Source organism: Streptomyces sp. NPDC050560 (genome assembly GCF_044457285.1).
Taxonomy (GTDB): domain Bacteria; phylum Actinomycetota; class Actinomycetes; order Streptomycetales; family Streptomycetaceae; genus Streptomyces.
The window spans coordinates 420,161-467,916 of record NZ_JBITGT010000008.1; the positions used below are offsets into that span (position 1 = coordinate 420,161).

Sequence of the window (47,756 nt, forward strand, 5' to 3'; positions counted from 1 at the left end):
AACCTGTCGTTACGGCCATGAGCGTTCGGATAGGGGCGAGAGCGGTACGGCCTTCGCGATTTGCAGCTTCTACTACGGCATCGAGGAGGTCGCGTTGGACTCCCTGGATTAGGGCGAAGTCCTCGATGAGCAGAACGATTTCCTTGCCCTGCCGGTGATACTCCTCTCGTACCTGCTTCATCGCCTCAAGGAGTCGGCCTGCCCCGAGATTGGCGGCACTTTTGATTGCGGCTTCGAGATGCTTGTTGAGCAAGCCTACTGCAAGGCCCTGGAGGTCACCGCGCGTGCTGATGGTGCCGAGAAGGCGTTGTGCCATTCCAGACGCGGACTGGATGTCGCGAATGTCAAGCGGGAGGTCGCTGACCTCGAAGCCTTCTGGCCGATCGGCTTGACCTTCTTTGCGATTGTGAATGAGTTGATGCGCTAGTTCAGGAACGAATTTTCCAGGTGTGAGCAACTCCGTGCGAACATGCGGGTCGAGGAGTACCGCAGCAAGTTTTCCAGGGCCGACAAGCATCCGGGCCAGCGGGCTGGACTCAGAGTTCGGAGAAGTGCCTTCGAGTGCCTCGCTCAGTTCATTGAGGATGCGCCTTGCCAGGGACTCCTCGTCGATGCCTTCTGTGAACCTATTGATATTCTCTTTGAGTTGATCAAGGTCGCTGCTCTCTGCCTGCGCGATGAGCGTACTGACGACTGCCTTAAGGCTGGTCTTGGACTTCTCCAAGTAGATGATTTCCCGCTTGTCCGAGCCTTCCTTCTTCATGGCCAACTCCTCACGCACCCACCGGACGAGGTGGGACTTCCCTGAGCCGGATTCGCCTACGACGGGCATGAGCAGGGACCCGCTGTCCGCCTGGAGCGCCATGAAGTCCTCGAGAACTGCCCTTTCGCCGATCGGATCGCCTTCGAGGACGAGTTCCTTGCCGTCCATGATTCGGGCACGTTTGATGCGCAGCGGCGCATGGGTGGCCAAGAAGACGGATCTTGAAGGCCCAACTGCCTCGGTGTTGATGGTAGAGGACGCCACTGCCGGTTCCCAGCAGAGCATTCCCCGGAAATCAGCCATAACAGGGCTCCAGAATCGTGATGTCGCTTACCGGGCGAGGACTCCCGGGCCGTTCCGGGTCGTGCAGGAGCAGGATCTGGCGAGCGTCGTCGTCTTGCTCCAGGCGGATCCACTTCTCGTCGTGACCACGCAGGAGAGCGAACGAGAGTGCGGCGCCAGCCACGTTCTCGCCGGGGCTGGTGATCCCCACGGCGAGCGAGTGGGCGCCGCCAGGCAGCACAGGTAGATTATCCCGCAGAACCTGCAATGCCTCAATGGCATTGACGCGCTGTCCGGCTGGCCACAGTTCGGTCATGGTTTGCTTCACAGCCATGGTGCAGTCTGGGAGAAGCGGACTGCTGCCCTCGCTGCGGAAGAGGGGAGCAGCGGCGAGGCCAAGGGCGGGGGCCCAATAGCCAAAGCGGAGCCAACGAGTGGGGTTGGCGAAGACGGGAAATACCTCGGGCCTCAGTAGTCTGCGGTCCTTACTGTCCTTCTCATCCAGCAGTAGTTCTGCAGTTACCTTGTCGATCGGTTGCTCCATAGGGTCGTGCATGAGGAACCAGGCGAGCGCGCGAGTGAGGTCCCGGGGGCCAGTAGCGTCGTTGTTCTCACCCAAATCCTTGTTGTAGTCCACTTTGAGAACTGCGCGACGCAGGAGGCGCGTGTAGCCCTCCAAGTCATCTCTGCTGTTGAGTGACCTGCCTTGGTCGGTCAGCGCGAGTCTCTGCTTCTCGATATCAACGTGCACCAACTCCAGAACTTGAAGCGAACTGATCGCGCAGTCGAAGGGCGGCTTGGTTGACGTGTCCTCTGAGCGCAGCGACGGAGGGCTAACCAACGCTCGTGCTTCGTCCAGGGCGATGCTCTTCCCCAAATAGGTAAGAAGGCGCACTACCGCCCACGTCTGAGAGGGGATGGCTGCGTCTACGTTCAGGAGAGTCATCAGAGTTCCTCCAAGGCCCGGCGAATCGACAAGTTCGCCGGGTGGACATCGACGAGTGGTGTACGTCGGCGTTCTGGGTGATACATAGCCCGCGGGTGGATCAGGTAGGTCGGTGCATCCCAGGCGAGGCGTCTAGCGATCTGAGACTCTGGGGTGTCTGTGTTCGGGTCCGCCATCCAGATAATAGGACCAGCCCAGTCCGAGAGGAGGGCTCCGTCATCGTCGGTGATCACGGTGCGGGTGCGTCCTGTCGTCCTTAGTTGGCTTCGGAGGCGGCTGTCCAGGCCCGGCCCTCCGACCACGCAAATCCTGCGGCGAACAAGGCTCTCCACGAGCCGTGCCGCCAAGGCGTGGTCTTTGGAATCCTCCCACCACAGGCTCAGGCATTGACGGTTTCCGAAGTACGATGCCAAGGGCAGATGCCCGTAGCTCTCAGGCGCCGGGATCAGGGGCTGGGGTTCTCCAGCAAGCCGGTAGAAACCTGATGGAAGCAGCGTGGCTGTGGTCCTGCAGCGAGGACAGCCACGGCAAGTGATACCGGTGCGGCGATAGCCATCGCCGTCGGGGATACGGTAGTACGCGCCCAGCAGGTCGCCGATGCACCGGTCGCCCCGCAAAGTGGCCTTCAGCTCAAGGAGTCCGGAAGATCGACTATGCAGTAGTTTTTGACGTTCGCCTTCAAAGCGGTAACGAAATTTCTCAGGGTTTCTGGCGTCGGAGTCGAGGAGTTCCACATCTGCGTACGCGTCAGCCGTGCCGTAGAATCGATCTAGTCGTTCTATCCAAAAGACATCTGACTCGTCCTCAGTCCTTTCGGGCGCCTGAGGTGGATGGACCGCCACGATTCCCGATCTCATCATGAGGTTCAGGATCCGAATGTTCCACTGCCGGTTTCGCTGAAAGCCCTCGTTCATGTCAGGAGGGTAGGAATCCAAACTTACCCGGTGACGGTTCTGGACAGCGGTTCGGCTGTGGAACATTGCCTCCCATCGCTGCCACGCGCGCGCGGCACCGATGATCACTTCGTCGCTCATCTTGTTGGCAATGCCTTCGTCACTGCGTGTGGTGGCCATGTATGCGATGGCTGGGCTTCCATCGCGCCCAGCTCGGCCGATTTCTTGGTAGTAGCGGTCCACGGTTTCCGGCAGGCAGGCGTGCACAATCGTCTTGACATCGTCGAGGTCCACGCCAAGGCCGAAGGCAGAGGTGCCCACCACGACGTCGTACTGCGACTCGACCTCGCTATCAGCGGTCCTGCCGGTCCACCCCTCCAAAGCATCCCGCCGTTCTAGGTCGGTGGAGTCACCAGTAACGCTAGCTACGCGGCGGAGACCGTGGTCGCGAAGCCGTCCTGTCCACTCCTGCGCATCTACGACCTTGGTGGTGTAGAGAATCATCGGCTTCGGCAAGTATGAGACCGCATTGAGGACGGCGACCGCACGGTCGGCCTCGCTCCGGAAGCTGTCGATGTAGTAACTCGGCTCGTGACGCAGTTGGGATGCCCAGACGATCCTCGCCTTTTGCGGCGAAGCGAACAGTGCGTCGAGCGTCTCGACCTGTTGCCCAGTGAGCGTTGCGCTCATCGCGACGGTCACCGGCTGTCGGCCCTTTGGTGCCTTGCTGAGCCAGATACGTCGGTGACTTGACATTGTCTGGAAAGCGGTGCGGAAGCTGCTGCCCCACTGCTCGACCAGATGGGCTTCGTCAATCACAAAGTAGTTGAATAACCCAGCCTCGGCTGCGTCCTCCAAGGGTGCCTTCAGGCTCTTTACCAGAGCCTCAGGTGACGTGAACACCAGCCGCTGGCGACCAGCGGCGATGTCGTCCCGCATCTGCTTCCGGTCTCCGTCGGACAGCCCGCTGGTGTACGCGTATCGGCGCGTGGGGTTGTGATGCCCGTGCTCTTCAAGGATCTTGAAGGCGCGCCGTTCCAGGTCTGCGGCGAGAACACTTGTGGGCACCACGATTACTGATACGCCGATGCTCATGCTTGCCAGCAGCATGGGCGCCACCGCTACTGCGGTCTTTCCATGCCCCGTGGGGAGACAGATGATCGTCGTACTTCCTGGCTCGGCAAGTGCAATAGTCCTGGCGGCTTGCCGCTGGCCGACCGATGCATAGTGACTGTGGTCATCACCGAGGGTGGTCGTGAAGAAAGGGTCGGCCGGGTACGATTCCATTTTGCGACGGTGCGGTGAGTCCTCTCCGAGATAAATCTGGCGAAGGTCCTCTTGAGCCGCCTGGTGCGAAACATCGTCTGGCACAGGTGGATGCCACGGTAGCGCGTTCACCCACAAATTAACGCCGCCGTCGCGAATCGCGGTTTGGCAGTGCATTTCTTCCCACTGTTCGCGACTAGGCAGCCGCGGAAGTAGTGGGACCGTGAATCCAGTTGTGTTCTCACGCGCTTGGGCTTCGAGCAGGATCTGTCGGGTCAACGAGGCAATGTCTCTCCACCCGCTGGATGTACTGGCCAGAGCATCACGGAGCCTGCGCAACGTCCCCTTTGAGTCGGCGATTTCGGGGAGTTGCTGTTGGTCTCGGTGCTTGGACAAATGATCGAAGAGCGTTCTGGCGCCGGTCCAATTGTCAGTTGCCACGACACACCCTTCTGAGCCCCGTCTTCACCAAGCAGGTCGCAGATATGAGCCGAACCGTCGGTTCGCTCAGTGCCTGCACCAGCGCATCGGTGATGCCAACTTCAAGCAGGTAGCTCTCTTCGTCTCCTAGGAGCCGGCCAGCTGCTTGTCGGGCTTCCGCCTGCGCTTTCGCTACGGCGAGGCGCTCCTGCCCCTGCTGCTGGGCCAGGTCTGCCCGTTCAGTCAAGTTGGTCACTCGTCTGAGTTGAGTTCGGGCGACCTTCTCAGCGGCACGTGCGGAAGCTTCGTACCCGGGCTGGCCGTCGAACAGGCCCAACAACTCGTGGATGTTGCTAGCGTTGTAGTTGTGGTCTGTAGTCCTGTATGGAGCATCCAGCCACTTCTGGGTGTTCTGGTCGGTGAGGGCCTCGGCTGCTCCTGCTAGCACCCAAGCCTTGAGCGTGAAGGGCGGAAGGAGCTGTTCGGCCTGACGCCTCAGCGCTGCTTCAGCGTCGCGGGGATTCTGCACGCGAGGCAGTACCAGTTCGAGTGCCGTGGAGATGTCGGCTTCGACGAGGAAGTCGAACCCGAAATGAGGTTCTGGCTCGCCTCGGTGGCTGAGATCTGCGCGCCAGAAAGCCGTGGCCTGGCCGCGGTCGTCGCACCATACAACGTTGGCGAGCATGTCGACGAGTGGATTCCCGATACGGAACAGCCGTGTCCCGGGGACTTTGAGCGCTTCGGACCTACTGAACGTGCCCTTGGCCGAGCCTTCTGTGAGGCTCCGTCGGCCATAGAGGTGCGGAGAGATGAGGGTACCCGATGTGAGGTCGAAGACCTCACACATGCAATTCTTGATCTTACGGGTGGTGTGGCGAAGTTTGATTCCGTCGGAACTTCCTTCACCTGTGTATCCCAGCATGGCTTTGCGGGTGGCGTCCCAGCTAGCTTCGAACGTTGCCAGGCGCTCGGCGAAGTCAATGTCGTGAGGGGACGTGCTGAAGATCGCCTCAAGGGTGTCCATGGTGTTGATCTCGCGGAGGGCCTTGGCGAGTGTCTCCTGCACTGTCTCGGAATAGCCGAGCAGTCCTTCCGGCCCGTACTCAAGGGCCTCTCCCCAGATGTTTGGAAGGCCTTCTGCGATGGCGTCCTGGAGCGTGGACACCGAACCGCCGAAGATCCGATATCCATCGACGAGCAACGACAGCCATGCCTCAGTGTGCGCTTCAGCATCCGTGAGGACGAACTGGAGTGGTGCCTGGCGTTGCCGGTGGGACTCGACGTAGCGGTCGGTCCGGCCGAGACGTTGCTCAAGTTGATTGGGCGACCACGGCAACCGAACATGGATCAGGGTCTGGGCGGTCTGGAGATTCAGCCCGTCCTCGGCGGAGTCATCCGCAATGAGTACGGCAGTCTTCTGGCTGGGTTGCCGCCATGCAGTAGTGGCTGACTCTGATGCGTCGGGTCCCGCGCTGCGGGTGTGCTCAAAGAAGCCGACCTTGTCGAACCGTTTGCGTAGACGCGCGGTGAGTGTCGAAGCGAGTGAGCCTGGTCCACAGAAGACGATAATGTGTCCTCCCTTGCGCAGGGCAGGGAGGAGATCGTTAATGAGGTCGTCGACTTCAGACGCGTGGGTTTCATCTGTGATCTCTGATTCGAGCCTCTCCAGATTTCCCGCCTCGTGGGGTGTCACTGGCACGCTGGAAAGGTGGTCTCGCTCACGGGCACTCAGGCCAGCACGTTGAGCGGCGGCTTCGTCACCGCGGACCCGCCAGCGAAGGGCGTCGAGATGGTCGGTGGACGGGCCACCGAGACGGGATGCGAGCACGGCCAGGGCCATGGCGTAATCGGAGCGCTTGTTCTCCAATTCTTCATCAAGAAGATATCCCCATAGTTGGGTCTGCCATTCCAAGAGGCTGTCCCCGGCCGGGAAATGGTGCTTGGCTGTCAGCTTCGTGGGCTCCGCGCGTCCGCGCACCTCGTAGGGGACAGCCGCTGAGTCCTCGTTCTGGTGGAGTACGTTCAACCGGCGGTTCCTGATCACGCGCCGGTGCAGACGGTACGTCTCGCTGATGTGTGCCCGAAGAGTAGCGACGTGCGCCGTGAGATTCCGTACCCCCGCCTCCGACTCGTCGAGGAGGTTCTCCTCCTCGCCAAAGAGGGCCCGCACTTGGGCGGCCAGATGCTTGAAGCGGGCGTCTTCTGGGGGCAGCAGCGCCTCGATGATGTTGATCGTGGACGGAAGCAGCGGATAGAAGTCTGCGTTCAAGCCGAGGACGTGGTTGGCCAACTCGGCCCGGTCGTTGTACCGCTGCTCGAACGCTTCCCGCTCGCTCCACTTGTATACGTCGGGATCAAGTAGATGCAGGAGTCCCAGATGTGTGGTGTGGCGGGAGGTGACCGGCGTCGCCGACAGGAGCAAGAGCTTTGACGCTGAGTGCGCGAGATCGCGGAGCGCGCAGTAGGTGGGGTCAGAGTCATCACGGTCTTGGACCAACTGGTGGGCCTCGTCGACCACAAGGAGATCACGTTTGAGGTGCTGCTCCCACACCTCGGAAGCGTCGTGGGAGATGACCTTTACACGACTCGGGAAGTCATCGGTAAAGAACTTCGTGCGCAGTTCGGCCACCCACTGCCGACGCAGAGCCTCGGGAACGAGGAATGTCACGCGCGCCTGCGGGTTGTCAATCAAGGTCTGCAGGGCCACATACGCAGCCTCGATGGTCTTACCGAGCCCGACCTCATCTGCGAGTAGGTACCGCTGGACGGGGTCAGAGAGCACGGTCAGTGCGGCGCGGACTTGATGTGGGTAGATCTCGGCGGCAGCGGCCAGCAGCGCCGGTGTACTCGCACTCGCTGAGCGTTGAGCGACCAGGTTGTGCAGCATCGGAATGCGCGCGTTGTAGAGGTGCCCGGATTCGTTGCCGCCGGACACGAGAACCTCTAGAGGGTCACGTACGGGCTTGTTCCAGCGCACACGGAGTTCGGCTTCTCGGACCGGCATGTCGTAGCCGGCGTTGGGGAACCGGACGAAGTACCCCTCAGCGGTCGCGTCCAGGACGCGCCCGGGCATCCACTCGTCGGTGCTGGGGTTGTGACGAAACACGCGTGTTTGAGGCTTCAACCGCACTCGCGTGCATACGACAGCGGGGACCGTCTGGGATTCGATCGTGGGCTCGGCCGTGGACTCGAAGAAGTCCACGCGCAGCAAGCCATCGGTGATCGCGCCGACTCGTCCGAATCCAGGGGCTCCCTGGAACTCGACGAGGTGTCCGACTGCGAAGCCCGAAGACATCTTCTGGTCGCCCCCACCTGCTCGTATGACAGTGCTTACGAGCCTAGACGGAGGCACTGACAACAGCGTCAAAGAGGGCAGACGTAGATTCGCGCAAGTATTCGAGAGTGGCTGAGGTGTGCCGCACTACCCGGCCACTCAATGCGCGGCATAGTAGAGCAAATTAACGCAAAATGGACACGAAGGGAGGGTGGGTGAATCGGGACTGCACGCGACGATGACTGAAGCCATCCATATACTCTTGGCTGAATCCTGCTCTCGTGCGAGGTCGGCCAGTCCGCTGACCGCATCTGCAAGGTCTCTATCATGGCGACCGCGGCCATCTGGCACAGCCTGCGCTGCAAGCGGATACGGGTTCTGACCTTCGGTTTATCGATTCGTCCAGCAAGCGTTAGTGGCGCGAGCTGTGCTGTCTGGGCGCCGCTGCCTTCGTTCCGCTCACGCAGGCCAGCGAGTTCCTGCCACGCCAAGACAGAAAGAAGATCGTGAAGGTCCCCGCTCCAGCCGGTATAACCACGCTCGTCGCCTACATCGCCACCATCCCGGCCGCGAACTTGGCCGTCACTCACATCGGCGCCCTGCCCGTCGGCTTCGGCTATGACGCCCCAGCCGGGGTCTACATGGTTGGCCTGGCCCTAGTGTTCCGCGACCTCGCCCGTGAGGCCGCGGGCCGCAAGGCGATCCTCGCGGCGATCGCCGTCGGCACCGTCGTGTCCTACTTCCTTGCTGACCCGGCTCTGGCCTTTGCGTCGGCCGCTGCGTTCGCCGTCGCCGAACTGATGGACTTCGCCGTTTACGAGCCGCTCCGCACACGGGGGCTCCTTGTTGCCATGCTGGCCTCGAACGCAGTGGGACTGGTTGCCGACAGTCTGATCTTCCTTAGGATGGCATTCGGCTCTTTCGACTTCCTGCCAGGGCAGATCCTCGGAAAGGCGTGGATGACGCTCGGGGCCGTAGCGGTCCTTGCCTTCCTGCGCCGCCGGAAGCTCGCCGCCGCAGAAGCCCCGCCCCGCGCATAGGGCTGCACGATTGGTGGCTCTGTGCGGTTCGTTACCCTTCGGCTACAGGATCATTGGGCAGCCGTGGGCGAGTGGCAGACAAGGATGCTGATTGCGCGGGGAAACGGATGAGCGTATGCCGGGCTGGCCAAAGCGAAAGACAGGCCCGGGACCAAGACCGCAGTCATGCAGAAGCGAGCATGCAGGCACATCTGCTTGCCGTCCCGCACGAGGCACAGGCCGACATGGCGCACTTAAGCGGCCCTGCCGTCTACGGCAGACGGGCGGGCAAGCCTGGAGGTATGCCAAACGTGAGGCCTGGAGGAAGCGTCGCCAAGACAGTGCGGTAGACGCCCATCGGGGCGATCGAGTTCTCATCGAGCAGGGCGGAGATCTCTGCTGCTGTGGAAGTCGGCAACGGGTCGAAGATCCCGGGGGCGCGACGACCCGCTCCGTCTCGTGTGACGAGCGTCGGAATCTGGTCGACGGGAAGCCTGACCTTGCCCGCTTCGCTGCATTCCAGGAGGAGGGCATGGACCATCCACTCCGTCTGGAAGAGTCCGCGTCCAGCTTGGCCCCGGAGGCCCGCTCGCACATAATCGGCGAGTTCGCCCTCCTCAGGGGGCCTGCACCGAGATGCTGACCAACACCTGCTGAAGCCAACTCCCGTACCGGTTCACGCAGGTGCAGACGTGCCCGGGTGCTGTCAGTGGCACGTTAAACGTTCCAGGGGCGCATCGGGTTCGGTCAGCGCCCAGGTGCCGCGCTCCGGCTTGAGCGGCCTGTCGTGGGTCTAAACCCCTCTTTGCGCTACGTAGTGGATGGTTACTGTCCCGAAGCCACTCTGGCCCACGACGTACCCCTGAGCCCCCACGATGGGCTCCTCCTTATCGGCAACTTGAACCGCAACACGCACTCCCGCAAGCTCTCGCTCCGCGGGTTGGCGGACTCGGCCTCTATCGCGCACCCCACCGTCACCCGAATCCTGAATGCCGACGTCCTACCAGACATCGGCACACGGACCCGTCTGGAGGACGCTCTCGACCATCAGCTGGCCTGGCCCTTCAGTCATCCGAGCTCCCACGGCGGCCAGACGACAACAGATCTTTCCCCTCCGCTTGCTGCTGCCTCCTAATCTCGGCATCACCGACGCAGCGGACAGAACCGGCGCCGACACTGGCTGGAGAGCAAGCTCCTATTCAGCGCATCGAAGAGAGAAACCGCAGGTCAAGCACCTCGCGGTAGCTGAAGCCCCGGTCCTTCACCCCGCAGCTCCACCCCGATCCGCTACGCTGTTCACGTCAGTAGCCAGGTCACGCAAGATGTCCGCTCGAGTATTTGTCGTGAGTGTCCCGCGGATCCCTACTGACCAGCTGGCTTGTACACTAAGGCCGAAGATCCACTCGCTGGGTTTTCTTCAAGGTTTTTCGCAAGCCTCTGCCTTCGTAGCTCAGGGGATAGAGCACCGCTCTCCTAAAGCGGGTGTCGCAGGTTCGAATCCTGCCGGGGGCACCAGGCGCCGCGCACGCGGCGAGTACGACAAAGGCCCAGGCGAGCCGGTAGGCAACCGGTTGCCTGGGCCTCCGTCATGGGCGGCAGCGGATCATGGCACCGAAGCGGCCGTGCCAGATCCGTGCCAGATCAGTTGATCTTGTTCTGCTTGCCGGTGCCGCCTTCGCCCTTGTGGGCTTTCCCGCCTTGGCGCCCCTTCGCCCCGCGCCCGGATCTCCTGATCAGCCCCTCCACGTGGTCCGAGATCTCCCGATCCTGGCCGCCGACGAGGTGCTGATAGATCATGGCCGCGCGGACGGTCGAGTGCCCCCTGCGCGCCATCAGCTCCCGGGTGGTGGCCCCGCCGGTCGTGGAGGTGCATGCCCTTGACGCCCGCTCGGCGGCGGGCGTCGGTCCAGGGATCATGGAGACTCTCCGGGACGAGCGATGTCGGGGAAGAGACCGTGCGGACACCCGCCGCGCTCTTGGGGCCTTGGTCTCCAGCGCCTCGGACTGCGGTTCGGCCTGCGCGCGCCGGATGTGGACGAAGCGTCCCTCCACGTCGACTTGGGGAGTGGAGATCTCCGCAACGGCCAACTCCCCGAGATACGGGCGGATGTGCAGCCGGATGACGCCCCCGTTCCTGCCGCGGCTTGTGGCCGCGTAGCCCCGCTCCCGGAACCAGCGGTCGATGAAGTCGCCAAGCGTGATCTTTCCCGTGTCGGGGCCGGTCCAGCGGCCTCGGGCGATGTCCGGCTCGATGCCCCACAGGGCCACCTCGGCATCGGTTTCGTCGGGTGGGTGTGTTCGCCGTTGCGCAGTTGTCTGGTGGCCGGGTCGGGGTCGGTTTCCACAGGCTGTGAGTAACGGGCCGCCGCGCTCCTCGGGTGAGTAGACGTGCAGCAGTTCTCCGGTGGTGGCGTCGACGAGTGAGGCGCTGCCGACGAGGTGAACGGGGTTGGTGCAGCCGCCCAGACGCACGATGCCGCCGTACCAGAAGCCGAAGTCTCCGGCCGACGCGCGTTCGGTCAGGGCTGCGACGGAGTCCGCCGTGGTGTTCATCGGCCACCCCCGAGCGCCTGGGCCATGACGGTCGCGATGGCTTCGGGGCGCGTCTTGGCGCTGAACCGCAGCGCTGGATTGTTCAGGTGGCACTGCGGTGGCTGCCACAGGAGTTGCACCCGCGGGTGGTGTGGGCAGCCCTCTGTACGGATTGGCCAGCGGTCGCAAGGCCGCCATTTGGGCTGACGGTGAGGGACGAAGCGCCCTGGGAGAAGTACCAGGCAGCGCTCGGCGACGTGCTGGAGCATCGGCCGTGAACGTGTCGTCGCTGCTTCGGCTTCCCGTGGAGATCGGCCACTTCCGTGTCGAGGCGAAGTGGTTGCTTGAGGTCGCGCAGCGGCCCGACTGCCCGGAGTACCCGTCGGCGGTTGCGCTGGGCTGGGCGAGCCTGTATCTGCTGATGCCCCGGGTGGAACTCCTGGCCCGAAGCGTGCCCGACCGACGGCCACGCCGGGCCGGCATGCACGCGCTGGCCCAGGCAAAGCGGGCCCTCGACCGCACCCCGCATTCCGAACGGGCACAGGAGCGCAGCGAGTACGCGAGGCGTCTGGCCGAGGCCATGCGGCTGCTGCGCGGCCAACTACGCAGTCTCGCGACGGCATGGATTCCGGCTTACACGCCGGGCACCGTCCCGGCCGGGTGCTCCAGTGGCAACTCCGCGCAGGCACCTTCGGAGAGGACGACGATCTCCGCGTGCCGCGTCGTGCCGTCTCAGGCGAGCAGTGCGTGGGCGAAGGCGGTGGGGCCGATCTGGCACTCGTCGGCCTCCATGGGCCCGATGCCGAATGCCACACCCACCTCGTCCTGGTGGACGGCGACCTGGCGCAGGAACAGCCGGGACGCGCCGGTGGACGGCTTCCAGGGGGTTCGGTCGCCCGCCACGGTAGGGGAGCCACCGTGTTCGCGATGCGTTCCGCCGCGAAGACGCCACTGAACCGCCCGACGCCCTCCGCCGTGGTGGAAGCACACAACGGACGCACACCGGTGCGCACGGACGCGGACAGGCCGTGTCAGGGATACTCCTCCGCGCATCCCGCGCCCGTAGGCGACGACATGGAGGGGACATGGGAATCAGCAAGAAGGAAAAGCGTGATCGCAAGATCGCCGATTCGTGGGTCTACGGCGAATTGAAGGACCAACTTATGAACTCCGCCATCGCTCGGGATTCCCTCCGCGAGAGGCACCAACAGGCGATGCGTTTCTACGTGCGCAACCAAGACAACGAGGGCAGGTTGAACAGTCGCTGGTCCTATCACGAGCAAGCGGTAGAAGCAGCGCGGAACACCGAGGCCGAGAAAAGCCAAGAGTATCGTGGACGCTGGGAGCAAGCGCGGGGCAGCGTGCACATAGGAGCGGACGAGAAGATGGCGGGTTATCGTGCGAACGCGCTGACCGAAAGCCTGCGTACTTTCAATGAAAGAAGAAATCAAACACTGAGCGAATGTCCGTCGCTGCCCCAGCTACCCGTACCAGCCTACGAACCGGGTATCCCTCCGGCACACCAAGGGATGACGGTGACGCCGTATTCGACGCTCTCGCAGATGGCGGCGCTTCGATTGCCGGAATATCCCGGCGGGAATGCCCGCGGGGAAGAGGCGCACTCCTCCGCCCAAGGCCCGGCAGCTCACCACCGCCGGAGGGCGACCCAATCCGGCAGGTCACGCTGAACGGCCTCGCGCCGGGTCAACAGGTCGGCGGCATCAGATCGCCGCCCTACGGGCCGGGGCCGGGTATGCGGGCGGGGCCCTGCCGCCCTGCCTCACGGACACGGCGACAGGGCCCCGGGGGCGTATGGGCCCGGGGCCCGCTACAGGATCTGGATCTTCGAGACCTTCGGGGGATTGTTCGGGAAGGTGATCACGTAGTTCTTGGGATACGTACGGGTGGAGCCGTTCGCGTCGTAGTACTTCACGCGATTGTTTCCGGTGGTGATCTTATCCACCCACTCGCCCAGGCTCGTGGTGCCCGCATTCGCGTAGCACCTGTGGAATTTTACCCCGGTCGTGTGGCTGTAGATATTCAGGAAACCGGGGTGGCCGCAGTCCACCTTGTTGATGGCATATGCGGACCCGCTCGGCACCATGACGCCCAGCACGGCCGCCGCGGCGACGGGGGCGGCGACGAGCCATTTCTTTGAGAACATGTCCTCTTCTTTCTGTAAGACGACGAAGGGCCAACCACGAAGGCATAAAAAGGGGCGGCGCCGAGGAAAGACGAATCGGGCAGTACGTTCCACCCGGCTACCCACATCCCGGCAACTCCACGTCCCCGTCCCAGGGCCGTGCGGTCACGACGGTCAACCGTTCCAACGGGAATCGCCTCGGCTTGGTTCAACGCCAGGAATTCATGTCCCGTTGCCGCGCCGCGGAGCCGTCAGAAGTGACGGGGCGGCACTGCCCACCGCTCCGGTGACGAGGGGCCGGGTCCGGCGGCTGTACCCGTGCCTCGCGCCATCGGTTGAACCATCGCGGGTGCGAGCGCCGTTGTCGTGGTCAAGTCGGTCGGCAGGCGGACTGCGTCCGGCGGATGCCGGGCACCGCTGGGGTTGAACGGCTCCCATCGTTCGGGATGAAAGGTCTGAGGGGAATTGGAACCAGTTTCGGATCAGCAAGCGGACGCAGCGTACGCCGATATAGCTCAACGGCTCGCAGATATAACGTACTCTGTCACACAAGCAGAGATTGCACGTAACAACGCCGGCTTCCCCAATCCCGAATACGGGGGAGCCCCCAATTACTCGCCCGGCTCAAGGCTATCCAGGCTCTATGAAGGTGAACGGACAGCGGAAACTGGATACCATGATGCGTTGAATGAAACAGTCGGGCATGACAGGGCAGCCAATATGGCGTACCCGCCGGAATCGGCAGTTCCCCACCGAAGGGCGGCCGGAAGGGCACTCTTGCACCTGGAGAGAGCCTCTGCTGAGTACGTCAACGCAATCCGAGCGCACTCGGACGAGCTGTGGAGGCCCGTTCACCGTGCGATCGCACAGGCCGCACAGAGCGAGCAGTTGGACGAGGCCGGCGAGCGAGCCTCCGCCGCCCGACTACCCGTGCCTCGCACCGGCAACTCGTCGAGGCACACGGTACGCGACCAACCCAGCACTCGCGGCCGCCGCGACCACAACCACGGTGCCAGCCACCACGGCAAACACGACAAAGGGGAGAGCAGCAAGAGGCAGCAGAAGCGACGCTAAGACGTCGTTTCATGTGGTGAGGCGGCCGGGGGCAGATGGGGGCCGCCGCTATGCCGGTGAAGGCATTGGCCCGCCTGCCCCCGTCGACTCGATGGCCCTGCTGTCGCTGGAGAACACGGCACCTGTGCTCATGGGGGCTGGTATCTGGCCGTCGTCCTTGTTTGGAGCTAGGTCCTTCTTGTAGTCCCTTCCAGAGTCCCCGGGAGGCACCGTGTTCGCGATGCGTCCCGCTGCGGCCGAGAACACTTCCGGCGAGGAGAGCATGATCCTTTGAACCCTCAGGGTTCAGTGCCCAAGGTGTCCAACGTTGGCTACAGATCCGCGACCCGGAGCGGGAGCGGGAGCGGAGGTACGCGGCCAAGAAGCGAGCGGCTGAGCGTGGTGGTCACGATAAGGAACGACCCCTGTCTCCATCCGAGTTCGACAATACGGGCGAGACCGCCACGGCAGGGCCGAGCGAGCAGCCACCGTTTGATGTCGGGTGTCTTGTGGGTCGCGTGGTTGTCCAGGATCAGATGAATCTGCAGATCAGCCGGGACTTCCTTGTCGAGCTTCGCGAGGAACTTCTTGAACTCCGCTGCTCGGTGGCGGTGGTGCAGGGAGCCGATCACTTTGCCGGTGGCGACCTCAAGGCCGCGTCCACCTCCCCGACACCCCCGCCCGCAAGATCCTCCTCCTGCGCGCAGCCCGCGACGCCGACCCCCCCCGCACGCAAGCGCATCCGCGACACCGCCGCCGAACTCGCCGAAGCCCTCACCACCACAGCCACCATCCCCTCGCCACCCCCACGCCACCCGTTCCCATCTGCCCCGTGCCCCGCCGGGGGCACCAGGCGCCGCGTACGCGGATTTTGTGATCAACCCATCCGTGTGGTTCGCGATCTCCCGGTCCCGGTCGTCGACGGGACATCCTCACGTGCGGAGACGACGGCGTCGGCCAGTGCCGTCGCTGCGCGGTCCACGTCGTCGGTGGTCAGTCGGCCCAGGTGGCCGACGTGCACCGTGGCCGTACCGTCCGGTGTGTGTCCGTGGCCGACCACCATCCGTGCCGAGGCCCACAGGTTCTCCCGCAGCCGGGCCGGCGGCACGTCCTGGGGCAGGGCGAAGGTCGTACAGGCCGACGTGCGCAGGCCGGCCACCGGCGTCAGACCGGCCCGCTCCGCGCATTGTCGTCGGAAGCGTTCCGCCAGTTCGCCGCGGTGGGCGAGGACGGTGTCCAGGCCCGTTTCCTGGATCAGTGACGCCCCCAGTCGAAGGCTGAGCAGTGCCGGGGTCGGCAGGTGGGCGGGCCGCTGGTCCGCGATCGCGGCGTGCAGGTCCGGGTAGCCGCCGGTCGTGCCGGGGCGCCCGGAGTCCAGAACGGCGAGTGCACGGGCGCCGAGAGCGAGCAGGCACGTACCGGGCGGTGCCATGACGCCTCCTGCGGAGGACGCCAGCGCGACGTCCACTCCCCACTCGTCCATGCGCAGTTCGTCCGCGCAGAGCCCCAGAGTGGCATCGAGGATCACCATCGAGGCCGGCTCGCGTACCGCCGCGAGGACGGCCGGGAGGTCGGTCAGGGCGCCGTCCTCGGGATCGGCCATGGACAGGATGACGACCGGTGGAGGCCCCTCGGCGGCGACTGCCAGGGCGAGCCCGGACCGGTCCAGTTGTCCGCCGAACGCTCTCTCCACGGCCGTCACTTCCCGCCCGAGGTGCTCGACCACCGGGCGCCAGCGGCGGACGGTGGAGCGGCCACCGGCGACGACGACCCGGTCGGTCGGGGTGCTCAGCGCGGACACGACCGACTCGAATGCGGCCTCCGGGGGACAGGCCAGCGGAAGGACGCGGCCCGTGGTGCGGAACAGCCCGGGGAGCAACCGGTCGAGATCCTGGCGGGCCTTCCGCACGAAAGGGGACCCGGCGGGGACGGGCTGCGCACCGAGCAGCGCGAGCATTTCGCCGGGCAGGCGCGGGGTGCCCGGAACCCACCAGTCCGCCTCGGGCGCATCCCGCGCACCTGCTCCGGCGCGGTCAGGTCCTGGCGGGGCCTCCGATGCCTTTTCCCAGCGCCCGCGGTCGGCCGCGCGGATCAGGAGGAAGTGCGGGACGAATATCGCCAGGCCGGCGCAGACGAGCGTGGCCAGGAGCGCGAGGAGGGTGCCGCTCGCCGGGCCGAAGACGATCAATACGGCGACGATCGGCAGCTCGATGGGAGATGCCAGCCAGAGGGCGCGGACGATGGCACGGAACGCCCGACGCAGGGCGCGGTGGCCTGAGATGTTCGCGGCATTCGGCCGGATCTGCCGGACCACGGCGACGTAGACCGCCTGGACGACGGTGAGCGACGAGACGAGCAGGACGTTCCTCGGCCTGGGGTCGGCGAGCAGCAGCGCCGCGCCCGCGCCCGCGATCAGCGACATGTTGCCGATCCAGTGGGCGAACTGTTCGAGGAGCGTGCCCGACAGGGACGGCTGGTTCCGGATGCGTGCGAGGTCGCCGTCGAGGCAGTCGAGGAGGACGGCGAGGAGGACGAGAAGGGCGGCGGCGGCGCGGTGCTCGGACGCCAGCGCGAAAGAGGCCGCGACGAAGAACGCCCCCCATGTCACCGTGACGGCGTTGGAACTCAGCCGTGAGTCGCGAAGCCTGGGGGTGAGCCGGGCGCTCGCCCACTTGAACGGTGTGTAGAGCGGGGGATGCGGCGGGGTTTTTCCGGGGATCTGCGCCACGCCGGGCACCCGTCTATTCCGGTAGGCCGTCGGTGGTGATGTCGGGGGAAAGATCGGCGGCACTGCTCCAGTCCTGCCACGTATCCGATTCCAGTTCGGGTGCGAGGCTGGCGAGTTCCGGTGCGAGGCTCGCTGATTCCGACGGGAAGTCGTCGGGCCCGGAATCCAGCGGAAGGTCCTGCGAATCGGCCGCGGGGCTGAAGTCGTCGTCTGACTCGGTCACCTGAGAACTCCTTATCACGCCGTGAGCACTGGCCCAGTATCGTGAGCCGGCGGTGCGGCGGTCAACGCACACCGGATTGAACGGCGGAACGGCACGTCCAGGCCGGAGTTGATCGGGGATACAGTGCCTCTGAACCGGCCCCGGCCAGGTCAGGCGGGCGGTCCTGCGCCGGGTGACGTGGTACAACGAAGTGCCCGCGCGCTGCGCCCGTGGGGCCGGACCCGGCTCGTGGAGAACTCCGAGCAGACCCCATTCGCCCGCATGAGACGGAGTAAACGCATGCCAGCCAACGGAGTGGTGGTCATAGGCGTGGACGGCGTGCGCTTCGACACTTTGCAGGCGGCGAGGACCCCTCATATTGATGCGATCGCACAGGCCGGCATGCTCAGTTCATTTACCGTGACCGATCAGGCACCGGTCAATTCAGGTCCGCTCTGGGCATCGGTGGCCACAGGCGTGTGGCCGGCATTCCACGGGGTGTACGACAATAGTCTCGCCGGTCACCGGCTGGCCTCTTTCCCCGACTTCCTCCATGCGCTCGCCTGGACGGACAAGAGCGTGCGCACCTATCTGGCGGCCAGTTGGCAGCCGCTGGCGACGCGGATGTTCCGCCCCGCGCACCGGCTGGTCTCCCTGCACGGTGACGGGATCGGTTACCGCGAAGCCGACGAGGCCGTCACCCGTGACGCGGCCCAAGTCTTCAGGAACGACAAGGTCCATGCCGCCTTCCTCCACCTCGGCGAGCCGGACTCCGTGGCCCACCGCCATGGCGTCGGACCCGCGTACACGGAGGCCGTCGAGAGGGCGGACACCCGGATCGGCGAGATCATCGCGCCGCTTTCGGACCGTACGGACGAGGAGTGGACGATCATCGTCGTCACCGACCACGGCCACCGGGACGGTGGCGGGCACGGCGGGCGCTCGCCGGGGGAGACGACCGCGTGGCTGGCCGGTGCGGGACCAGGTCTGGTCGCGGGGCCGGCCCGCCATGTCGACGTCTTCCCCACTGTCTTCGCCGCTCTGGGCAAGACCCCGCACGCCGGATTCGGCCTCGCCGGCACCGCTTTGCAGAAGCCGGCACCCGCCGACGCGTGACTCTTCAGCCGACCCCGCCGCCGGGGGTGTGCTCATCTCCCCGCGCCTGCGGAGCGGCCAGGACCTCGCGGAAGGCGCGGAGGAACCCGTCCACGTCGGCGGCGGTCATCTGGCCCATGGTCGAGAGCCGGAAGTGGTCACGTGCGAACCCGGCCTGGCCCGCGTAGATCACGAATCCGCGGGTTTTGAGCGCGTGGTGCAGATCGGTGTACGAAACACCCGGCGGAAGCGGGAAGACGGTCAGGCAGACGGACCGTTCGTCCTCGGGAACCGGGCAGTTCAACCCGAGCCGCCCGAGCCCGTCGCGCAGCACGGCGGCGAGCCGCGCGTACCGCGCGTGCCGCCCCGCCGGGGTCTCGGCGATGACGAGGCCGAGGGCCGCGTCGAGGGCGTAGCAGGCCGGAACCGCGGGCGTGAACGCCGGGGCGGCGGCGTGGTACTGGGCGGCGTAGTGACGTCGCAGGTCGAGATAGAAGGACCGGGCGTCGGTGGGCAGCGCGTCGAATCCGTTGCGGGCACCGATCACGAAAGACAGACCTGGTACGCCCTCAAGGCACTTGTTGGACGAGCCGACTACCCAGTCGACCTCGTCCTCGCGCAGCGACAGCGGCTCGGCCCCGAAGCTGCTGATCGCGTCCACCACGACCTGCGCCCCCGCCTCGTGGGCGAGTCGCACGACGGGGCGCAGCGGGTTCAGCACTCCACTGCTCGTCTCGTGGTGCACCAGCGCCACGTGCGTGGCGGGGTGCCGGGCCGACAGCAGCCGGGCGACCTCGTCGAGGTCGATGCGGTGCCCCTCGGCGCCGCGCATCCGCCGCACCGGGACGCCGAGTGCGGTGGCGATGCGGTGGAGGCGATCGCCGTAGTGCCCGTTGTCCAGGACCAGCAGACGTCCGTCGGGTGGCACGACGGAGCCGACCGCCGCTTCGAGCGCGGCGGTTCCTGAGCCGGTCAGAAGCACGGCGGCGTGCCGCCGGTCGCCGTCGGCGACAGCGACCAGTTTGTCGGCGACGCGTGCCATGAGGTCGGCGAACTCCGCCTCCCGGTGGCACACGTCGGCCCCGGCCATCGCGTTCCGTACCCGCGGATCGGTGAGGACAGGACCGGGGTTCATCAGCACCTGCCGACCGGGTCGGGGAGTGGCTTCCACGGCGAAGGGCCGGTGGTTCATCCGGTCACGAACTCCTGGAATCGGGCGGCCGAGGCCGGCGGCGGCAGCGTCGGTCGGCCCAGCCCCGGATCGGAGCCGCTGCGGATGGCTATGTGCCCGAACGAGGTGGCCGTGCCGCGGCACACCGTCCGAAGGCACTCGGCGATCTCCGCGCGGCTGGCGGCGCTGACGACTCTCGGGTATCCGCAGGACCGCGCGAGAGCGGGAAAGTCGATGTGCGGTGATCCGGTGGCCTGGCCGCCCGTCGACTCGTACGCGGCGTTGTCGAGCACCACATGGCCGAGATTGGGCGGCCTGAGCCGGCCGATCGTCGCCATCGCCTCCAGACGCATGAGCGCCGCCCCGTCGCCATCGATGACGATCACCCGCCGCGCCGGGCTGCGCAGCGCCACCCCGAGCCCGACGCTTGAGGCACAGCCCATGGAGCCCACGACGTAGAGGTTCCCGGCGCGGTCGCACATGGCCTCCAGTTCGCGGGCCGTCTTCCCGGTGGTCGCGATGACCGCCGCGTCGGCCGGGGCGGCACGCGTGATCAGCTCGATGACCTCGGCCCGCGTCGGGTCCCCGGCCGCGGCGGCACCCGGCTCGGCGCGCTCGTACGGGCCCACGGTCCCCTTGGGCACGAGGACGGCGAACGGCGACCGCCGCTGCGCGAGGTGCCGGGACGCGGTGGCGAGCAGGGCTTCGGCCCCGGCCCGGTCGTCCGGCAGGACCTCGCTGCGGATGCTCATCGCGTCGAGGAGGTCGCGTGTGATGGCCCCCATGAGCGTGTGCTGGGGTTCGTCGGTACGGCCGGGCTGCCCACGCCAGGTGATCAGCAGCAGCATGGGGACCGCCATGGTCTGGACAAGCGAGGTCAGCGGATTGACCGCGTTGCCGAGACCGGAGTTCTGCATGATGACGGCCGGGCTGGCCCCCGCGAGCCGCAGCCCCGCGGCGACGGCGACTGCCTCGCCCTCGTTGTTGGCGACGAGGTAGTCGGCGTTCGGGCTGTCCTCGGCGGCCGCGATGACTCCGCCGAGATACGAGCAGGGCACGCCGACGAAGGGACCGAATCCGAAGTCGCCCATGCGGGCCACCAGGTGTGCCGGGTTCAACATGCCGTGGAACCTCCTTCGGAGCACTGCCGCGGTGGTGCCGGCGGTGCCGATGGGCGGTTGTCGTCGTTGTGCCGGTGTTCCATTCTGGGTCCGGCCGCATGGGCTGGGAAGACGGTCATCCTTCCGCGGAGCAACGGCTCGAAAAAGTGGGGTTGGTATGGATAACCTCGATACGACTGATGTGCCACGGGTCTATGTGGACATGACGGGAGACCTCTTTCACGCGGGCCATGTGGCGCTGCTCAAGGCCGCCCGGCAGTTCGGGAATTGGCTCGTCGTCGGGGTGCTCTCCGACGAGACCGTCGCCTCCTACAAACGCCGACCCGTCATGTGCCTCGCGGAGCGGGTGGCGGTGATCGAATCATGCAGATACGTGGACGAGGTCATCCCGGACGCGCCATTTCGGGTCACCGAGGAATTTCTCGCGGAGCACGGGATAGCGAAGGTGGTGCACGGCGACGACATGTCGCCGCAGGCCACGGAGGACATGTACGGGCCTGCCGTAGCGGCCGGGAAGTTCGCGTACGTTCGCTACACCCAGGGAATCTCGACCACCGAGATCATTCAGAGAATCGTGGCAGCGCATTCGGACGACCCTCGATCGGCTTCGCCGATCGGATAGGCAGGGGCGAATCTTGAAGACCGAGGATTCATCAACCGTCAGGAAACAGTCAGTACCCGTATCCGCAGTGTCCTCGCACAACGAGTGGGACCCGCTCGAAGAAGTGATCGTGGGCACCATCGAGGGCGTCACGATCCCCCCGCTGACGCACGAGATGAAATCCATGGTGCGCCGGGACTACTGGGATTTCTATCGGGCGCACGCGGGCGAGCCCTACCCGGAACACCTCGTGCGGGGTGCGTCGAAGGCGCTCGACAACCTCCAGCGGGTTCTGGAGGACGAAGGGGTCGCGGTCACGCGCCCCGGCCCCGTCGACTACGCCACCACGTCGTTCCGCACGCCGTACTTCGAGTCCACCGGCTTCTTCAACGCGGACGTGCGCGACGTCCTGCTGGTGGTCGGTGACGAGGTCATCGAGGCACCGATGGCGTTGCCGCCACGCTACTTCGAGCACGCGAAATACCAGCCGTTGTTGCAGCAGTACTTCGAGAGAGGCGCTCGCTGGACCGCGGCGCCGAAGTGCTCGATGGGCCGACACATGTACGACGACGACTACCCGGAGGAGCACCTGGAGCTGTTCCGCGGCGAGCCGGGCGTCCCGGACGACGTGGGCCCGCTGCGGGGCCGGTTCATGACCACGGAGGCCGAACCCTGCTTCGACGCCGCGGACTTCTCCCGCTTCGGACGCGACATCGTCGCCCAGCGCAGCCAGGTCACCAACGAGCTGGGCATCCGGTGGCTGGAGCGGCACCTCGGCAGCGAGTACCGCGTCCACCGGGCACGCTTCCGCTCCTCGGGGCCGGTGCACATCGACACGACCTGGGTCCCGCTGGGCGAGGGCCGGGTCCTCACCTGTCCGGCGCGGCCGTGCCTCTCGCCGGAACTGGTCGACATGTTCAAGCGGGCCGGCTGGGAGATCATCGAGGCCCCGGAGGGTGTCGCGCCCGCCGAGTTCCAGCTCTCCAGCCGCTGGCTGTCGATGAATCTGCTGGTGATCGACGAGCAGCGGGTCGTCGTCGACAAGCACGAGGAGCCCACCATCACAATGCTCAGGAGCCTCGGCATCAGGCCCGTTCTGGTGGACTTCAAGGACCACTACGTCTTCGGCGGCGGCCTGCACTGCGCGACGCTCGACGTGCGGCGGCGCGGCACACTCAGGAGCTACTTCGACTAGGTCGTGTCGTTTGGATCTTCGTGGACCAGGGCTCCGCCGACGACGCACCCGTCGTCGGCGGAGCCCGCTTCGTGTGGGGCGGCGCTTCTTTCCGGGCCGAAGACCGGCAGGAGGGCGCGAGGCGCGGAGGCTCCACCGCAAGCGCCAACCCGCACCCGGTGGTTAAACGATTAACTTTTACAGCGCCCAGCGTGATCGGCCGACGACAGAAAGTCCTTCGGGGGCATCGCTTCCGGCAACGTATGAGGCCATGCTCCCGGTCCTCGGGGGTGGTTGGCGTTTCTTTCCGGGGGTTGAAGGCCAGAAAAACTGGTGCGACGCTCGGGGACTCCAACACAAGTGCCAACCCGCGCGTGAACCATGATTAAACGATTAACGCGCGGCAAGGCCCAGCGTGATCGGCCGACGACAGAAGAGTCTTACGGAGGCGTCGCACCTATGGGGGATTCCGTGAGTGCAGCGGCAGGATCAGCTACCGACGGTCGGGGCGTCACCCGCGTTCCGACGCACTTGCGCAGCGTGCGTACCGCAGGACTTCCCTTACCTTCCGATGTGACGGCGATCGAGCGAGTGCCGGTCAACTCCCTGGTCACCGGCGGGTCTCCGCGGCTGAACGGGGAGGACGAGGAGCACGTCCGCAATCTGGCCGACACCCAGGGGCCACTGCCTCCACTGGTCGTCTGCCGACGCAGCATGCGCGTCATCGACGGCCGCCATCGCCTACGGGCCGCGGTCCTTCAGGGGCGCGAGTACGTGGACGTCCGCTTCTACGACGGCACGGAGGAGGATGCGTTCGTCCTGGCCGTGCGGCTGAACACCGAGCACGGCCTGCCGCTCTCCCGCGCCGATCGGCTCACCGCGGCGCAACGCATCATCAGCTCCCACCCCGAGTGGTCGGACCGGCTGATCGCGGAGGCCAGCGGCATCTCCGACAAGACGGTGGCCAAGCTCCGCTGTGCAACCGCGGAACTTCCGCACTTGTACACCCGCACCGGATGCGACGGCAGGACGAGGCCGCTGAGCACCTCCGAGGGACGCGAGCGGGCGGCCGCCCTGTTCGCCGAGCGCCCCGGCGCGTCGCTGCGTGAGGTGTCCCGGGAGTGCGGGATATCCGTGGGTACCGCGCGCGACGTGAAGGACCGGGTGCGCAGGGGGGTCTCCCCGCTGCCGGGCGATCGGCAGGGCCCCGACGAGGAGGCTTCCGCGCCCGAGGCGGAGCCCCCGCCGCAGGCTCCGCCGTGGTCCTGCGGGCTGCCGGAGGTGCTGAGTGCGCTGAAGCGTGACCCGTCCCTGCGGCTGACCAACATCGGCCGCCTGTTTCTGCGCCTCGCCCTCAGCCATCCGTCCGACGCCACCGAGTGGGAGCAGTTGGCACGCGGGCTGCCGCCGCACTGCCTCGACCGGGTATTGCAGTTGGCGCGCAGCAATGTGGACGCCTGGCAGCACTTCGCCGCCGTTGTCGAGAGCAGGCGGCACCACACGCACCACTGAAGCCCCCGCCCAGGGCGGCACACGACCTGCCGGAACGGAACACACCCGGGAATGTCCGGCCCCGCCTAGTCGGCCATGGCCACGGCGTCCCCGGGTCGGTAGTGCCGCACCAGTTCCTCAAGCTTCGCGTTGGCCTCCGGGGTCTCCGGCTCGGCCGCGCGCACCCGGTCCCAGTCCTCCTTCGGCGCGGTCTGGTACAGGCCGAAACACTTGGCGATCCCGATCACTTCGGCGCGGCTGAGCTGGGGCTGGTCGAGGATGCTCACCTCCGGATCGGAGATGTCGCAGAACGTCTCGGGGTCGAGATAGCCGTTGGACTCCGCGATCCTGCGCAACTCGGTGCCGTGCAGCGGCGAGAAGATGAAGCACCCGACAGTGTCGATGTCGTCCGGCAGGCTTCGGGTGAAGTCGATCGTTTCGAAGATCAGCTCCCGTGTCTCCTCCGGCATGCCGATGATCAGGTTCCCGGTGGTGGAGAAACTGCGGCCGGAACAGACCTCGAAAGCCCGCCGCAGTTGGTCGTTCGTCTGGAAGCGCTTGAGCATCTTCCGCCGGTACTCGGCGTTTCCGTGCTCCACCCCGATGCTGGTGCGCAGCATGTTCATACGCTCAAGACCGTCCGCCGCATGCTCGGTCATGGTTTCCGAGCGCGTGTTCATCCAGAACGGGATGCGGTAGTCCTCGTAGCGTTCGACCAGCTCGTCGAAGTACTTGTTCGGGACCGCCAGAAAGGTGTCCGCGAGCCAGTAGACCAGCTCGATGTCGTGCCGCTTGTTCAGATGGTCAAGCTCCGCCATGACCCGGTCGAGCGACTTGCGCCGGTAGAACTTGCTGCCCTGTTCGGCGACGGCCATGCGGTTGTTTCCCGGCGAGTTGCAGTAGGTGCACTGATACGGACAGCCGCGCTGGCTCTCGATGCCGATCGTGCGCCACAGCCGCCCCTCCATCGGGCGGTAGATCGCCTGTTCCTCGAAGAGGCTGTAGTCGGCGAAAGGCAGTTGGTCGAGGTCGACCCGCTCCCCCAGCGGATTGCGGTATAGCTGGCCGTCGGAGCGTACCCAGAGGTTCGGGATATCGGTCAGCGGGCGGCCGTCGCACATGCGCTGGCACAGTTCGACGAGGGCGATCTCCCCTTCGCCGCGGCACACGAAGTCGCCCACGTTGTCACGGAGAATGAAGTTCGGGGCGAAAGTCGCGAAAGGACCTCCCCAAATCGTGGGAATCTTACGGTCCTGCGCAGGCAGCGCCCGCATCATCGCGCGGCCGATGGAGTAGGTGTTCTCCACGACGGAAACGGCGATCAGGTCAGGCTGGAACCGGGCCACCTTGGCCCGGAAGTCGTCCAGCATGTTGCTCTCGCGGAACCGCACGTCGCGTTCCAGCCAGTCGAACTGCTTTGTGAACGTACGGTAGTGCACGTAGTTGGAGGTGAGTTCCTCGACGTAGAAGGAGCTGTCGAAGAGGTCCACCTGAAAGCCCTGATCCCGCAGTATCGCCGTGAAAAGGCCCATGGAGTACGGCATCATCGCCGCCTGCTGGATGTTCGGGTAGACCAGCAGGACCCTGAAGTCGGACGGTTTCTTCCATACGTCGCGCCGTTTGCCAGGGGTGCGCAGTTCGATCTGCTGGACCATCGGGTTCCCTCCGGGTCGGTACGTCCTCGCGATGTGAACGATGCACACGGGATGGCTCCGCACGACCGGTCATCCGTGCGCTGCGGCTGTCACTGAGCCGGTAGGCCCCAGCGCCGTTCCAGCAAGCCGGCCTCGACGCATTCCTGTAGCAGTTGCCAGAGCGCCCGGGGGCTCAGCCTGCCTTCCGCGGCACGCAGCGCCGCATCGAACATGAACCATTCGGCGGCATCGAGAAGCCAGCTACACAACGGGGCGGATTCGGCGGGCAGTTCGATATCGATGCCGTGGCCGCCGTAGTCGAGTACCACCGGCGGTTCCGCGGTCAGAAGCCGTGCCGACGCGCCGGGGACGAGCCGGAAGGCCGCCTGGTGGTGGGAGGCGAGATTGCCGAGGAGGTCGTCGACGAGCAGTGTCTCGGGGGACTCCAGGGCCGCGCGGGTCTGTTCCACGGCCTCGGCCAACCGCTGCCGGGCGTCGGGGGTCGGGCCCGCCAGCGGGAACGCCCCGATGGGGGTGGTGCGCATGAACGGGTCCTGGGTGAGCCGCCGTTCGAGCGCGGCCAGCACTACGTGCGACCACGTCGGCAGGGCGAAGTGGTACCCGATGGACAGCGATGCCTCGTCGTCCGCGAGGGTGGTGTGGTAAATGCCGCGGGGCAGCAGCAGCACGGAACCACGCCGCATCTCGATCTCTTGCAGGTCCGTCACGAATTCCGTCCGCAGGCCGACGCGGGGCAGCGAGGGCGGGAAGTCCAGCTTGGCGGCCAATTCCTCGTTGTAGAGCGGGTACTCCAGATGCGGATGCCGCCCCACCCGCCATCGCTTGTGCCCGCGGACATGCACCACGACACTGTCGAACCGGTCGAAGTGCATTCCAAGACCGGACCCGGAGCCCGACGGCGAGTAGACCATGCTCAGCACCAGCGGCCTGGGGTTGCTCCAGGGTTCGGGCAGGCCGCGCGCGGCCACCGGCTGGTGCGGCAGCCCGATCGCCTCCAGAATTCCCCAGCTCCGCTCGATCGCCTCCGGAAGGTTCTTGAGCATGCGCCAGCAGACGAGGGTGTGGCCGGCGTGGTAGAGGGGGACCGCGTCACTGATCGTGGTCGGCGGAAAGGTATGGAGATCCTGTTGCTGCCCCGTCGTCCCTGCGCTTCCCTCGGTGCCGGCCGCGTCCCGGAATCCGTACACCGACACCATCATGTCGGGGTCGAAATCGGCCAGGGCTTCCGGGGTGGGAAAACGCTCCGCTATGCGCTCTTCGAGGTCCTTCGGATCTCCGTGCTCGACCAGCGGGCGCCCGCTCGTCCAATGCTCCTGCGGTGCGCCGCGGCGGCTCGCCTCCGGAAACAGTTGTCGCAGTGTGTCGTGGCCCCCGGGGCCCGCCGCCGTACCGTCCATGGAGGGTGCCGCGTAGGTCATATGCCTCTTTCCCCTTTCCCGCGCACGCCGACGCGGACGGCTCGACCGTCCGCGCAACTGATCAACAAGAAATGATCACGAGCGTGTTTACGGCTCAGTATGGCGCACCGGATGCGGCCGTCACACGGTCCGTTTGAACAGTACGGGTGAACCGGATTCCGCCCGCGCCGTCGAAGAAGACAGTGGACATGGCAATCACTCGCGGAGTTGGCTACCTTCAGGATGGCTGGCCGGAACCATTGCCGAAGGGGCCGGTCGCCATGCCCGTATGCCGGCCACCCGGTGTTCTGAGCCGCGATGACGATCGGACGAGGGAGTTCGTGTTGGGCAAGGTAAAGACCCCGCCATGGCCGGTTGCGGACGATGCGCGTTCCGGAGACGGAAGCGGCACCTCAAGGGCGGCGGGAACGCCCAAGACCACTCAACTGCGAAGAATGCTCTGCTCGACGGATCTGGAATTCATCCTGGAGGCGCACAACGGCATCAGCGCCGTCGTGGCCGAGGAGGCCGGATTCAATGGGATATGGGCTTCAGGGCTGGCTCTTTCGGCCCAGTTCGGCGTGCGGGACAACAATGAGACGAGCTGGACGCAGGTCGTCGACATGGCCGAATTCATGGCGGACGTCACATCCGTTCCCATACTCCTCGACGGCGATACCGGCTACGGCAACTTCAACAACACAAGGCGCCTGGTCCGCAAACTCGAACAGCGTGGCGTCGCCGGTGTCTGTATCGAGGACAAGGCGTTCCCCAAGACGAACAGCTTCATCAACGGAAAGCATCAGACGCTGGCCGACACCGCCGAATTCTGCGGAAAGATCGCCGCCGCGAAGGACTCGCAGTCCGACGACGACTTCTGTGTCGTCGCCCGGGTGGAGGCGTACATCGCAGGCCGGGACACCCGGGAGGCGCTCCGCCGGGCGGAGGCGTACCGCCGCGCCGGTGCCGATGCCATCCTCATCCACAGCGCCTGGTCCAAACCCGACCAGATTCTGGAGTTCGCGCGGGAGTGGGCGGGCCGGGCCCCCCTGGTGATCGTGCCGACCAAGTACTACAGCACCCCGACCGACGTCTTCCGCGACGCCGGTGTGAGCCTGGTGATCTGGGCGAACCACCTCATCCGCAGCGCCGTGGACGGAATGCAGCAGACCGCGCGGCAGATCTACCGGGACCAGTCGCTCGTCGAGGTCGAGGACCGCGTGGCGAGCATCAAGGAGATCTTCCGGCTCCAGGGCATGGCCGAACTGGAGGCGGCGGAGAGCCGCTACGCCGACGGCGCGGGAGCGCGCACCGGCGCGATCGTACTCGCGGCTAGCCGGGGTGAGAAGCTGACCGATCTCACCAGCGACCGCCCGAAGGCCATGCTGCCGGTCAACGGCAAACCGCTGCTCGACCGGCTCATCGAACTCTGCAACGGTCAGGGGATCGCGGACGCCACCGTGGTCGCCGGCTACCGGGCCGACCGCATCGACACAGAGGGCATCACACTCGTCCACAACGACGAGCACGCCACAAGCGGCGAACTCGGCTCGCTCGGCTGTGCCCGCCACGCGTTCCGCGACGACATGGTGATCCTCTACGGAGACCTGCTGTTCCGCAGCTACGTGCTGCGCGAACTGCTGGATTCGGACGCCGAGCTGACGGTCGTCGTCGACTCGCAGAGCGGCACCGGCGACACCGCGGGCATGCGCGACCGCGCCTACTGCTCGGCACCCGACGACCGTTCGGTGTGGGGGCGGCCCGTCGCGCTGGAACGGATCACCGGCGCCGCCGAGCGGTCCAGCACCCGGGCCGACGGCCGCTGGATCGGAATGCTGCGCGCCCGGGCCGACGGGCGGGCCTGGATCGAGCAGGCATTCGACGCGCTGACGGCCCGGCCGGACTTCCCCCGCCTCACGCTGGGCGACCTGCTCAACCATGTCGTGGCCGCGGGCCATCCGGTACGGGTCCTCTACATCCACGGCCACTGGCTGGACGTGAACTCCCTCACCGACCTGGAACAGGCCGGCCATTTCACCAGCGGCCGGCCGTGAGGGAGGAACATGACCCAGGCACCTGCCCGCGGCTCCACCGCGGGCACCCTGCTCGTCGCCTATGACGCCGCCGACAGCACGCTGTCGCCGCTGCGGGTCGCGGAGGCGGCCGCGGACCTCGGGTGCGCACCGGCGTTCATCACGGCCGGGACGTACCGCCACGACAAGGTACGGCCGCTGCTCGCGTCCCTCGGGCGGGTGGTCGACGGTTCCGGGGGCCCCGATGCGGCACTCGTCGGTGAGCTGCGCGGGCTGCGTCCCGCCGGAGTCGTGACGTTCAATGAGATGCTGCTCCCGTTCGTCAGCCGGCTCGCGTACGCCCTCGACCTCCCCGCCCACGCCCCCGCTGACCTGGGGCCGATCACCAGGAAGCCCCTTCAGCGGCAACGGCTGGCCGACCGCGGCGTGGAGGTGGTCCGCTTCCGCGAGGTCGCCCGGGTCGACGAGGTCGAGAGCGCCCTGGCCCACGTCGGCCTGCCCGCCATGGTCAAGCCGACCGTCGGCGCGGGAAGCCGCGGCACCCTACGCGTCCACACCCGGGCCCAGTGCGCGGCCGCCGTGGCGGAGATCGTCGGCCCCGACGCGGCCGCGCGGGGTGTGCCCGGCGGGACCGCGATCGTCGAGGAGTTCCTGGCCGGGGCCCAGGTCGAGCACCCCTGGGGCGACTACATCGGTGTGAGCTGCATCGTCGGCGGCGACGACGTGCACCCCTTCTTCATCGCCGGCAGATTCGCGTCCGCCGACCCGTTCCGGGAACGCGGCGCGTACGGCCGCCCGTTCCGGCTTCCCGAGCCGGTCCTCCGGGCGGCCCGGGAACTGGCCTGCCGAGTGGTCCGTGCGCTCGACGTCCGCAACGGCGTCTGCGAAGTCGAGCTGAAGCTGACGAGCACCGGCCTGCGGGTGCTCGAACTCAACGGCCGGCTCGCCGGATGGGTCGACGAGATGGCCGTCAGGACGGGCTCCGCCGACCCCGCGGACCTCGCACTGCGCAGCGCGCTCGGCCTGGAGATCCCCGTACCGTCCGGCCGGACGAACGGGCTTGTCGCCTTCGTGTACAACGTCGTTCCGCCCATGACGGCCACCGGTGTGGTGGCGGTGGGCGACGGCCTGCTCGGGCTCCGCGCCCTCGACACCGTCGAGCGGGTGGAGATCCACACGGCTCCGGGTGCCCCCGTGGACTGGCGTGAGGGCACGCGCAGCCGGGTCGCCTCCGTCTCCGGAACCGTGGCGGACGCCGCCGAGCTTCCCCGGCTGGTGGCACGCATCGAGAACACCGACTGGATCGAGTACCGGTGACCCCGCCGGTGACAACTGATACCCGATGGGAGACGCGTGGTGACTGAACACCCGGCTCCGCAGCCCGCGGTCGAGCAGATCCGGGACGAGGCCGACTTCGTCCCCGTCGTGCGCGCGGTGTGGCGGGACATCCTCGGCTGCGAACCGCCGGACGACGACACCGGATTCTTCGAGGCGGGTGGGGACTCGCTGCTGCTCCTGGCCCTCGTCGAGAAGCTCACCAGGGCGAGCGGGCTCCCGCTCAGGACCCTGGCGCTCTACCGCGCCGCGACGATCCGCAAGCAGGCCGCCCTGCTCGCCGAGCTGAGCCGGGACGGCCGCGGAGACCCCGGTCAGTGCATGTGAGGGTGCGCCGGGAAGGCTGCGCCCTGTCGCCGAGCGGAGACGATCACTCATGGAAGAGACCCGATTCGGGCAGGCACGCGGCCGGGCTTTCACCGCGACCGTCGACCGGGGGGACATCGACACGGCCGCCTTCGCGCGGGCGCTGGCGGACGTCACGGCAGCGCCGGAACCCGCTCCGCCCGAGATCGGCATCGTGGAATGCCCGGACGTGGCAGGGCCCTTCGAGGGGTACGCCCGTCGAAGGGCGTGCGCGCTGCTCGACGGCATGCCCGGCGGTGGTCCCGGCTCACGACTGCTGCTGCTCTCCGAGCACGGCATGCTCCGCGCCGTACTGGCGGCCGGCACCGACGACGCGTTCGACGCGGGGTCCACGGCCGCCCTGCTGCGTGCGGCGCTCGGCCGCCACGACGAACTCCGAGGAGGAGCGGCCCCGGAGCGGGAGGACGGCAGCGGCTGCGCCCGCGCGCCCAGAGGCGCCGTACCCGCCGGGGCACCGGCGCGGCTCGCGGCCGCGTGGTCGGTCCGGCTGGGCGTCCGGCTGGGCGGGGTGCCCGGCCGCCCGGGGCCGCCGGGGGACCGGCCGGGTCCGCAGGACCACGAGGCGCCCGGCGGGCGGCTGCCGGTTCGGCTGTCCCCGGACACCGCCGCCGCGGTGCGGGACCGCTCGCGCTCGCTCGACGTGTCCCCGTACGCCTTCCTCCTGGCCGCGTTCGCGCTGACGCTGCGCAGGCTGACCGGTGTGCGGGCGCTGCCGGTGGAGGTGCCCTCGGTGGACGCGCCGTGTGCCGAGGGGGTGCAGGTCGTCGACTACGGGAACGCGGTCCCCGTACGGATCGCCCCGGACGACGACCAGACCCCCGACGCGTATGTCCGCCGGGTGCACGAGGCGCTGACCCGCGGCCTCCACAGGTCCGGTCCCCGCCATCCGCTGCTCCGGCCGTCCTGCGCGGGCGAGAGACGCCCGGGTGGAACCGGCCCGCGGTCCGTCCTGGTGGACGAGGCCGGTACGGCACGGTGCGCTGTCGGCCTTCGGCTCTACCACGGCGACGGCTCCCTCGCCGGGTTCCTGGAGCACGACCGGGGGCTGTGGAGCCCGGGGGAGGCGCAGGGTTTCGCCAGGGGTTTCGAGGCCGCCGCCATGGATCTCGTGAGGGCCACGTCCGAGGGCGGCGCCGCTCGCACGCTGGTGGACATCCGGTGCCTCTCCGCCCGGGACCGGATGATCCTCGACCGGGTCAACGGAGCGGTCCGGGAGTTCCCGCCGTCGTCCCTCGACGAACTCTTCCGTGCCACGGCGCGTCGCCGGCCGGGCACGGTCGCGGTGCGGGACGCGGAATCCGCGCTGACGTACTCCGAGCTGGCCGCCGCGGCGGCCGAACAGGCGGCCCTGCTCCGTGCCGCGGGCGTCCGGCAGGGCGACACGGTGCTGGTCGGTGTTCCGCGGTCGGTGGCGGAAGCCGTGGCGGTGCTGGGCGTGCTCTGGGCGGGGGCCGCCTATGTCGGTGTGGATCTGTCCGAACCCGAGGCCCACACGGCGAAGATCGTCGCCAAGGCGTCCCCCGCGGCGGCCGTCGTCGCCGGTGAGCGCTCCGGCCGACTGGCACGGTGCGGTATCCCCACCGTCAGCCCGTGGCAACCGGGACGGAGTTCCGGCGCCCCCGGCGCCCCGCCGCCGCCTCCCGACCCCGATCGTCTGGCCTACGTCGCCTTCACGTCGGGTTCGAGCGGCGACCCCAAGGGCGTGGCGATCCCGCACCGCGCGGTGATCCGGCTGGTCCACGGCGCCGATTACCTGCCGCTGGGGCCGGGTGAACGGATGCTGCGGCTGTCCCCCCTGCCGTTCGACGCCTCCACACTGGAGCTGTGGGGCAGCATGCTGACGGGAGCCACGCTCGAAGTGTGCCCGCAGGACCGCTTGTCGCCGAACGAGATCGGGGCCTTCCTCGGGGAGCGCCACATCACGGTGGCGTGGCTGACCGCCGGTCTGTTCAGGCTGGTGCAGGAGTTCGCGGGCGGCTCGCTCGGCACCCTGCGTCACCTCATGACCGGCGGGGACGTGGTCCCCCACGAGCACGTCAGGCGTGCCCTCGTGGACCATCCAGGTCTCGTGGTCAGCAACGGCTACGGGCCGACCGAGAACACCACCTTCACGACGGTCCATCAGGTCCGTGACCCGGCGGCGGTCGACGGACCGGTCCCCATCGGCACCCCCGTCCCCGGGACCCGGGTGTACGTCCTGGACGAGCGGGCGAGGCTGCTGATGCCGGGCGCGGTCGGGGAGCTGTACATCGGCGGGGAGGGCCTGGCGGCCGGATACCTCAAGGACGCCGAGGAGACCGCCCGCTCCTTCGGGTTCCTCTCGCCGGACGTGCCGGAGCGGCTGTACCGGACGGGCGACCTGGTCCGGATCGATCAGGACGGGCGCATCCACTTCCTCGGACGCGCGGACGACCAGGTGAAGGTCCGGGGCCACCGCGTCAGGCTGCATGTGATCAGCGAGGCGCTGACGGCGGTCGACGGAGTCGAGGAGTCCGTCGTCACCGTGACCGAAGGCGACAGCGGTGACAAACGGCTGATGGCCGCGGTACGGCTGACCCCCGGTGCGGGGGTGAGTCCGGCGGAACTGAGGTCACGGCTGTGCGGCCTGCTGCCGTCGTACCTGGTCCCCGCCCTCTGGGCGGTGGTGGACCGGCTGCCCGTCACGGCGAACGGCAAGGTCGACCGGCGTCTGCTCGCGGCCGCCGCGCGGCCGGCCGGTGCCTTCGCGCGGCACCGTGTGGCCGGTGGAGCACGAAGCGGTCGGGAAGGGTAGTCATGGGACGCTTGTCGAATCGGCTGCGGTTGTTCCGGGTCCTCGGGGACACGGGTGCTCCCACTGCCGTCATGCTGGCGACGGCACTGGTGGTCGAGAGCGCGATGCCGGCGGGGAGCACAGCGGCCCTGGCGCTGCTGGTCGACCGCTTCGGCAGTGCGCCGGACGGCGGCCTGGTCGGGGCCACGCTGCCCGCGCTTCTGCTCTACGGCGCCGCCCTGGCCATGGGGCAGGCCGCGACCGCCGCGGCGGCCCCCCTCACCGCGGTCGCGGCGGGACGTATCGACGGCATGCACCGCACCAGGGTCAGCCGGGTGGCGACATCGACACGGATGATCGACAAGCTGGAGCGCTCGCGGGCCCAGATCCTGCTCCGCGAGGCGGTGGTGGACCGGAGCCGGGGCTACAACTGCACCCCGTCCGACGGCGCGCTTGCCCAACTGCGCATCCTGGCGGCCCTGGTCGGCGCGGCCTCGATGTGCGCGGTACTCGCCTCCTTCGCCTGGTGGCTCCCCCTCTTCGGCCTGCTGCCCGCGCTCGTCAACCGTACGGTGCGCAACCGGGAGAGCCGGGACATCACCTCGCACTGGAAGGCCGCCGCGCACGGAGAACTCCACGCGGACGTGTGGCGGCGCGCGGCGGTGTCGCCGGGCGACGGCAAGGACGTGCGGATCTTCGGATTCGGCTCCTGGATGGTGGGGCGGATGCAGGACAACATCCGGGACGCCAACGCGCCGCTGTGGACCTACATCTCCCGGATGCTGCGCCGGCTGTGGCTGCCCTTCCTGGTGATCGTCCTCGGCCTTGCACCGGCGTACGTGATCGTTTCCGTGCGCGCGGTGGACGGGGCCACCACCGCGGCCGTCGCGGTGGCGGTGATCAGCGGCGGGTGGGGACTGCTCCAGGTGCTCCAGCCGGACTTCGACCACTACCAGTTGAACGGCTCGCTCCAGACCCTCGGCGCCCTCGACCGGCTGCGCGACCTGCTCGCCGACGACGCGTGCCCGGCGGCGGCCGGTGACGCCGCGGCCGCCGACGCCGTCCCGCACATCAAGTTCGACAAGGTCTCCTTCCACTACCCCGGCAGCGAACGGCTCGTTCTGAACGAGCTGGACCTGGAACTCGCGCCCGGCGAGCTGCTGGCCATCGTGGGACTGAACGGCGCCGGGAAGTCGACGCTGATCAAGCTGATGGCGGGGCTCTACGCGCCGACCGCCGGACGGATCACCGTGGACGGCGTCGACCTGGCCCGGCTGGACCCCGCCCGATGGCGGGCCCGGATGGCCGTGGTCTTCCAGGACTTCGTCCGCCACGACCTCTCCGCCGCCGAGAACGTCGAGTTCGGGTACTGCTGGAAGCCCATGGAGGAGCGCTCGCTGGTGGCGGCCGGGAGCGAGGCCGGGTTCGACGAGGTGGTCGGCCGGCTGTCCAACGGCTGGGACACCCCGCTCTCCAGGGCGCGCACCGGCGGGACCGACCTCTCCGGTGGCCAGTGGCAGCAGCTCGTCCTGACCAGGGCGCTGTACGCGGTGAACCGCGGAGCCCGGCTGCTCGTCCTCGACGAGCCCACCGCCCACCTGGACGTGCGCACCGAGTTCGAGGTCTTCGGCAAGCTCGCCGAGCGCCGGGGCGAGACCGGCGTCGTGCTGATCTCCCACCGGCTCTCCACCGTACGCGAGGCCGACCGGATCGTTCTGCTGGAGGACGGCCGGATCACCGAGTCGGGCACCCACGACGAACTGATCGCCCATGGGGGCCAGTACGCACGGCTCTTCGACATCCAGGCGGAGCGCTTCCGCCGCGGATACGACGATCGTGCCGAGGAGAGGTGGGCTCTGTGAGCCGGTACCTTGCGCTCTGGATCGGCCTCTTCCGGCTGTCCTGGCGTACGCAGCGGGTGCTGACCGTCGCGACCGCAGGCGCCATCGGCCTCTCGGTGGCGTCGGTCGCCGCAGGGGCCGTCGCCCTGCGGGAGGTCGTCGACGCCATCGCGGCCCGCGACATGGGTCCTGCCGTCGTATGGGCAGTGGTGGCCGCGCTGGCCTATGCGGTCAACCTGGTGCTCCAGGACATGGGCGAACTACTCAAGATCACCACGGCTGACCGGGTGGCACGCCTGGAGATCCACCGGGACGTGCACCGCGACCTCGCCGCGCTGCCCGGTATCGAGCATCTCGAACGCGCGGACTTCCTCGACCGCGTGACGATCGTCCGTGCGAACACCGGGCTGCTCGTCCAGAGCGCCTGGAACGCCCTGGGGGTGGTGGCCGGTGTGCTGCAACTGGTCGTGGCCATCCTGCTGCTCGGTGCCGTCGACCCCTGGCTGCTGCTCCTGCTGCCGCTGGCCGCCCTGCCCGTGCTGTGCAATCGCAAGGGCGAGCACATCGTCAAGCGAGCGGAACTGGAGACGGCCGAGTCCTACCGGCTGCACGAACACCTCATCACCACGGCCACATCGCCGGGCCCGGCCAAGGAGATCCGGATCGCCGGGTCGGGCAGCAGACTGATCGAGCGCCAGGCCGAGGAGTGGCGCAAGGCGATGGAGCCGCGCGCTCGGGCGCAACTGATGCGGGCGCTCCTTCTGCTGCTCGGCTGGTCCACCTTCACCGCCGGACTCATCGGCGGGCTGCTGTTCCTCCTCTTCCGGGCCGGTGCGGGCCATGGCTCGGTGGGGGACATCGTCCTCGCCGTGGCAGTGGCGTCGAGCCTGCGGCAGACGGTCGGCGCGACCGTGTCCACCACGTCCTCGGCGGTGGGCGCGGCCCGCGTCATCGACCCCTACCTGTGGCTCCGCCGCTACACGCGGGAACAGGGCACGGGCGACAGGGCCGGCCGGGCGTGTCCGGCGGCGCTGCGCGAGGGCATCACCGTCGACGACCTCGGCTATACGTACCCCGATGCCGGGCAACCCGCGCTCGACCAGGTCAGCGTGCACATCCCGGCGGGGTCCGTGGTGGCGATCGTCGGGGAGTTCGGCTCGGGCAAGACCACCCTGGTCAAGCTGCTCTGCAAGCTCTACGCGCCGGACTCGGGAAGCATCCGGGTGGACGGCGTCGAGCTGTCGGCCATCGACGCCGGGCAGTGGTGCACCCGGCTGAGCGCCGTATTCCAGGACTTCGGCCGCTTCCACACCAAGCTGGGGCACACGATCGGCCTCGGGCAGGTCTCCCGTATCGAGGACCGGGCGCGGATCGAGCAGGCGGTGCGCGAGGCCAGCGCGGAGGACTTCGTCGCCGCCCTGCCGCACGGCCTCGACACCCAGCTCGGGTCCGAATTCGACGGTGTGGACCTCTCCGAGGGGCAGTGGCAGCGGACCGCCCTGGCACGCGCCTCGATGCGCCCCGACGCGCTGCTCTTCGTCCTCGACGAGCCCACCGCCTCCCTGGACGCGCCCACCGAGCGGGAGATCTTCGAGCGCTACATGGCGCACGCCAGGGCGCGTGCGCGGCGGAACGGCGCCATCACGATCGTGGTCTCGCACCGGTTCTCCACGGTGACCGGCGCGGACATGATCCTCGTCCTGGAGGACGGGCGCCTGACGGAGAGTGGCGACCACTCCACGCTGCTGGGCCGCGGCGGGCGCTACGCGGAGCTGTACACGATGCAGGAGAAGGCGTTCTCGCGCGACTGAGAGCGAGCGGAGCGCGGCGTCGGCATCGGGTCCTGGCATCCGCCCGGAAAGGAAACGGAGGACCAGCAAGGTGTTGCACTCATACAAGATCGCGGTAGTCGGGATGGCATGCCGCTTCCCCGGCGCCGACGACTGCCGTCGTTATGCGCGGAACCTACGGGAGGGCGGGGACCACATCACGAGGATCTCCCGGGAGACCCTGCTCTCCCGCGGAGTACCGGCGGCACGCGTCGACCATGCACGCTACGTTCCGGCCCGGGGCGCCATCGACGGCTTCGACCTGTTCGACAACGAGTTCTTCGCCATATCCCCGGCGGACGCGACGGCGATGGACCCGCAGCACCGGCTGTTCTTCATGACGGCCTGGCATGCCCTGGAGGACGCCGGCCATGCGGCACCGCGGCTCCGCGCCCGCGCCGGGGTCTTCGGCGCGTGCAGCCGCAACTCGTACGCCACCTCACCGGCCGAAGACGTCAGGAGCCTGATCAACGATGCCGGCGACCACCTCAGCACACGTCTGTCGTACAAGCTGAACCTGCACGGACCGAGCATGACGGTCTCCACCGCCTGTTCCAGCTCGCTCGTCGCCGTCACCCAGGCCGTGCAGGCCCTGTTGCTGGGGCAGTGCGACCTGGCCCTGGCGGGAGGGGCGTCGCTGAAGGTCCCCGTGGAGGGCTACGTCTTCAGGGAGGGCTCGATCCTGTCGCCCGACGGCTACTGCCGCGCGTTCGACGCGAAGGCCGCGGGCACGGTCCCGGGCGACGGCGCGGGGGTGGTGGTGCTGCGCCGGCTGGACGAGGCGGTACGGGCAGGAGACACGATCCGTGCCGTGATCTCCGGCTTCGGGCTCACCAACGACGGCAGCGACAAGGTGGGTTACAGCGCGCCGAGTATCGCGGGCCAGGCCGCCGCCATCACGGCCGCGCACACCATGGCGGACGTGGGCCCCGCCGACATCGGATACCTGGAGGCCCACGGGACCGGGACGGTGCTGGGCGACGCGGTGGAGGTCACCGCGCTGCGGGAGGTCTTCGACGCCGTACCGCGCGAGCGGTCCTGCGCCCTGGGCACGGTGAAGAGCAGCATCGGGCACCTCGACGCCACCTCGGGCGTCGCCGGGCTGATCAAGGCCGTGCTCAGCGTGGAGCAAGGCGTCATCTATCCCCACGCCCGTACGCAGACCCCGCATCCGGAGCTGGACCTGAACAAGAGCCCGTTCCACGTGCCCGCGGTGTGCGAGCCGTGGCCCGCGAATCGGCGGCGGCGCGCCGGAGTCAGCTCCTTCGGTGTCGGAGGCACCAATGTCCACCTCGTGGTGGAGCAGGCACCCGAGCCCCCCGCGTCACCGTCCCGCCAGGGGTACTGGCCACTGCTCGTCAGCGCCAAGAACCCGGAGTCGCTGCGTCTGCAGATCCAGGATCTGGCCGAGTGCCTCTCCTCCTCCGTCGGCCTGGCGGATGCGGCGTACACCCTGGCCGAGGGGCGCGAGGCGTTCTCCCACCGGTATGCCGTGCTCGCCCGGGACGCCGACCAGGCGGCGCGTCTGCTCCGCGCCGCCGAGGCGGGCCCTGGCGCCGCCACCGCCTCCGCCCGGAGGGCCCTCTTCGAGTTCCCGGCGGCGAGTGACGTGACCCCGGCCCTGGTACGGGAACTCGCCCGCGGCCACGCGGCCTTCAGGGCGGCCTGGGGCGTATGGGAGGCGGCGGCGCCCGGGTGGGAGGCCGACCGCTGGAACGAGCGCGACCGCCCCGTCGCCACCTGTGCCTTCCAGTACGCGCTGGCGTGCCTCTGGGCGGCCTACGGCGTCGAACCGAGGCGGGTGGCGGCGTACGGACTCGGTGCCACCGCGGCGGCCGCGTTCACCGGCGAGATCACCGTCGAGGAGGCCGCCCGGCTCGTCGCCGCGGGCACCGGCGCGCGGACGCCGGGCGGGTCGGTGGAGCCGGGCGGGCCGGTGGAGTCGGGCGGGCCGGTGGACGGCCTCCGGATCTCGATGGCCGCTCCTGGCCGGGTCCGGGTCGACGGCGCGGCCGTGCCCCCGCCGCCCGCCGGGGCCGACGTCATCATGGCGACGCTGACCGCGCTCTGGCAGGCGGGTGCCGACGTGCGCTTCGGCCCGCTGTTCGCCGGAGGCGGATTCCGGCGGGTGCCGTTGCCCGGCTACCGGTTCAGGGCCCGGCGCCACTGGGCCGTCCGCCCCCAGGCCGCCGCGGCCGGGGAGTCCTCCGCCGGTTCCGGCAGGACCGGCACGCCCGCCGACTCGGGCGCGGGCCAGGACACCTCCGACGAGGTGATCCTCGGGCACGTCATGGACGTCTGGGAGGAGGTCCTCGGCAGTCGGCCCGACTCGGCCGACGCCGACTTCTACGACGCGGGTGGCGACTCGCTCGCCGCCACCGAGCTGGTGGCGGGCATCGAGGAGCGCCTCGACGTGCCGCTGGGCTCCGACACCGTCTTCTCCGACCCGACCCCCGGCGCACTCGCCGGGCGCATCCGGTCGCTGCTGTCGGCCGATGGCGCTCAGCCGCCCGCGAAGACCGGTCAGGAGTGAGAGCGGTGCGCCCCCGGAACCCGGAGCACTACCCGTTGTCGTACCAGCAGGAGGAGGAGCTGCGGGACTACGGGCGACATCCGGAGTACGCGTCCAGCTCCTGCGAGGTACGCCTCTTCCGGCTCGGCCAGGATGTCGACACGGAGTGCCTGTCCGGCGCCGTCGACGACCTCACCGGGCGGCACCCTGCTCTCCGTACGACGATGGGCGAGTGTGGGTCGGGCCCCACGCAGTGGGTGCACGAACGGCTTCCGCCGACGTCCGCCGACGCGCCCCGGCCGCGGAGCGTCGAGGCGCTGGCGCACCGGCTCGTCCGGGCACGCCCCACCCTGGCCGGCATCCTGGACGGCGGACCGCTCTTCCGTGCCGAGCTGCACGACATCGCCGGGAGCGCCCTGTTCTCGATGACGCTCCAGCACCTCGTCTTCGACGGCTGGTCGCTCCGTGTCCTGTGGCGGGACCTCGCCGAGTTCTACGCCGCGCGGCTGTCCGGCCGCCCGCCGGAGCTTTCGCCCCTGCCGATGAGTTATGGGGAGTTCGCCGTGCGGCAGCGGGAGTCCTGGGCGGCTCTGCGGCAGTCCGCGGTGTCGTCCTGGGCGTCGGCGCTGACCGGCTGTCCTGGCACCGTCGCCTGGCGGAGCCAGGGCACCGCCGGGGCCGAGGGCGGGGGCGGTGCTCCGGCGCGGGTGCTCCGGTTCGACCTGCCCGCGGAGTGCGTGCGGGAGGCGCGTGGCCTGGCCCGCGCCGCGGCGGCGTCGCCGTTCACCGTGCTGCTCTGCGTGTCCGGCGTGGCGCTCTCCCGGGTCCTGGACCAGAAGGATCTGCTGCTGGCAACGGACTTCGCGAACCGGGAGAATCGCGCCGTCCGGCAGGCGGTGGGGTTCTTCGCCAACACCCGGCTGACCCGTGTCGACATGCGCGGCGCGCCGTCCCTCCCCGAACTCGTGGCGTCCGTGCGCGATGCGTGGCGCGCGGCCGAACCGCTTCGGGACGCCCCCGTCGGCCCGCTGCTGCACGCGCTCGGGCGCCCGGAATTCGTCAAGGTCGGCATGAAGATCGCCGACCGGGAGGGCCCGGCCCTCACCCTCCCGAAGACGACGGTCGAGGAGGTTACGCTCACCACTTCCGACCCCTACTGGCGAAGGCTGAAAGTCGAATGGTCGGCCGGCGAGTCCGGTTACCGGGCGGACGTGATCTTCCAGCCACCCGCCGTCGACCCCTCCCTGCCCGCCGCGCTCGCCGACGAGATCGTCAACCTGCTGCGCGCGCCGGTACGTACGCGGTGACATGCCCCGGTGCGTGACGCGAAGCGGGTCCGTGCCCCGGTGTTCCCACGCAGGATGAGGGCGATGGAGTGCAGCCCGCCGTCGCCGACCTGGTCGGGTGCGGCCTGGAGGCAGGCGGTCCGGCAGCCGCAGACACCGGCGCCGAGCGTGCCGCCGGGCCTCGCGGGCCTCCCGTGTCCACCGGGCGCGCGCCACGCACCGACCCGCTGGAGCGCAGCTCCTCGCGCAGTGCGGCCACGGACCGGTGGAACGCCTCGGAGCCGTTCAAGTACGGCATGACGTAGGGGGCGGTCTCGGGCTCGAAGCGCCGGCTCTCCGCCAGCGGACCGGCGTCGACGGTGTCGAAGCCCAGCCTGTCGAGCAGCGCGGCGGCTTCGGCCTTCGCCGCCGGGTCGTCCCCTGCGATCGGCGGTGCGGACGCCGCCCCCTGGCGCCGCCTGCCGCGCATCTCCCTCGACGGCCTCAGCAGCCGCAACACGGAGCCGTTGCCCGCCCCCGCACCCGCCGCCCGGGTTCGGACACCGCCCGCGACGAAGCCGTCGTGACACACGCCGGGGGCCGTGGTGCCGTGGCAGGCGGGGTGTCGCGGTCAACCCCGCCAGGAAACCAGGCCGTTGGCCACCAGAGTGGCCGTCTCGGCGACGAGGGCGGTGTTCGTGGGGCCTGCCGGGGCGAGTGTGTGGGAGAGGATCGCGAGGAGCAGTGGGGGGTGGTCGGGGGGCCATACGACGCCCACGTCGTTGGCTACTCCGTAACTCGTCGTGCTGCCCGTCTTGTCGGCCAGGGTCCAGTCGTCGGGGAGCCCCGCGCGGAACATCTCGCCGTCGGTGGTGTTCGCCACCATCCAGCCGGTCAGCCTCGTACGGTCGCCGGGGCACAGGGCGCGGCCGAGTACGAGGCGGGCGAAGTCGCGTCCGATGGCGGCGGGGGTGGTGGCGTCCATGATGCGGTGCGGGTCGGGGGAGTCCAGCGGCTCTTCGTGGTCGAGCCGTGTCGCGCGGTCGCCCAGCGACCGGCAGAAGCGGGTGACGGCCGACGGGCCGCCCAGTTCGGCCAGCAGGAGGTTCGCCGCCGCGTTGTCGCTGTCGCCGACGGCGGCCGCGCACAGGCTCTCGACCGTCATGCCGTTCGCCAGGTTCTCCGGCAGCCCGGTGACGGGGGCGTAGCCGGAGCGCGCCACGAGCCGCCGGTCGTAGTGGACGCGGCGCGCGAGGAACGTGCCGTCGTGGTCCAGGTCGCGCAGTACGGCCGCGACCGCGGGCACCTTGAACACCGAGCAGATCGCGAAGCGTTCGTCGGCCCGGTGGCACACCGTGGCGCCGGTGGCCGTGTCGACGGCGTACACGCCGAGCCGGGCCGCGTTCTCCTCCTCCAGCGCGCGCAGCCGCGCCGCGAGGGAGCCGCCGCCGGGCGCCGGGACGTGGGCGCTGCCGGGCGCCGGGACCTGGGCGCCGCCGGGCGCCGACGCGTGGGCGCTGTCGGCTCCGGACAGCACGCCGGACAGCGCCGCACCGACGCCCAGGGCGAGCGCGGTCCGGCGGGAGGGGAGCGCGGCCCGGCCCGGGGGGAGGGCGGTTCGCCGGGAGGAGCGGGCCTCGGGCACGTGCATGAGGGACCTCTTTCGGGAGTGCGGCAGTAGCGCCGCCAACGCCGGGCCGTCCAGCGGAGTCAAGGCGTTGGGGGCGTGGCATGTCGAATATGCTCTGGGGTTCGAGGCCATTCGCGTCAGATATCGCCGCACGCTGGAGGCGCGTTGCTCACGGAACGGCACCTGGAAATATTTCTCGCGCTGGCCGAGGAAGCCCACTTCGGCGCCGCGGCCAGGCGCGTGGGCATCACCCAGCCCCCGCTCTCGCAGGGTCTGCGCCGCCTGGAGGCGCTGCTCGGCGTCCGCCTCTTCGACCGCGGCCGGGGGGTGACCCTCACCGAGGAGGGGGCGTCGCTGCTTCCCCACGCCAGGCGCGCCCTCGCGGCCCTTGCCGCGCTCCACGAGGCCGCCGCCCACGAGCAGGGCGCGCGGCGCCGGCTGCGGCTGGGGCTCGCCCCCGAGATCCCCGCCGCGGTCGCCGCCACCGTCGCCGCCGCCCCCGTACACACCGGCGAGCACGGCCGTATCGCGGTGGTCACCGCGCCGACCAGCACACTGCTGTCCGAGACCGCGGCGGGCCGCCTCGACCTCGCCGTGGTCAGACACCCCGCGGTCCTGCACGGGCTGGCCGCCGAGCGGGTCGTGCTCCTGCCGACGTCCCTCCTCGCCCCCGCGCCCACCGCGGAACGCGGCGGCCCCGCACGCCCGTTGCCGTTCGCCGTGCCCCGGCGCGAGGACGCGCCCGCCGCGCACGACCTGTTCATCGACACGCTCGCCAGCCGGGGGCGCCGGTTCGACACCGTCGTCGTCTCCGACGAACGCGCCGCTCTCGCCCTCGTCGCGGCCGGTCAGGCCGTACTGGTGACCGCCGACACCACACTGGCCGCCGACGGTGTCGAGCGCGCACCCGCCGACGACCCGCCCCTGCCCCTGCGGCTGCGCGCCGTGTGGGACCCCCGACGGCCGGAGGATGACGGCATCGCACGCGCGGCCCGCACCGTGACCGACACCCTCGCGCGGCAGGTGGCACGGTGACCGGTGGGGCGGGGCGCGGCGGTGTGCTGCGGACCCTGCGCACCATGTTCGACGACGCGGGGGTACGCGGCTGGCTGCACGTGGCCGACCTGCACAGGCCCGAGGCGTGTGTGTCCCTCGACGCCGGTGAACCGGTCCCCGTGGGCTCGCTCCACAAGATCCCGCTCATGGTCGCCTTCTGCCGGCTGGCCGACGCGGGGGGCCTCGACCCGGCGCTGCGTGTGACGCTCGACCCGGCGCAGCACATCCCGGGGCCGACCGGTGTCTCGATCCTGCGCGACGCCGTGACGGTGTCCCTGCGCGATCTGGTGACCCTCATGATCACCATCTCGGACAACACCGCGGCCCACACGGTGCTCACGCACGTCGGCACCGCCGCCGTCGACGAGGTCTGCCGGGACCTGGGCCTGGCGGACACCCTCGTGCGCGGCGGTGTGGTCGCCTCGTTCGACCGCATGGTGACGGAGACCGGCGCCGCCGACCTGCGCACCGCGCTCGGGCATATCGCGGACAACGACACCGCCGTGCCCCCCACCGTCTACGACCCCGCCTCCAAGGCGTCCTCCACGCCCGCGGACATGTCCCGTCTGCTGCACGCCATTTGGACGGGCCGGGCCGGTTCTGTGGAGAGCTGCGCGTTCATGCGCGACCTCCTCGGCAGACAGGCGTGGCACCACCGGCTCGCCTCCGGGTTCCCCTACGACGACGTCACGGTGTACGGGAAGACGGGGACGTTCGGCGCCATGCGCCATGAGGCGGGCGTCGTGGAGTTCCCCGACGGGGCCGCGTACACCGCCGCCGTCTTCACCCAGGCGGCACGCGCGGACCGCAAACTCCCCCGGGCCGACGCGGCGATCGGCACCGCGGCCCGCACCGCGGTGGAAGAACTCCGGGGTGGGGGGAGGGGGTGGTAGGGCGCTCGCGGCCGGCGATCGGCGCCCGTCGGGGCGAGCGGTCCGCGCGCACATGGGCGGCCGGGCCGTCAGCGCACGGCAACCGCCCTACCACTCACCACCGCCGCAGCGCGAACCCCACCCCACCCCCCGCCCCAACACCCCCGCCAACCTGTCGATTGCCGGGGCGTTGTGGGGGACCGGCCGTGGGGGTTTGAAGCGGCGAGGGGTGGGGGGATCTTGGGGCTCATCAGGGTGGCGAAGGCGATCGCGCGTTCCGTCGTGGCGGTGTCGAACGACGGGGTGTGGCCGACGGCGCGGGCCAAGTCCCAGCCGTGGGCGAGGTGTTCCATCGTGAGGATGTTCAGCGCGGTCGCGCCGGGCATCGGGCCGAGCCGCGTCGTGACCGTGCGCTCCAGCGCCCCCTGCTCCCGGAACGCGGCCGGCAGCACCGCCGCGTTGTCCCGGAAGGCCGAGTCCTCGCGCTTGGCCTCGCCCGTCATGGTCACGCGGAAGTTCCGCTGAAGGTCGAGGAGATGGTCCACGACCGCGCGCACGTCCCAGTCGTCGCACGGGGTCGGCGCCGCCCACCGCCGTTCGTCCAGGGACTCGACGAGCCGCGCCACCTCGTCGAGGACGTCGGCAAGGTCCGACACCAGGTCCGTCGCCCGCTCCTTCACCTCGGGGAACGCAGGGCTTTCGCGCGCGAGTCCACGGTCGTGTCCGCGTCGTCCCGCGTGCCGTGGCGGTGGCGCTACGGGGCCGTGAGGGCGGTGGCCAGTTCGCCGAGGCCGTTGAACCACCGGTCGGCGCCGCCTGTCTCGTCCGTACCGGCGGCGGTGGCGTTCGCTCCGGGGTGTCGTACGTATGCGGTCCGCATGCCGCTCGTGCGGGCCCCGCGCAGGTCCCAGGGGTGGGCGGCCACCATGAGGACGCGCTCCGGCGGGCAGTCGGCGGCGTCGAGGGCGATCCCGTAGACCTCGGGCGCGGGCTTGTAGGCGCGGACGGACCCGGCGGACAGGGCGGTGTGCCAGCGCAGCCCGGCGTGGGCGCTGAGCCGCAGCAGGGTGGCGCGGCCCGCGTTGGAGAGGGCGACCACGGGCAGCCGCCCGGCGATCCTGTCGAGACTCGCGGTGGTGTCGGGCCACGGGGGCAGCCGCCTGCTCACCGTGGCGAGCCGGGCGATCGCGTCCTGGTCGGTGAGCCCGGCGACGGCGGCCGTGTGCCGGGCGGCCTCCGCGTCGATCACGTCTGCGGCGGCGTACGGGCGCCCGCCCTCGCCCACGTGTCGCTGCGCGTTGTCGCGGTACCGCTGCCAGGTCGCCGCAAGCGCGGCGGTGGTCGCCTCGTCGGCCGTGGGCAGCAGCGCGCGGATTTCCGCCCTGAGCCCGCCTGTCTCGTCGACCAGGGTGCCGAGGACGTCGAAGACGACGACCTCGATGCCGTGAATCCCGGCCATGCGCTCGCTCCTTGAGGGGGGTGGTTGGGGTGGGGGCGGTGGTGTCACCGGTCGGGCAGGTGATGAGCGTGGCACGGGTGGTGTCACCGGTCAAGGGGGTGATGGGAGTGAGGGGCGGGGGCGGTGGCCGCGGGTTAGGGTGAGCGTGGTGTGCCGGGAAGGCTGGTCGGCGTCGAGTGAGACATGCCCGCCGCCACTGACCGGAGTCGCCCATGGCCCCCCTTCCGCCCCGGCCCCCGTCCGTCCCGCGCCGCCTCTTCGTACGCCCGGGTGCGCGCCGGGCCCGCGAGGTCGCGTCGGCGCTGCGCAGCGAGACCGTCGGCGGGCTGCTGCTGCTCGTCGCCGCCGCGGCCGCGCTGATCTGGGCGAACACACCGTGGAAGGGCGGTTACGAAGCCCTCGTCGGGGCCCGCTTCGGGCCCGCCGCGCTGCATCTGGAGCTGAGCGTGGCGCAGTGGGCCTCCGACGGGCTGCTCGCGGTGTTCTTCTTCGTGGTGGGCCTCGAACTGAAGCGGGAGTTCACCGAGGGGGACCTGCGCAGACCGAGCCGCGCGGTGCTGCCGATCGTCGCGGCCGTCGGCGGGATGGCGGGGCCCGTGGCGCTGTATCTGGCGGTCAACGCGGTCGCCGACGGGGGCACGGCCCGCGGCTGGGCGGTGCCGATGGCCACCGACATCGCGTTCGCCGTCGCCGTGCTCGCCGTGACCAGCACCCATCTCCCGGCGGGGCTGCGCTCGTTCCTGCTGACGCTCGCCGTCGTCGACGACCTGCTGTCGGTCGTCGTCATCGCCGTGTTCTTCAGCGGCCGTATCAGCCCGCTGCCGCTGCTCGGGGCGCTGGCGGCGGTCGCCGCTTTCGGGCTGCTGACCCGGGCCCGCACCACCCGCTGGTGGCTGCTGGTGCCGCTGGCGCTCGCCGCGTGGGCGCTGATGCACGCCTCCGGTGTCCATGCCACCGTCGCCGGGGTGCTGCTCGGGTTCAGCGTGCCCGCGCGCACCGGGCCGGGCGGCGAGACCAGTCTCGCGGAGCGCTTCGAGCACCGCTGGCGGCCGGTGTCGGCCGGGCTCGGGGTGCCGCTGTTCGCCCTCGTGTCGGCGGGGGTGTCGCTCTCCGGGGGCCTCGGCGGCACCCTGCGCGACCCGGTGGGGCTCGGCGTCGGGGTGGGGCTCGTCGTGGGGAAGCTGGTGGGGGTGTTCGGCGCGACCTGGCTGCTCGCCCGCTTCACCCGCGCCACCCTCGACGAGGAGCTGTCCTGGTGGGACGTCTTCGGCCTGTCCCTTCTCGCGGGCATCGGCTTCACCGTCTCCCTCCTCATCGGCGAACTCGCCTTCACGCCGGGCACCGCCCACGCCGAGCACACCAAGATCGCCATTCTGCTGGGCTCCACGGTCTCCGCCCTGCTCGCCGCACTCGTCCTGCGGCGCCGCAACCGCGTGTACCGGGACCTGGCGGCGCCGACCGCCACCACCGGCGGCAGTCGGCGGCCCTAGGGCGTGTCCGCAAAGTCAGGGTAGCCACAGTCGTAGGCAGGCGAGGGTGACCAGGGCTTGGTAGTGGCGGGCGCGTTTGTCGTAGCGGGT

The 47,756-nt window shown here is 68.9% G+C and carries 34 protein-coding genes, 1 tRNA gene and 1 pseudogene (1 of these 36 cut by a window edge); 19 read left to right on the forward strand and 17 right to left on the reverse strand.

Annotated elements, in window-relative coordinates; all coding sequences use genetic code 11:
• The 4 genes in view from dpdH to dpdE are tightly spaced (each overlapping or abutting the next) and all read right to left on the reverse strand, a layout consistent with a single transcriptional unit that may run on beyond the window.
• Positions 1 to 1,066, reverse strand: partial view of a protein DpdH gene (gene dpdH, locus ACIBIW_RS21090; RefSeq protein ID WP_399338296.1) — the 5' end (the start) only. Its footprint begins 2,036 nt before the window's first position; the window shows 1,066 of its 3,102 coding nt (coding positions 1-1,066); it begins with the start codon at positions 1,064 to 1,066; the stop codon falls past the left edge of the window.
• On the reverse strand, positions 1,059 to 1,991 hold the full coding sequence (gene dpdG / locus ACIBIW_RS21095; protein ID WP_399338297.1) for a protein DpdG: 933 nt from the start codon (positions 1,989 to 1,991) through the stop codon (positions 1,059 to 1,061). Before dpdG ends, dpdH begins: the two co-directional genes overlap by 8 nt.
• Positions 1,991 to 4,591 carry a protein DpdF gene (dpdF, locus tag ACIBIW_RS21100; protein ID WP_399338299.1) on the reverse strand — a complete coding sequence of 867 codons (2,601 nt, stop codon included), beginning with the start codon at positions 4,589 to 4,591 and terminating at the stop codon, positions 1,991 to 1,993. The genes dpdG and dpdF overlap by 1 nt, the downstream gene beginning before the upstream one ends.
• Positions 4,581 to 7,865, reverse strand: coding sequence for a protein DpdE (dpdE, locus tag ACIBIW_RS21105; protein WP_399338301.1), 3,285 nt, complete (start codon positions 7,863 to 7,865; stop codon positions 4,581 to 4,583). Before dpdE ends, dpdF begins: the two co-directional genes overlap by 11 nt.
• A 485-nt stretch (positions 7,866 to 8,350) precedes the next feature.
• Here dpdE and ACIBIW_RS21110 point away from each other — a divergent pair, with 485 nt between their 5' ends.
• Entirely contained in the window at positions 8,351 to 8,884 is a 534-nt protein-coding gene (locus ACIBIW_RS21110) for a VUT family protein (protein WP_399338303.1), read from the forward strand.
• Positions 8,885 to 10,302: 1,418 nt separating this feature from the next.
• A tRNA-Arg gene (locus tag ACIBIW_RS21115) sits at positions 10,303 to 10,378 on the forward strand.
• Between the two features lie 126 nt (positions 10,379 to 10,504).
• Here ACIBIW_RS21115 and ACIBIW_RS21120 read toward each other — a convergent pair.
• Together ACIBIW_RS21120 and ACIBIW_RS21125 are read right to left on the reverse strand one after the other, a co-directional pair.
• Positions 10,505 to 11,416 (reverse strand): hypothetical protein, encoded by a 912-nt coding sequence (locus ACIBIW_RS21120; RefSeq protein WP_399338305.1) that lies wholly within the window; start codon positions 11,414 to 11,416, stop codon positions 10,505 to 10,507.
• Between the two features lie 711 nt (positions 11,417 to 12,127).
• Positions 12,128 to 12,298, reverse strand: a complete 171-nt coding sequence (locus tag ACIBIW_RS21125; RefSeq protein WP_399338307.1) for a DUF6086 family protein — start codon at positions 12,296 to 12,298, stop codon at positions 12,128 to 12,130.
• Positions 12,299 to 12,480: 182 nt separating this feature from the next.
• Here ACIBIW_RS21125 and ACIBIW_RS21130 point away from each other — a divergent pair, with 182 nt between their 5' ends.
• The gene (locus tag ACIBIW_RS21130; protein ID WP_399338309.1) at positions 12,481 to 13,083 is read left to right on the forward strand and encodes a hypothetical protein; all 603 of its coding nucleotides are present in this window, start codon (positions 12,481 to 12,483) and stop codon (positions 13,081 to 13,083) included.
• Between the two features lie 140 nt (positions 13,084 to 13,223).
• Here ACIBIW_RS21130 and ACIBIW_RS21135 read toward each other — a convergent pair whose 3' ends face one another.
• From ACIBIW_RS21135 to ACIBIW_RS21150, 4 genes and pseudogenes are all read right to left on the reverse strand, one after another.
• Positions 13,224 to 13,559: a beta/gamma crystallin domain-containing protein gene (locus ACIBIW_RS21135; protein WP_399338311.1), complete on the reverse strand. Its 336-nt coding sequence runs from the start codon at positions 13,557 to 13,559 to the stop codon at positions 13,224 to 13,226.
• A 1,502-nt stretch (positions 13,560 to 15,061) separates the two neighbouring features.
• Positions 15,062 to 15,244 (reverse strand): annotated as a pseudogene (locus ACIBIW_RS21140) (transposase); the annotation flags it as partial.
• 224 nt (positions 15,245 to 15,468) lie between these two features.
• On the reverse strand, positions 15,469 to 17,319 hold the full coding sequence (locus tag ACIBIW_RS21145; RefSeq protein ID WP_399338313.1) for an aminotransferase class V-fold PLP-dependent enzyme: 1,851 nt from the start codon (positions 17,317 to 17,319) through the stop codon (positions 15,469 to 15,471).
• A gap of 13 nt (positions 17,320 to 17,332) precedes the next feature.
• Positions 17,333 to 17,542, reverse strand: coding sequence for a hypothetical protein (locus ACIBIW_RS21150; protein WP_399338315.1), 210 nt, complete (start codon positions 17,540 to 17,542; stop codon positions 17,333 to 17,335).
• A gap of 279 nt (positions 17,543 to 17,821) precedes the next feature.
• Between ACIBIW_RS21150 and ACIBIW_RS21155 the strand changes: the two genes are divergently transcribed.
• Complete coding sequence (locus ACIBIW_RS21155; RefSeq protein WP_399338317.1) at positions 17,822 to 18,637, forward strand: alkaline phosphatase family protein; 816 nt, start codon at positions 17,822 to 17,824, stop codon at positions 18,635 to 18,637.
• A gap of 4 nt (positions 18,638 to 18,641) precedes the next feature.
• On the opposite strand, the gene ACIBIW_RS21160 is transcribed toward ACIBIW_RS21155, so the two are convergent.
• Positions 18,642 to 19,751 carry a 2-aminoethylphosphonate aminotransferase gene (locus ACIBIW_RS21160; protein WP_399338319.1) on the reverse strand — a complete coding sequence of 370 codons (1,110 nt, stop codon included), beginning with the start codon at positions 19,749 to 19,751 and terminating at the stop codon, positions 18,642 to 18,644.
• 53 nt (positions 19,752 to 19,804) lie between these two features.
• Positions 19,805 to 20,908 carry a phosphonopyruvate decarboxylase gene (aepY, locus tag ACIBIW_RS21165; protein WP_399338321.1) on the reverse strand — a complete coding sequence of 368 codons (1,104 nt, stop codon included), beginning with the start codon at positions 20,906 to 20,908 and terminating at the stop codon, positions 19,805 to 19,807.
• Between the two features lie 157 nt (positions 20,909 to 21,065).
• Here aepY and ACIBIW_RS21170 point away from each other — a divergent pair, with 157 nt between their 5' ends.
• From ACIBIW_RS21170 to ACIBIW_RS21180, 3 genes are all read left to right on the forward strand, one after another.
• Positions 21,066 to 21,530, forward strand: coding sequence for an adenylyltransferase/cytidyltransferase family protein (locus ACIBIW_RS21170; RefSeq protein ID WP_399338324.1), 465 nt, complete (start codon positions 21,066 to 21,068; stop codon positions 21,528 to 21,530).
• Between the two features lie 67 nt (positions 21,531 to 21,597).
• The gene (locus ACIBIW_RS21175; protein WP_399338326.1) at positions 21,598 to 22,704 is read left to right on the forward strand and encodes an amidinotransferase; all 1,107 of its coding nucleotides are present in this window, start codon (positions 21,598 to 21,600) and stop codon (positions 22,702 to 22,704) included.
• 552 nt (positions 22,705 to 23,256) lie between these two features.
• On the forward strand, positions 23,257 to 24,195 hold the full coding sequence (locus ACIBIW_RS21180; protein WP_399338328.1) for a ParB/RepB/Spo0J family partition protein: 939 nt from the start codon (positions 23,257 to 23,259) through the stop codon (positions 24,193 to 24,195).
• 65 nt (positions 24,196 to 24,260) lie between these two features.
• On the opposite strand, the gene ACIBIW_RS21185 is transcribed toward ACIBIW_RS21180, so the two are convergent.
• Together ACIBIW_RS21185 and ACIBIW_RS21190 are read right to left on the reverse strand one after the other, a co-directional pair.
• Positions 24,261 to 25,877, reverse strand: coding sequence for a B12-binding domain-containing radical SAM protein (locus ACIBIW_RS21185; RefSeq protein WP_399338330.1), 1,617 nt, complete (start codon positions 25,875 to 25,877; stop codon positions 24,261 to 24,263).
• A gap of 41 nt (positions 25,878 to 25,918) precedes the next feature.
• Positions 25,919 to 27,247, reverse strand: coding sequence for a JmjC domain-containing protein (locus ACIBIW_RS21190; protein ID WP_399338332.1), 1,329 nt, complete (start codon positions 27,245 to 27,247; stop codon positions 25,919 to 25,921).
• A 434-nt stretch (positions 27,248 to 27,681) separates the two neighbouring features.
• On the opposite strand from ACIBIW_RS21190, the gene aepX reads away from it, so the two are divergent.
• From aepX to ACIBIW_RS21235, 9 genes are all read left to right on the forward strand, one after another.
• A complete protein-coding gene (gene aepX, locus ACIBIW_RS21195; protein WP_399338334.1) occupies positions 27,682 to 29,280 on the forward strand; it encodes a phosphoenolpyruvate mutase in 1,599 nt (532 codons plus the stop codon).
• A gap of 9 nt (positions 29,281 to 29,289) precedes the next feature.
• Complete coding sequence (locus tag ACIBIW_RS21200; RefSeq protein WP_399338336.1) at positions 29,290 to 30,576, forward strand: acetyl-CoA carboxylase biotin carboxylase subunit family protein; 1,287 nt, start codon at positions 29,290 to 29,292, stop codon at positions 30,574 to 30,576.
• Positions 30,577 to 30,615: 39 nt separating this feature from the next.
• Positions 30,616 to 30,921 (forward strand): phosphopantetheine-binding protein, encoded by a 306-nt coding sequence (locus ACIBIW_RS21205; protein ID WP_399338338.1) that lies wholly within the window; start codon positions 30,616 to 30,618, stop codon positions 30,919 to 30,921.
• Between the two features lie 49 nt (positions 30,922 to 30,970).
• A complete protein-coding gene (locus tag ACIBIW_RS21210) occupies positions 30,971 to 33,733 on the forward strand; it encodes an amino acid adenylation domain-containing protein (RefSeq protein WP_399338340.1) in 2,763 nt (920 codons plus the stop codon).
• A 71-nt stretch (positions 33,734 to 33,804) separates the two neighbouring features.
• Positions 33,805 to 35,574, forward strand: coding sequence for an ABC transporter ATP-binding protein (locus tag ACIBIW_RS21215; protein WP_399338342.1), 1,770 nt, complete (start codon positions 33,805 to 33,807; stop codon positions 35,572 to 35,574).
• Positions 35,571 to 37,364 carry an ATP-binding cassette domain-containing protein gene (locus tag ACIBIW_RS21220; RefSeq protein WP_399338344.1) on the forward strand — a complete coding sequence of 598 codons (1,794 nt, stop codon included), beginning with the start codon at positions 35,571 to 35,573 and terminating at the stop codon, positions 37,362 to 37,364. The genes ACIBIW_RS21215 and ACIBIW_RS21220 overlap by 4 nt, the downstream gene beginning before the upstream one ends.
• A 70-nt stretch (positions 37,365 to 37,434) precedes the next feature.
• Positions 37,435 to 39,915 carry a beta-ketoacyl synthase N-terminal-like domain-containing protein gene (locus tag ACIBIW_RS21225; RefSeq protein ID WP_399338346.1) on the forward strand — a complete coding sequence of 827 codons (2,481 nt, stop codon included), beginning with the start codon at positions 37,435 to 37,437 and terminating at the stop codon, positions 39,913 to 39,915.
• Between the two features lie 5 nt (positions 39,916 to 39,920).
• The gene (locus ACIBIW_RS21230; RefSeq protein WP_399338348.1) at positions 39,921 to 41,201 is read left to right on the forward strand and encodes a condensation domain-containing protein; all 1,281 of its coding nucleotides are present in this window, start codon (positions 39,921 to 39,923) and stop codon (positions 41,199 to 41,201) included.
• Between the two features lie 338 nt (positions 41,202 to 41,539).
• Complete coding sequence (locus ACIBIW_RS21235) at positions 41,540 to 41,746, forward strand: hypothetical protein (protein WP_399338350.1); 207 nt, start codon at positions 41,540 to 41,542, stop codon at positions 41,744 to 41,746.
• A 44-nt stretch (positions 41,747 to 41,790) separates the two neighbouring features.
• Here the strand turns inward: ACIBIW_RS21235 and bla are convergent, their stop codons facing one another.
• A complete protein-coding gene (bla, locus tag ACIBIW_RS21240) occupies positions 41,791 to 42,810 on the reverse strand; it encodes a class A beta-lactamase (protein WP_399338353.1) in 1,020 nt (339 codons plus the stop codon).
• Between the two features lie 144 nt (positions 42,811 to 42,954).
• Between bla and ACIBIW_RS21245 the strand changes: the two genes are divergently transcribed.
• Positions 42,955 to 43,824 carry a LysR family transcriptional regulator gene (locus ACIBIW_RS21245; RefSeq protein WP_399338355.1) on the forward strand — a complete coding sequence of 290 codons (870 nt, stop codon included), beginning with the start codon at positions 42,955 to 42,957 and terminating at the stop codon, positions 43,822 to 43,824.
• Positions 43,821 to 44,738 carry a serine hydrolase gene (locus ACIBIW_RS21250; protein WP_399338357.1) on the forward strand — a complete coding sequence of 306 codons (918 nt, stop codon included), beginning with the start codon at positions 43,821 to 43,823 and terminating at the stop codon, positions 44,736 to 44,738. Before ACIBIW_RS21245 ends, ACIBIW_RS21250 begins: the two co-directional genes overlap by 4 nt.
• A 68-nt stretch (positions 44,739 to 44,806) precedes the next feature.
• Here ACIBIW_RS21250 and ACIBIW_RS21255 read toward each other — a convergent pair whose 3' ends face one another.
• Positions 44,807 to 45,397: a TIGR03086 family metal-binding protein gene (locus ACIBIW_RS21255; protein WP_399338359.1), complete on the reverse strand. Its 591-nt coding sequence runs from the start codon at positions 45,395 to 45,397 to the stop codon at positions 44,807 to 44,809.
• A 74-nt stretch (positions 45,398 to 45,471) separates the two neighbouring features.
• Positions 45,472 to 46,176: a haloacid dehalogenase type II gene (locus ACIBIW_RS21260; RefSeq protein WP_399338361.1), complete on the reverse strand. Its 705-nt coding sequence runs from the start codon at positions 46,174 to 46,176 to the stop codon at positions 45,472 to 45,474.
• A 212-nt stretch (positions 46,177 to 46,388) separates the two neighbouring features.
• Here ACIBIW_RS21260 and nhaA point away from each other — a divergent pair, with 212 nt between their 5' ends.
• Positions 46,389 to 47,666, forward strand: a complete 1,278-nt coding sequence (gene nhaA, locus ACIBIW_RS21265; protein ID WP_399338363.1) for a Na+/H+ antiporter NhaA — start codon at positions 46,389 to 46,391, stop codon at positions 47,664 to 47,666.
• Positions 47,667 to 47,756: the final 90 nt, after the last annotated feature.

Excerpts from the sequence above, each read along its gene's own strand:
- dpdE (WP_399338301.1), bottom strand. The coding sequence starts at position 7,865 with ATGTCTTCGGGCTTCGCAGTCGGACACCTCGTCGAGTTCCAGGGAGCC.
- ACIBIW_RS21200 (WP_399338336.1), top strand. The coding sequence starts at position 29,290 with ATGACCCAGGCACCTGCCCGCGGCTCCACCGCGGGCACCCTGCTCGTC.
- bla (WP_399338353.1), bottom strand. The coding sequence starts at position 42,810 with ATGCACGTGCCCGAGGCCCGCTCCTCCCGGCGAACCGCCCTCCCCCCG.
- ACIBIW_RS21135 (WP_399338311.1), bottom strand. The coding sequence starts at position 13,559 with ATGTTCTCAAAGAAATGGCTCGTCGCCGCCCCCGTCGCCGCGGCGGCC.
- ACIBIW_RS21215 (WP_399338342.1), top strand. The coding sequence starts at position 33,805 with ATGCTGGCGACGGCACTGGTGGTCGAGAGCGCGATGCCGGCGGGGAGC.
- ACIBIW_RS21210 (WP_399338340.1), top strand. The coding sequence starts at position 30,971 with ATGGAAGAGACCCGATTCGGGCAGGCACGCGGCCGGGCTTTCACCGCG.
- aepY (WP_399338321.1), bottom strand. The coding sequence starts at position 20,908 with ATGTTGAACCCGGCACACCTGGTGGCCCGCATGGGCGACTTCGGATTC.
- ACIBIW_RS21160 (WP_399338319.1), bottom strand. The coding sequence starts at position 19,751 with ATGAACCCCGGTCCTGTCCTCACCGATCCGCGGGTACGGAACGCGATG.
- ACIBIW_RS21190 (WP_399338332.1), bottom strand. The coding sequence starts at position 27,247 with ATGACCTACGCGGCACCCTCCATGGACGGTACGGCGGCGGGCCCCGGG.
- ACIBIW_RS21120 (WP_399338305.1), bottom strand. The coding sequence starts at position 11,416 with ATGAACACCACGGCGGACTCCGTCGCAGCCCTGACCGAACGCGCGTCG.
- ACIBIW_RS21130 (WP_399338309.1), top strand. The coding sequence starts at position 12,481 with ATGGGAATCAGCAAGAAGGAAAAGCGTGATCGCAAGATCGCCGATTCG.
- ACIBIW_RS21170 (WP_399338324.1), top strand. The coding sequence starts at position 21,066 with ATGGATAACCTCGATACGACTGATGTGCCACGGGTCTATGTGGACATG.
- ACIBIW_RS21155 (WP_399338317.1), top strand. The coding sequence starts at position 17,822 with ATGCCAGCCAACGGAGTGGTGGTCATAGGCGTGGACGGCGTGCGCTTC.
- nhaA (WP_399338363.1), top strand. The coding sequence starts at position 46,389 with ATGGCCCCCCTTCCGCCCCGGCCCCCGTCCGTCCCGCGCCGCCTCTTC.
- aepX (WP_399338334.1), top strand. The coding sequence starts at position 27,682 with ATGCTCTGCTCGACGGATCTGGAATTCATCCTGGAGGCGCACAACGGC.
- dpdG (WP_399338297.1), bottom strand. The coding sequence starts at position 1,991 with ATGACTCTCCTGAACGTAGACGCAGCCATCCCCTCTCAGACGTGGGCG.
- ACIBIW_RS21260 (WP_399338361.1), bottom strand. The coding sequence starts at position 46,176 with ATGGCCGGGATTCACGGCATCGAGGTCGTCGTCTTCGACGTCCTCGGC.